At 61.3% G+C, this 50,837-nt stretch carries 53 protein-coding genes and 6 tRNA genes (1 of these 59 cut by a window edge); 29 read left to right on the top strand and 30 right to left on the bottom strand.

All coding sequences use genetic code 11. The features are described 5' to 3' along the window. Nucleotides 1-97: 97 nt before the first annotated feature. Nucleotides 98-1,168 (bottom strand): LPS export ABC transporter permease LptG, encoded by a 1,071-nt coding sequence (gene lptG, locus BN1143_RS08175; RefSeq protein ID WP_010636091.1) that lies wholly within the window; start codon nt 1,166-1,168, stop codon nt 98-100. Between the two features lie 141 nt (nt 1,169-1,309). Continuing rightward, entirely contained in the window at nt 1,310-2,422 is a 1,113-nt protein-coding gene (gene lptF / locus BN1143_RS08170) for an LPS export ABC transporter permease LptF (RefSeq protein ID WP_017765325.1), read from the bottom strand. A 172-nt stretch (nt 2,423-2,594) separates the two neighbouring features. On the opposite strand from lptF, the gene pepA reads away from it, so the two are divergent. The 6 genes from pepA (at nt 2,595) to pbpG (ending at nt 10,768) form a co-directional block, all read left to right on the top strand. Beyond that, the gene (pepA, locus tag BN1143_RS08165) at nt 2,595-4,103 is read left to right on the top strand and encodes a leucyl aminopeptidase (protein ID WP_005305141.1); all 1,509 of its coding nucleotides are present in this window, start codon (nt 2,595-2,597) and stop codon (nt 4,101-4,103) included. A gap of 162 nt (nt 4,104-4,265) precedes the next feature. Further along, on the top strand, nt 4,266-4,721 hold the full coding sequence (locus tag BN1143_RS08160; protein WP_024943393.1) for a DNA polymerase III subunit chi: 456 nt from the start codon (nt 4,266-4,268) through the stop codon (nt 4,719-4,721). A gap of 65 nt (nt 4,722-4,786) precedes the next feature. Next, nucleotides 4,787-7,639 carry a valine--tRNA ligase gene (locus BN1143_RS08155; protein ID WP_042050244.1) on the top strand — a complete coding sequence of 951 codons (2,853 nt, stop codon included), beginning with the start codon at nt 4,787-4,789 and terminating at the stop codon, nt 7,637-7,639. A gap of 186 nt (nt 7,640-7,825) precedes the next feature. Then, nucleotides 7,826-9,118 carry a hemolysin family protein gene (locus BN1143_RS08150; RefSeq protein WP_042050243.1) on the top strand — a complete coding sequence of 431 codons (1,293 nt, stop codon included), beginning with the start codon at nt 7,826-7,828 and terminating at the stop codon, nt 9,116-9,118. A gap of 18 nt (nt 9,119-9,136) precedes the next feature. Then, entirely contained in the window at nt 9,137-9,802 is a 666-nt protein-coding gene (locus BN1143_RS08145; RefSeq protein WP_005305157.1) for a DedA family protein, read from the top strand. Between the two features lie 138 nt (nt 9,803-9,940). Next, nucleotides 9,941-10,768, top strand: coding sequence for a D-alanyl-D-alanine endopeptidase (gene pbpG / locus BN1143_RS08140; RefSeq protein WP_042050242.1), 828 nt, complete (start codon nt 9,941-9,943; stop codon nt 10,766-10,768). A gap of 404 nt (nt 10,769-11,172) precedes the next feature. Here pbpG and BN1143_RS08135 read toward each other — a convergent pair. The 12 genes from BN1143_RS08135 to pncC form a co-directional block, all read right to left on the bottom strand. Then, nucleotides 11,173-11,249 (bottom strand) — tRNA-Arg (locus BN1143_RS08135). A gap of 28 nt (nt 11,250-11,277) precedes the next feature. After that, nucleotides 11,278-11,354: transfer RNA gene (locus BN1143_RS08130), tRNA-Arg, on the bottom strand. Between the two features lie 28 nt (nt 11,355-11,382). Beyond that, a tRNA-Arg gene (locus BN1143_RS08125) sits at nt 11,383-11,459 on the bottom strand. A 26-nt stretch (nt 11,460-11,485) separates the two neighbouring features. Further along, nucleotides 11,486-11,562: transfer RNA gene (locus BN1143_RS08120), tRNA-Arg, on the bottom strand. A 99-nt stretch (nt 11,563-11,661) separates the two neighbouring features. Beyond that, a tRNA-Arg gene (locus BN1143_RS08115) sits at nt 11,662-11,738 on the bottom strand. Between the two features lie 3 nt (nt 11,739-11,741). Beyond that, nucleotides 11,742-11,834: transfer RNA gene (locus tag BN1143_RS08110), tRNA-Ser, on the bottom strand. Between the two features lie 214 nt (nt 11,835-12,048). Beyond that, complete coding sequence (gene csrA, locus BN1143_RS08105) at nt 12,049-12,237, bottom strand: carbon storage regulator CsrA (RefSeq protein ID WP_005305164.1); 189 nt, start codon at nt 12,235-12,237, stop codon at nt 12,049-12,051. Nucleotides 12,238-12,330: 93 nt separating this feature from the next. Next, nucleotides 12,331-13,578 carry an aspartate kinase gene (locus BN1143_RS08100; protein WP_005305167.1) on the bottom strand — a complete coding sequence of 416 codons (1,248 nt, stop codon included), beginning with the start codon at nt 13,576-13,578 and terminating at the stop codon, nt 12,331-12,333. Between the two features lie 16 nt (nt 13,579-13,594). Beyond that, nucleotides 13,595-16,219 (bottom strand): alanine--tRNA ligase, encoded by a 2,625-nt coding sequence (gene alaS, locus BN1143_RS08095; RefSeq protein ID WP_042050241.1) that lies wholly within the window; start codon nt 16,217-16,219, stop codon nt 13,595-13,597. A 396-nt stretch (nt 16,220-16,615) separates the two neighbouring features. After that, complete coding sequence (locus BN1143_RS08090) at nt 16,616-17,125, bottom strand: regulatory protein RecX (RefSeq protein ID WP_042050240.1); 510 nt, start codon at nt 17,123-17,125, stop codon at nt 16,616-16,618. A 41-nt stretch (nt 17,126-17,166) separates the two neighbouring features. Then, on the bottom strand, nt 17,167-18,231 hold the full coding sequence (gene recA / locus BN1143_RS08085) for a recombinase RecA (RefSeq protein ID WP_010636082.1): 1,065 nt from the start codon (nt 18,229-18,231) through the stop codon (nt 17,167-17,169). A 79-nt stretch (nt 18,232-18,310) separates the two neighbouring features. Then, a complete protein-coding gene (pncC, locus tag BN1143_RS08080) occupies nt 18,311-18,802 on the bottom strand; it encodes a nicotinamide-nucleotide amidase (RefSeq protein ID WP_042050239.1) in 492 nt (163 codons plus the stop codon). Between the two features lie 216 nt (nt 18,803-19,018). On the opposite strand from pncC, the gene mutS reads away from it, so the two are divergent. After that, nucleotides 19,019-21,601 (top strand): DNA mismatch repair protein MutS, encoded by a 2,583-nt coding sequence (gene mutS / locus BN1143_RS08075; RefSeq protein ID WP_042050238.1) that lies wholly within the window; start codon nt 19,019-19,021, stop codon nt 21,599-21,601. A 72-nt stretch (nt 21,602-21,673) separates the two neighbouring features. On the opposite strand, the gene BN1143_RS08070 is transcribed toward mutS, so the two are convergent. Both BN1143_RS08070 and BN1143_RS08065 read right to left on the bottom strand, forming a co-directional pair. After that, on the bottom strand, nt 21,674-23,272 hold the full coding sequence (locus tag BN1143_RS08070; RefSeq protein WP_017778335.1) for a BCCT family transporter: 1,599 nt from the start codon (nt 23,270-23,272) through the stop codon (nt 21,674-21,676). Between the two features lie 9 nt (nt 23,273-23,281). Beyond that, nucleotides 23,282-23,809 (bottom strand): hypothetical protein, encoded by a 528-nt coding sequence (locus tag BN1143_RS08065; RefSeq protein WP_017765335.1) that lies wholly within the window; start codon nt 23,807-23,809, stop codon nt 23,282-23,284. 164 nt (nt 23,810-23,973) lie between these two features. Between BN1143_RS08065 and BN1143_RS08060 the strand changes: the two genes are divergently transcribed. Next, nucleotides 23,974-24,453 carry a MarR family winged helix-turn-helix transcriptional regulator gene (locus tag BN1143_RS08060; RefSeq protein ID WP_005305194.1) on the top strand — a complete coding sequence of 160 codons (480 nt, stop codon included), beginning with the start codon at nt 23,974-23,976 and terminating at the stop codon, nt 24,451-24,453. 48 nt (nt 24,454-24,501) lie between these two features. Here BN1143_RS08060 and BN1143_RS08055 read toward each other — a convergent pair whose 3' ends face one another. After that, nucleotides 24,502-25,083 (bottom strand): YjaG family protein, encoded by a 582-nt coding sequence (locus BN1143_RS08055; protein ID WP_005305197.1) that lies wholly within the window; start codon nt 25,081-25,083, stop codon nt 24,502-24,504. 162 nt (nt 25,084-25,245) lie between these two features. Here BN1143_RS08055 and BN1143_RS08050 point away from each other — a divergent pair, with 162 nt between their 5' ends. After that, entirely contained in the window at nt 25,246-26,190 is a 945-nt protein-coding gene (locus BN1143_RS08050) for a D-2-hydroxyacid dehydrogenase (RefSeq protein WP_042050237.1), read from the top strand. Between the two features lie 66 nt (nt 26,191-26,256). Here the strand turns inward: BN1143_RS08050 and mepM are convergent, their stop codons facing one another. Continuing rightward, nucleotides 26,257-27,594: a murein DD-endopeptidase MepM gene (gene mepM / locus BN1143_RS08045; RefSeq protein ID WP_005305203.1), complete on the bottom strand. Its 1,338-nt coding sequence runs from the start codon at nt 27,592-27,594 to the stop codon at nt 26,257-26,259. Between the two features lie 259 nt (nt 27,595-27,853). On the opposite strand from mepM, the gene BN1143_RS08040 reads away from it, so the two are divergent. Both BN1143_RS08040 and BN1143_RS08035 read left to right on the top strand, forming a co-directional pair. Next, nucleotides 27,854-29,146 carry a LapD/MoxY N-terminal periplasmic domain-containing protein gene (locus BN1143_RS08040; protein WP_042050236.1) on the top strand — a complete coding sequence of 431 codons (1,293 nt, stop codon included), beginning with the start codon at nt 27,854-27,856 and terminating at the stop codon, nt 29,144-29,146. Continuing rightward, complete coding sequence (locus BN1143_RS08035; RefSeq protein ID WP_005305209.1) at nt 29,146-30,087, top strand: TAXI family TRAP transporter solute-binding subunit; 942 nt, start codon at nt 29,146-29,148, stop codon at nt 30,085-30,087. Before BN1143_RS08040 ends, BN1143_RS08035 begins: the two co-directional genes overlap by 1 nt. On the opposite strand, the gene BN1143_RS08030 is transcribed toward BN1143_RS08035, so the two are convergent. Beyond that, nucleotides 30,082-30,756, bottom strand: a complete 675-nt coding sequence (locus tag BN1143_RS08030) for a transglutaminase-like cysteine peptidase (protein WP_017788145.1) — start codon at nt 30,754-30,756, stop codon at nt 30,082-30,084. The genes BN1143_RS08035 and BN1143_RS08030 overlap by 6 nt on opposite strands. An 85-nt stretch (nt 30,757-30,841) precedes the next feature. Further along, nucleotides 30,842-31,756 (bottom strand): zinc ABC transporter substrate-binding protein ZnuA, encoded by a 915-nt coding sequence (gene znuA / locus BN1143_RS08025; RefSeq protein ID WP_042050235.1) that lies wholly within the window; start codon nt 31,754-31,756, stop codon nt 30,842-30,844. Nucleotides 31,757-31,850: 94 nt separating this feature from the next. On the opposite strand from znuA, the gene znuC reads away from it, so the two are divergent. After that, nucleotides 31,851-32,615, top strand: coding sequence for a zinc ABC transporter ATP-binding protein ZnuC (gene znuC, locus BN1143_RS08020; protein WP_010636073.1), 765 nt, complete (start codon nt 31,851-31,853; stop codon nt 32,613-32,615). 21 nt (nt 32,616-32,636) lie between these two features. Next, complete coding sequence (gene znuB / locus BN1143_RS08015) at nt 32,637-33,416, top strand: zinc ABC transporter permease subunit ZnuB (RefSeq protein WP_017765340.1); 780 nt, start codon at nt 32,637-32,639, stop codon at nt 33,414-33,416. Between the two features lie 109 nt (nt 33,417-33,525). On the opposite strand, the gene BN1143_RS08010 is transcribed toward znuB, so the two are convergent. Then, nucleotides 33,526-34,416 carry a LysR substrate-binding domain-containing protein gene (locus tag BN1143_RS08010; RefSeq protein ID WP_017778342.1) on the bottom strand — a complete coding sequence of 297 codons (891 nt, stop codon included), beginning with the start codon at nt 34,414-34,416 and terminating at the stop codon, nt 33,526-33,528. Nucleotides 34,417-34,507: 91 nt separating this feature from the next. Here BN1143_RS08010 and BN1143_RS08005 point away from each other — a divergent pair, with 91 nt between their 5' ends. Continuing rightward, on the top strand, nt 34,508-35,365 hold the full coding sequence (locus BN1143_RS08005; RefSeq protein ID WP_005305226.1) for a DMT family transporter: 858 nt from the start codon (nt 34,508-34,510) through the stop codon (nt 35,363-35,365). A gap of 10 nt (nt 35,366-35,375) precedes the next feature. Here BN1143_RS08005 and BN1143_RS08000 read toward each other — a convergent pair whose 3' ends face one another. Next, entirely contained in the window at nt 35,376-35,957 is a 582-nt protein-coding gene (locus BN1143_RS08000; protein WP_042050234.1) for a uracil-DNA glycosylase family protein, read from the bottom strand. Nucleotides 35,958-36,059: 102 nt separating this feature from the next. Between BN1143_RS08000 and rarD the strand changes: the two genes are divergently transcribed. Further along, complete coding sequence (gene rarD / locus BN1143_RS07995; protein WP_042050233.1) at nt 36,060-36,968, top strand: EamA family transporter RarD; 909 nt, start codon at nt 36,060-36,062, stop codon at nt 36,966-36,968. On the opposite strand, the gene BN1143_RS07990 is transcribed toward rarD, so the two are convergent. Next, on the bottom strand, nt 36,950-37,684 hold the full coding sequence (locus tag BN1143_RS07990; protein WP_005305238.1) for a substrate-binding periplasmic protein: 735 nt from the start codon (nt 37,682-37,684) through the stop codon (nt 36,950-36,952). The two genes, rarD and BN1143_RS07990, sit on opposite strands and share 19 nt — an antisense overlap. 44 nt (nt 37,685-37,728) lie before the next feature. Between BN1143_RS07990 and BN1143_RS07985 the strand changes: the two genes are divergently transcribed. Beyond that, the gene (locus tag BN1143_RS07985) at nt 37,729-38,130 is read left to right on the top strand and encodes a GIY-YIG nuclease family protein (protein ID WP_042050232.1); all 402 of its coding nucleotides are present in this window, start codon (nt 37,729-37,731) and stop codon (nt 38,128-38,130) included. A gap of 105 nt (nt 38,131-38,235) precedes the next feature. Here the strand turns inward: BN1143_RS07985 and pspG are convergent, their stop codons facing one another. From pspG to BN1143_RS07965, 4 genes are all read right to left on the bottom strand, one after another. Then, the gene (gene pspG / locus BN1143_RS07980) at nt 38,236-38,454 is read right to left on the bottom strand and encodes an envelope stress response protein PspG (RefSeq protein ID WP_010636066.1); all 219 of its coding nucleotides are present in this window, start codon (nt 38,452-38,454) and stop codon (nt 38,236-38,238) included. A gap of 42 nt (nt 38,455-38,496) precedes the next feature. Continuing rightward, a complete protein-coding gene (locus BN1143_RS07975) occupies nt 38,497-38,703 on the bottom strand; it encodes a PspC domain-containing protein (RefSeq protein ID WP_005305247.1) in 207 nt (68 codons plus the stop codon). A 2-nt stretch (nt 38,704-38,705) separates the two neighbouring features. Next, a complete protein-coding gene (gene pspA / locus BN1143_RS07970; protein WP_017765345.1) occupies nt 38,706-39,368 on the bottom strand; it encodes a phage shock protein PspA in 663 nt (220 codons plus the stop codon). A 206-nt stretch (nt 39,369-39,574) separates the two neighbouring features. Then, complete coding sequence (locus BN1143_RS07965) at nt 39,575-40,303, bottom strand: 1-acylglycerol-3-phosphate O-acyltransferase (protein ID WP_005305253.1); 729 nt, start codon at nt 40,301-40,303, stop codon at nt 39,575-39,577. Between the two features lie 177 nt (nt 40,304-40,480). On the opposite strand from BN1143_RS07965, the gene BN1143_RS07960 reads away from it, so the two are divergent. Genes BN1143_RS07960 through BN1143_RS07945 form a run of 4 tightly spaced genes read left to right on the top strand, consistent with a single transcriptional unit; the run spans nt 40,481 to nt 44,252 of the window. Continuing rightward, nucleotides 40,481-40,861: a hypothetical protein gene (locus BN1143_RS07960; protein WP_024943302.1), complete on the top strand. Its 381-nt coding sequence runs from the start codon at nt 40,481-40,483 to the stop codon at nt 40,859-40,861. Between the two features lie 54 nt (nt 40,862-40,915). Beyond that, nucleotides 40,916-42,958: a protein-disulfide reductase DsbD family protein gene (locus BN1143_RS07955; protein ID WP_042050231.1), complete on the top strand. Its 2,043-nt coding sequence runs from the start codon at nt 40,916-40,918 to the stop codon at nt 42,956-42,958. A gap of 10 nt (nt 42,959-42,968) precedes the next feature. Continuing rightward, the gene (locus BN1143_RS07950) at nt 42,969-43,724 is read left to right on the top strand and encodes a DsbA family protein (RefSeq protein ID WP_042050230.1); all 756 of its coding nucleotides are present in this window, start codon (nt 42,969-42,971) and stop codon (nt 43,722-43,724) included. 3 nt (nt 43,725-43,727) lie between these two features. Further along, nucleotides 43,728-44,252: a protein disulfide oxidoreductase gene (locus BN1143_RS07945; protein ID WP_042050229.1), complete on the top strand. Its 525-nt coding sequence runs from the start codon at nt 43,728-43,730 to the stop codon at nt 44,250-44,252. Nucleotides 44,253-44,327: 75 nt separating this feature from the next. On the opposite strand, the gene BN1143_RS07940 is transcribed toward BN1143_RS07945, so the two are convergent. After that, nucleotides 44,328-44,765: an EF-hand domain-containing protein gene (locus BN1143_RS07940; protein ID WP_042050227.1), complete on the bottom strand. Its 438-nt coding sequence runs from the start codon at nt 44,763-44,765 to the stop codon at nt 44,328-44,330. 286 nt (nt 44,766-45,051) lie between these two features. Between BN1143_RS07940 and atcJ the strand changes: the two genes are divergently transcribed. From atcJ to BN1143_RS07910, 6 genes are all read left to right on the top strand, one after another. Next, nucleotides 45,052-45,336 carry a cold adaptation protein ActJcold adaptation protein ActJ gene (gene atcJ, locus BN1143_RS07935; RefSeq protein ID WP_005305278.1) on the top strand — a complete coding sequence of 95 codons (285 nt, stop codon included), beginning with the start codon at nt 45,052-45,054 and terminating at the stop codon, nt 45,334-45,336. 23 nt (nt 45,337-45,359) lie between these two features. Further along, nucleotides 45,360-45,902, top strand: a complete 543-nt coding sequence (atcA, locus tag BN1143_RS07930) for a cold adaptation protein AtcA (protein ID WP_042050225.1) — start codon at nt 45,360-45,362, stop codon at nt 45,900-45,902. A gap of 12 nt (nt 45,903-45,914) precedes the next feature. Further along, nucleotides 45,915-46,682, top strand: a complete 768-nt coding sequence (gene atcB, locus BN1143_RS07925) for a cold adaptation protein AtcB (RefSeq protein WP_005335887.1) — start codon at nt 45,915-45,917, stop codon at nt 46,680-46,682. Between the two features lie 11 nt (nt 46,683-46,693). Continuing rightward, nucleotides 46,694-47,596: a cold adaptation protein AtcC gene (gene atcC / locus BN1143_RS07920; RefSeq protein ID WP_042050224.1), complete on the top strand. Its 903-nt coding sequence runs from the start codon at nt 46,694-46,696 to the stop codon at nt 47,594-47,596. 222 nt (nt 47,597-47,818) lie between these two features. Next, nucleotides 47,819-48,070, top strand: coding sequence for a hypothetical protein (locus BN1143_RS07915; RefSeq protein WP_024943295.1), 252 nt, complete (start codon nt 47,819-47,821; stop codon nt 48,068-48,070). Between the two features lie 58 nt (nt 48,071-48,128). Beyond that, nucleotides 48,129-48,503 carry a hypothetical protein gene (locus BN1143_RS07910; protein ID WP_042050222.1) on the top strand — a complete coding sequence of 125 codons (375 nt, stop codon included), beginning with the start codon at nt 48,129-48,131 and terminating at the stop codon, nt 48,501-48,503. A gap of 128 nt (nt 48,504-48,631) precedes the next feature. On the opposite strand, the gene BN1143_RS07905 is transcribed toward BN1143_RS07910, so the two are convergent. Then, nucleotides 48,632-48,844, bottom strand: a complete 213-nt coding sequence (locus BN1143_RS07905) for a hypothetical protein (protein WP_017765356.1) — start codon at nt 48,842-48,844, stop codon at nt 48,632-48,634. A gap of 196 nt (nt 48,845-49,040) precedes the next feature. After that, nucleotides 49,041-49,463 (bottom strand): ester cyclase, encoded by a 423-nt coding sequence (locus tag BN1143_RS07900; protein ID WP_042050221.1) that lies wholly within the window; start codon nt 49,461-49,463, stop codon nt 49,041-49,043. A 152-nt stretch (nt 49,464-49,615) separates the two neighbouring features. Here BN1143_RS07900 and BN1143_RS07895 point away from each other — a divergent pair, with 152 nt between their 5' ends. The 3 genes from BN1143_RS07895 to BN1143_RS07885 all read left to right on the top strand — a co-directional run. Next, nucleotides 49,616-50,539, top strand: a complete 924-nt coding sequence (locus BN1143_RS07895; protein WP_042050219.1) for a LysR family transcriptional regulator — start codon at nt 49,616-49,618, stop codon at nt 50,537-50,539. 128 nt (nt 50,540-50,667) lie between these two features. Then, a complete protein-coding gene (locus tag BN1143_RS22615; RefSeq protein ID WP_010636050.1) occupies nt 50,668-50,826 on the top strand; it encodes a DUF5993 family protein in 159 nt (52 codons plus the stop codon). A 9-nt stretch (nt 50,827-50,835) separates the two neighbouring features. Beyond that, on the top strand, nt 50,836-50,837 hold a 2-nt sliver of the coding sequence (locus BN1143_RS07885; RefSeq protein WP_042050217.1) for a disulfide bond formation protein B. Its footprint extends 574 nt past the window's final position; just 2 of its 576 coding nucleotides fall inside the window; its start codon straddles the right edge of the window (only 2 of its three bases are visible, at nt 50,836-50,837); its stop codon lies off the right edge, out of view.

The following is a 50,837-nucleotide window of genomic DNA, read 5'->3' as shown; positions in this document are numbered from 1 at the left end:
TGCTTGCGGCTCAGGATATAGAAGGAGATACCGCCAAACAGCAGTGCAGCAGGAGCGATGACCGCCTTTGTCAGCAGCGCCACCGCCCTTCAGGCCGCTACTGCTTGCGGCTCAGGATATAGAAGGAGATGCCGCCAAACAGCAGGCTGGGCGCGATGGCCGCCAGGATCGGTGGCACCGCGTACACCAGGCTGATGGGGCCGAACACCCGATCGCTGACGTAGACGGCGAAGCCCGTCATGATCCCCATCAACATCCGAGCGCCCATGCTGACCGAGCGCAGCGGGCCGAAGATGAAGGAGGAGGCCAGCAGGATCATCGCCACCACCGAGAGCGGTGACAGCAGCTTGCGCCACATCTCCAGCTTGTAGCGCCCGGCATCCTGCTTGTTGGCATCCAGATAGCCGATGTAATCCAGCAGTCCCGCCACCGGCAGGTTTTCGGGATCGACGCTCACCACCCCGAGCTGTTTGGGGGTGAGCTCGGAGCTCCACTCCATCTGGGGCTGGGTCTCGCTCAGGATCTGTTTGGGATCGTCAAAACGGGTCACCTGCACCTGCTTGAGCAGCCAGTGATGCTGCTCGAACACCCCTTCCTGCGCCTGCAGGATATCGATCAGCTTGCGCTCCGGGGTGAAACGGTAAAGAGTGATGCCGGTCAGCGCACCATCGTTGCGCACCCCGTTGATGTTGACGAAGTTATTGCCATCGCGCGCCCACACCCCGTAAGCCGACACGGTCAACCGCCCTTCCGACAGGGCCCCCGCCTTGATGTCATCCGCCATCCGCTTGGCGATGGGCGCCACGTACTCCCCCATCAGCCCCACCAGGATCATCAGCGGGATGGCGGTCTTGAGCGCCGCCATCACGATACTGATCTTGGAGCGGCCCGCCGCCTGCATCACCACCAGCTCCGAGCTGGTCGCCAGCTGGCCCAGACCGATGAGGCCGCCCAGCAGGGCCGCCAGCGGGAAGAAGAGCACCGCCTCTTTCGGCATGGAGAGCAGCACATAGTAGAGGGCGCTGAGCATGTCGTAGTTGCCTTCCCCTACCGACTTCAGCTGCTCCACGTACTTGATCAGCGCCGCAAGGCCCACCAGCGTGATCTCACACAGCAGGACCGACATGAAAATGATCCGGCCGATATATCTATCGAGAATGCCAAACATCAGCAGAAACTCCCCGGTTGCAGCATCATGCTGATTTTTCCCTCAAATACAGACGTATGGAGCGGGGGCGACAGCAAAATGACCCGGTCGCCATGTCTATCGAGAATGCCAAACATCAGTAGAGACTCCCAGATGGCAACATCATGCCGATTTTCTCTTGAAATAGAGGGTCTTGACCCCGTTCCACCAGCTGGTGCCCTGCAGGTTGAGCGGCAACCCGATCAGCAGCAGATAGACCAGCGGCACCAGGAACATGCCGGGCCAGTGCGGCAGCCGGCCGCTGTCGATGGCTGAACGGGCAGCACTGAGCAGCAGGAAGTAGGAGAGGTAGAGCAGGATGGCCGGCAACAGCTTGGCATAGCGGCCCTGACGGGGGTTGACCCGCGCCAGTGGCACCACCAGGAAGGTCAGCACCAGAATGGAGAGCGGCAGCGACAGGCGCCACTGCAGCTCGGCCATCAACTGGTTGTCCTGGGTGCCCAGCAGCTCCATGGTCGGCTTGGCCGCCGCCTTGCGGTTGGAGCGCTCCATCTCCTGCTGGCGGATCACCAGGCTGTACTCGTCGAATTCGGAGATCTGGAACTGGCGGGTATTGAAGTGCCCCTCGTAGCGGGAGCCATCCTTGAGGGTCAGCCACTGCAGGCCGTTGCTGTCGACCGTGACCACCCCTTCGGTCGCCACCACCACCGACGGCGGCTTGCCATCCTGGGAGCGCTGCAACACGAAGATTTTCTGCAGTTTGGAGCCCTTGTCGTTGAGATCCTGGATGTAGGCCACCAGGCGCCCCTTGTCGAGCTCCATGAAGCGGCCGGCCTGCAGGAAGGAGATCCCCGGATCGGCCTTGAACTCGTCGATCACCTGGTACTCGCGCTCCTTCGCCTGCGGGGCAATCCAGCCGGTATTGAAGGCAGCGACGGCCGCCGTCAGCAGGGCCAGTACCATGGCGCTGCGCATCACGAAACGGTGGCTGAAGCCCACCGCATGCATCACCGTCATCTCGCTTTCGGCGTAGAGGCGCCCGTGAGCGAACAAGATGGCCAAAAACAGGCTGATGGGCAGCATCAGCAGGGCCATGTTGGGCAGGTTGAGCAGCAGCAGGGTGGAGACCAGGCGCGTCGGCACCTCACCATCGGCGGCATCGCCAATGATCTGGATGAATTGCTGGCTGACGAAGATGAGCAGCAGCACGAATAATACCGCCAGCTGGGTTTTCAGGGTTTCCCTGAACAAATATCGGAAAACGATCACAGTCATTCCCAAGTAAACTTGTGTTTTTAGTCGAATGCCTGAAAAATAGGGCCGTATATTGGATTTTTACCAGTTTGAACTGCGGGGCCAGTGCCTGTTCGCTCCGCCTCTGATACCCCAACAAGCACCGCATTATTCAATAAAAGGTGCCTTTTGTCTTTAGGATGTAGGAGATTCCATGGAGTTCAGTGTAAAGAGTGGCAGTCCTGAGAAGCAACGCAGTGCCTGCGTCGTGGTCGGCGTATTCGAGCCGCGTCGCCTCTCTCCGGTTGCCGAACAGCTGGACAAGATCAGCGATGGCTACATCAGCTCGCTGCTGCGCCGTGGCGACCTGGAAGGGAAACCAGGCCAGATGCTGTTGCTGCATCAAGTACCGGGCGTGCTCAGCGAGCGCGTGCTGCTGGTCGGTTGCGGCAAGGAGCGGGAACTCGACGAACGCCAGTACAAGCAGATCATCAACAAGACCATCACCACCCTCAACGAAACCGGCTCCATGGAAGCGGTCTGCTTCCTGACCGAGCTGCACGTCAAAGGACGGGATACCTATTGGAAGGTGCGCCAGGCGGTGGAAACCACCAAGGCGGGCCTCTACAGTTTCGACCAGTTCAAGACCAACAAGGCCGAGCCGCGCCGTCCGCTGCGCAAGCTGGTATTCAACGTGCCGACGCGTCGGGAACTGACCATTGGTGAAAAAGCCATCGCTCACGGTCTGGCCGTGGCGAAAGGGGTGCGCGTCTGTCGCGACGTGGCCAACATGCCGCCCAATGTCTGCAATCCGGCCTATCTCGCCTCCCAGGCCCGTCGTCTGGCCGATGCGTTCGACAACATCACCACCAAGGTGATCGGCGAGCAGGAGATGGCCGAGCTCGGCATGAACTCCTACCTAGCGGTGGCCCGTGGCTCCGACAACGAAGCCATGATGGCCATCATCGAATACAAGGGTCATCCGGATGCCAAGCCCATCGTGCTGGTCGGCAAGGGACTGACCTTCGACTCCGGCGGCATCTCCATCAAGCCGGCCGACGGCATGGACGAGATGAAGTACGACATGGGTGGCGCCGCCTCCGTGCTCGGTACCATGCACGCTCTGGCCCAGCTGCAGCTGCCCATCAACGTCATCGGCGTGCTGGCGGGCTGCGAGAACATGCCGGGTGGCAACGCCTATCGCCCGGGTGACATCCTCACCTCCATGTCCGGCCAGACCATCGAAGTGCTGAACACGGATGCGGAAGGCCGCCTGGTGCTGTGCGATGCGCTGACCTACGTGGATCGCTTTGATCCGGAAACCGTGATCGACGTGGCCACCCTGACCGGTGCCTGCATCATCGCCCTGGGTCACCACACCACGGGCCTCTTGGCCAACCACAACCCGCTGGCCCACGAGCTGCTCAATGCCTCCGAGCAGGCGGGTGATCGCGCCTGGCGTCTGCCGCTGTTCGACGAGTATCAGGAACAGCTGGAGAGTCCGTTTGCCGACATGGCCAACATAGGTGGTCGTCCGGCCGGTACCATCACCGCCGCCGCCTTCCTGTCACGCTTCACCAAGAAGTACAACTGGGCCCACCTGGATATCGCCGGGACTGCCTGGAAGAGTGGCAAGGAGAAGGGCTCCACCGGGCGTCCGGTGCCCCTGCTGACCCAGTTCCTGCTGAACCGGTCCGGGGTGGACATCGAAGAGAAGGAGTAATTTCCACACCTCGCCCGGCGATGCCATCGGGCGAGCGGAAGTTGCCCTGCACCACAAGGAAGAGGCCCGCCTCTTCCTTGTTTCATTGAGGGTGGGCAGGAATACCCCCTGCCCGTCCTTACCGGCGGTCAATTATCCGTCACCGCAAACGGGATCAACCTGATGAGCCAAGTGACCTTTTACCTGATGAGCGAACCGGATGACGCGCAGGCCTCTGCCGTCGAGCGACTCGCCTGCAGCCTTGCGGCAGAGTCGTGGGGGGCGGGCCATATCTACCTGCTGTGCGACGATGAAGCGCAGGCCCTGCGCCTCGACGAGCTGCTGTGGCAGCTGCCGCCGGAGCGCTTCGTGCCGCACCAGTTGCAGGGTGAGAGCGGCCAGGCACCGGTGGAGATCGGTCACCAGCCGCCACGACGGCGCTACGCCCGCCTCATCAATCTGGCCAAACAGACACCTTTGTTTGCAGGACACTTCGCTCAAGTGGTAGATTTTGTCCCCACTGACGAAACGCAAAAGCAGCAAGCCCGCGAGCGCTACAAGCACTATCGCCAGGCAGGCCACACCCTCGAGATGAGGGATCAGCCCGTCCTTGCCGCACCGGATCCGGCGCAGCCCTGACTGCGCCGCCTGTGATCCACCACGAATCAACACCAGAATCCATCCATCCAGATTACGGCGAGACCATGGAAAAGACTTTTAATCACAACGCCATCGAACAGGCGCTCTACCAGCACTGGGAAGCTCAGGGCTACTTCAAGCCCCACGGCGACACCAGCAAAGACTCCTTCTGCATCATGATCCCGCCGCCGAACGTCACCGGCAGCCTGCACATGGGTCACGCCTTCCAGCAAACCCTGATGGATACCCTGATCCGCTACAACCGCATGCAGGGCAAGAACACCCTGTGGCAGGCGGGTACCGACCACGCCGGTATCGCCACCCAGATGGTGGTTGAGCGCAAGATCGCCGCAGAAGAGGACAAGACCCGCCACGATTACGGCCGGGAAGCCTTCATCGACAAGATTTGGCAGTGGAAGGAAGAGTCCGGCGGCACCATCACCCGCCAGATGCGCCGTCTGGGCGACTCCGTGGATTGGGAGCGCGAGCGCTTCACCATGGATGAAGGTCTCTCCGCTGCCGTGCAGGAAGTGTTTGTCCGTCTCTACGAAGATGGCCTGATGTACCGCGGCAAGCGCCTGGTGAACTGGGATCCCAAGCTCAACACCGCCATCTCTGACCTGGAAGTGGAAAACCGCGAGATCAAGGGCCACATGTGGCACCTGCGCTACCCGCTGGCCAACGGCGCCAAGACCGCCGAAGGCCAGGATCACCTGATCGTCGCCACCACCCGTCCGGAAACCATGCTGGGTGATACCGCCGTCGCGGTGAACCCGGAAGACCCGCGCTACAAGGCGCTGATCGGTCAGCACATTCTGCTGCCGCTGGTGAACCGTCTGATCCCCATCGTCGCCGACGAGCACGCCGACATGGAGAAGGGCACCGGCTGCGTGAAGATCACCCCGGCCCACGACTTCAACGACAACGAAGTGGGCAAGCGCCACAACCTGCCGATGATCAACATCTTCACCCTGGACGCCCACGTGCGCGCCGAGGCCGAAGTGGTTGACTCCAACGGCAACCCGAGCACCGCCTATGACGCCACCCTGCCGACCGAGTTCGCCGGGATGGAACGCTTTGCCGCCCGCAAGGCCATCGTCGCCAAGCTGGACGAGCTGGGCCTGCTTGCCGAGATCAAGGATCACGTGCTGCAGCAGCCCTACGGCGATCGCGGCGGCGTGCCCATCGAGCCGATGCTGACCGACCAGTGGTACGTGCGCGTGGCGCCGATGGCCAAGACCGCCATCGAGGCGGTGGAAGATGGCCGCATCCAGTTCGTGCCCAAGCAGTACGAGAACATGTACTTCTCCTGGATGCGCGACATTCAGGACTGGTGCGTCTCCCGTCAGCTGTGGTGGGGTCACCGCATCCCGGCCTGGTATGACGACGCCGGCAACGTCTACGTGGGCCGCAACGAAGATGAAGTGCGCGCCAAGCACAGCATCCCGTCCGTGACCGTGCTGCGTCAGGACGAAGACGTGCTCGACACCTGGTTCAGCTCCGCCCTGTGGACCTTCTCCACCCTGGGCTGGCCGAACAACACAGAGGCGCTCAAGACCTTCCACCCGACCGACGTGCTGATGAGCGGCTTCGACATCATCTTCTTCTGGATCGCCCGGATGATCATGATGACCATGCACTTCATCAAGGACGAAAACGGCCAGCCGCAAGTGCCGTTCAAGACCGTCTACATCACAGGCCTCATCCGTGACGAAGAAGGCCAGAAGATGTCCAAGTCCAAGGGCAACGTGCTGGATCCCCTCGACATGATCGACGGCATCAGCCTCGAGGACCTGCTGGAGAAGCGCACCGGCAACATGATGCAGCCGCAGATGGCCGAGAAGATCGGCAAGCGTACCGCCAAGCAGTTCCCGGAAGGGATCGAGGCCCACGGTACCGACGCCCTGCGCTTCACCCTGGCGGCGCTGGCCTCTACCGGTCGTGACATCAACTGGGACATGAAGCGCCTGGATGGTTACAACAACTTCTGCAACAAGTTGTGGAACGCCTCCCGCTACGTGCTGATGAACACCGAAGATCAGGATTGTGGCTTTGCCGGTGGAGAAATGCAGTTCAGTCTGGCGGATCGCTGGATCCAGTCCCAGCTGCAGGTGGCCATCCGTGACTTCCGTACCGCCCTCGATACCTACCGCTTCGACATCGCCGCCGGCGTGCTGTACGAATTTATCTGGAACCAGTTCTGTGACTGGTATCTGGAGCTGACCAAGCCGGTACTGACCAAGGGTTCCGAGGCCGAGCAGCGCGCTGCCCGCCACACCCTCGTGACCGTGCTGGAAACCCTGCTGCGTCTGGCACACCCGATCATCCCGTTCATCACCGAGACCATCTGGAAATCGGTCGCCCCGCTGGCCGGCGTACACGCCGACACCATCATGATGCAGGCCTTCCCGGAGTTCGACGCCGCCAAGGTGGACGACGCCGCGATGGCGGATCAGGAGTGGGTGAAGGAGTTCATCGTCAGCATCCGCAACATCCGCGCCGAGATGAACGTAGCGCCGAGCGTCCCGCTCAACGTGCTGCTCCAGTGCGATGCCAAGGATGCCGAGCGTGCAGCCGACAACGAGGCCTTCCTCAAGTCGCTGGCCCGTCTGGAATCCATCCGCGTGCTTGGCGAAGGTGAAGCCGCGCCGCTGTCGGTGAAGAAGCTGATCGGTGCTACCGAACTGCTGATCCCGATGGCTGGTCTCATCGACAAGGATGCCGAACTGGCCCGTCTGGCCAAAGAGGTAGCCCGTCTGGTGGGCGAGTGCGGCCGCATCGAAGGCAAGCTTGGCAACGAAGCCTTCGTCGCCAAGGCGCCGGAAGCGGTCATCGCCAAGGAGCGCGAGAAGCTGGAAGATTACCGTCTCCAGCTGACCAAGCTGGAAGCCCAACAGGCCGAGATCGCCGCGCTGTAAGCCGGCATCCGCCTCGCAAAAGCCCCCTCCTGCAGGGGGCTTTTTGTTGCCCGCCCGCCACCACTCCCCTTCATTTCGCGCGTTGTCATGCAAAATTAGCGAGCCAAATCACCCGCTTTCACAAGCGCAGCGCCCCCAAATTCATTACACTGCCAGCGATCTTTCTACTAGGAGTGCTGCCGCAGTATGGAAATATTGATCCTGTTTGGATTGATTTTGCTCAATGGCGTTTTCGCCATGTCGGAAATCGCCATCGTCACCGCACGCAAGGCACGCCTCAGCAAGATGGTCAGCGAAGGGAGCCGCTCCGCCGCCATTGCGCTCAAGCTGAGCGAAGATCCCACTCATTTTCTCTCCGCAGTGCAGATCGGCATCACCAGCATCGGTCTGCTCAACGGTATCTACGGCGAGTCCCTGCTGGCCCAGCCGCTGGCGCTCTGGCTGCAGGAGTGGGGCATGACCGCCAAGAGCAGCGGCCTCATCGCCACCGTGCTGGTCATAGTGGTGGTCACCTATCTCTCCATCGTCATCGGCGAACTGGTGCCCAAGCGGCTCGGCCAGATCAGTGCCGAACGCATCGCCTGCCTGGTGGCCCGCCCCATGTTGTGGCTGGCCGCCCTCACCCGTCCCTTCGTCTGGCTGCTGTCGGCCTCCACCAAGGCCAGCCTGCGACTGCTGAGAGTCAGCCAGGATGGCAGCGCCAACGTGACCCAGGAGGAGATCCACGCCATGCTGGTGGAAGGTTCGGAAGCCGGGATCATCGAGGATCATGAGCACACCATGCTGCGCAACGTTTTCCGGCTCGACGAACGCAGCCTCTCCTCGCTGATGGTGCCCCGCAGCGACATCCGCTATCTCGACCTCGCCCTGCCGCTGGAGGTCAACCTGCAGCGGCTGGTGGAGTATCGCCACAGCTTCTTCCCGGTCTGCGACGGCAACCTGTCAGAACTGGTGGGCATCATCAACGTCAGCAAGGTGCTGCACGCCTATATCAAGGGTGAGCCCATCGATCTGGCGGCATTGACCCAGGATGGCAGCCTGCTGCCTGAAACCCTCAACGGCCTCGAGCTGCTCAACCACTTCCGCACCCACTCCGAGCACATGGTGCTGGTGGTGGACGAATATGGCGAGTTGCAGGGACTGGTCACCCAGCAGGATCTGCTGGAGACCCTGGCCGGCGACTTCCAGCAGGAAGATGGCGACGACAACTGGGCTTTTCAGCGTACCGACGGCAGCTGGCTGCTCGACGGCCTCATTCCGCTGCCGGAATTGAAAGACTGCCTGGGACTGGTTCGGCTACCGGAGGAAGAAAAACATCACTATCACACCCTCGGAGGGCTTATCATGCTGCTCCTTGGTCGTGTTCCCCAGACGGGAGACCTGGTCACCCTGGAACAGTGGCAACTGGAAATCGTTGACATGGATGGTTTGCGCATCGACAAGGTGCTTGCCATGCCCTTGCTTGATCAACCCAGCTAACCTGCGGAGTTTGCAACTATGGAACAGTTTTACCAACTGGCCCACGCCTTTATGCATCAGGATCTGGTGACGCTATCCGATCCCAAGATGGCCTTCATGGTCTGCGGTGTGTTATTGACCTTTCTGGTGCTGGAGAACGGCTTCATTCCCACCGCCTTTCTGCCCGGCGACAGCCTGCTGATCCTGACCGGCGTGCTCATCTATCAGGACGTGCTCTCCCTCGGGGTGATCCCGCTGCTGATCCTGGCCACCTTCGTCGGCACCTGGCTCGGCTACATGCAGGGGCGTTTCCTGGGCCACACCCAGCTCTACCACCGGCTGCTGTCTCATGTGGAAGAGAAGCACCAGCAGAAGGTTTACTACCTGCTGGACAAATACGGCATCGTGACCCTGATCACCGCCCGCTACATCGCCTTCGTGCGCACCGCCTACCCCTATATCGTCGGTGCCACCGAACTGCCCCAGGGGCGCTTTCTCATTGTCAATCTGGTCAGCTCCATCATGTGGATCTGCCCGCTGGTGGGTTTCGGCTACTTCCTAAGTCACACCAAGCTGGCGGCCGAGTACCAGTCCCAGTTCCTCAGCATCATTCTCTGCCTGCCGATCGTGCTGCTGGTCGGCGGTTTGATCGCGCTGATCTGGCGCTGGCTGAGCAAACGCAAAGCCAGTGCGCCACGGGATTGAGGCAAAGAGAGAGGGTCATCGCGAGATGGCCCTTTTTTTAGCGAAATAATGGTGATTTACCCGCTGGCACTCTTGTCAAGCGAGGGTAAAAATGAGTGAATCTAGCGCCTTTTTTTCGACGTGAATGGAGTCGGTAGTATGCGGTGTCGGGTTAGCGCTATGGCGCTGGTTTATGCATTGGTTGGACTGCTGGGACTGCCAGCAGCATTGGCTGCCCCCAACCCGGCCAAACTGCAGCTGCAATCGAGCAGCGCACTGGTGATGGATGTCAGAACGGGCAAGACCCTCTACCAGAAGAATCCCACCCAGGTGCGTCCCATCGCCTCCCTCACCAAGCTGATGACGGCGCTGGTGGTGCTGGATGCCCGCCAGGATCTCGGCCAGACCCTGACCATCGACCAGAACGACAGAGACACCATCAAACACACCTATTCGCGGGTTCGCATGGGCACCCAGGTGACCCGCCGCGATGCCCTGCATCTGGCGTTGATGTCCTCTGAAAACCGCATGGCCTCGGCGCTTGCCCGCCACTACCCGGGTGGCCGTCCCGCCTTCATCCGAGCCATGAACAACAAAGCCAAGCAGCTGGGCATGCGCAACAGTCGCTTCTACGACTCCACCGGCCTGTCGACCCGCAACGTCTCCACCGCCCAGGATCTGGCCAAGCTCATCGCGGCAGCCTATCGCCAGCCGCTGATCCGCGAGTTCACCCAGGACACCAGCAAGGACATGCGCTTTCGCACGCCGGCCTACAGCCTGATGTTCAACAACACCAACCCGCTGGTGAAGAACCCGGACTGGGACGTGCGCCTCTCCAAGACCGGTTATACCGACGAAGCGGGCCGCTGCCTGCTGATGCGGGCCAAGCCGGACAATCAGGAGCTGGCCATAGTGCTGCTCAACTCGGTGGGCAAACGCACCCCCATCGGCGATGCCAACCGCATTCGCAAATGGCTGAAAAGCTGACACCCGGACTGCGGGGATGAAAAAGGATGCCGCGGCATCCTTTTTTATTGCCTGCAAACCGCCTCTGAGCGGGTTTATCAGCGGAAAGGGGCGTGGGTTGACCGAGAACCAAGGGATGCACACAGGACGCGATAACGCGAAAGTCGGCGCAGTGGGCCGCAGGAAGCAGGGAGAGACGCCGATCGCCCGTCATGCTGGCTTGGAAGCCCTTGTGTCACGGGGCTGCGGGTTGCCGGATGGGTGAGCGCGATCTCAGCAGCGAAGCTGCAGAGTTGAAGCAAAGAAGCGAAGAGGTGAAGAGGTGAAGAGGTGAAGAGACGAGTATCAAGCCACCCGGGTCGTATCCCATACCCAGAGCGGCCATATAAAAAAAACAGCCCCGACCGAAGTCGAGGCTGTCTGTATGGTGCGCCCGAGAGGATTCGAACCTCTGACCACCTGGTTCGTAGCCAGGTACTCTATCCAGCTGAGCTACGGGCGCTCATCAACTTTTGGTACTGCTTTCAAAATGGTGCGCCCGAGAGGATTCGAACCTCTGACCACCTGGTTCGTAGCCAGGTACTCTATCCAGCTGAGCTACGGGCGCTCACAAACTTTTGGTACTGCTTTCAAAATGGTGCGCCCGAGAGGATTCGAACCTCTGACCACCTGGTTCGTAGCCAGGTACTCTATCCAGCTGAGCTACGGGCGCTCATAAACTTTTGATTTTGCTTTAAATGGTGCGCCCGAGAGGATTCGAACCTCTGACCACCTGGTTCGTAGCCAGGTACTCTATCCAGCTGAGCTACGGGCGCCCTGATTTAAAGCGATAAAAAAAGCTTACTCAACAGTAAGCCTTTTTCAGTTGTACCGGCTTGCTGATTGCCAGTACATGACTCATCGTGAGTCTAATATGGTGCGCCCGAGAGGATTCGAACCTCTGACCACCTGGTTCGTAGCCAGGTACTCTATCCAGCTGAGCTACGGGCGCAAATGGCGGAGAAGGGGGGATTCGAACCCCCGATGCGGGTATAAGCCGCATACTCCCTTAGCAGGGGAGCGCCTTCAGCCTCTCGGCCACCTCTCCGTTTGCGGGGCTGATAATACTTCACAGGGATTTTTAGTCAAACACTTTTTTGGAGAAAAAAGTGCGTTCGCTCGGTATTTGGCCAAAGCGTGGAATATTCAAGCAATATCGGCACTTATCCCGCTCTTTCGCCCCCTGCACCGCCATTTTCGGCGCTCCGAAAAAACAAAAGGCGACACATGAGGTGTCGCCTTGTCACAGCCATTGATGCCGCTTAGAAGCCGGATTGACCCGGTACTTTCTCGGCCTGGATGCGCTGATAGATCTCTTCGCGGTGCACGGAAACTTCTTTCGGTGCGTTCACGCCGATACGAACCTGATTGCCTTTCACGCCCAGCACGGTGACAGTCACTTCGTCACCAATCATCAGGGTTTCCCCTACACGACGAGTCAAAATAAGCATTCGCTTGCTCCTGTATCCTGTTTTGTATTTATATCGATATGCGACATTATCTTACAAAGATACCGATATGGTAAATGGTTGAAACTAAATCAATCAGGGATTGTTTCCCAAGGGCTGCTCATGAGGCTCCTGATCCAGCCCAAAAGCGGAGTGCAAGGCACGCACTGCCAGCTCCAGGTACTTCTCGTCAATCACCACGGATATCTTGATTTCAGAGGTGGAAATCAACTGCATGTTGATCCCCTCCTCGCCCAATACCTTGAACATGGTGCGGGCGACGCCAGGATGGTTCCACATCCCGACTCCGACGATGGAAACCTTGGCGATCTCACCGTTGCCCTGCACGCAGGCGGCCCCCAGCTCGCTGGCGGTCTCCTCCAACAGGGCGCGCGCCCGGCGATAGTCATCGCGATTCACCGTGAAGGTGAAATCAGCGGTGCCATCGCCCAGCGTGTTCTGCACTATCATGTCGACATCAATGTTGGCGTCGCTGATCGGATTCAGGATCTGCGCTGCCACGGTGGGCCGGTCCGGCACACCCAGAATGGTCAGGCTGGCTTCGTTGCGATTGAACGCTATCCCGGATACCAGGGGAGCTTCCATCCTCTCACCTCCATATGTGATTAACGTTCCCTCTCCCTCGACAAAGCTCGACAGCACCCGCAGCGGCACGCGGTACTTGCCCGCGAACTCCACCGAACGGATCTGCAGCACCTTGGCGCCCAGGCTGGCCATCTCCAGCATCTCCTCGAAGGTGATGGTGTCGAGACGACGCGCCTTGGGCTCGATGCGCGGATCCGTGGTATAGACCCCATCCACGTCGGTAAAGATCTGGCACTCATCGGCCTTGATGGCCGCCGCCACGGCCACCGCCGTGGTGTCGGAGCCACCGCGCCCCAGGGTGGTGATGGCATTGTGCTCGTCACGACCCTGGAAGCCCGCGATCACCACCACCTTGCCCGCGCCCAGTTCAGCCTGAACCCGGTCGGTGTCGATGTGGGTGATGCGCGCCTTGCCATAGGCGGAATCGGTGTGAATGCGAACCTGATCACCGGTCATCGAGACCGCGGGGCAACCGCGTTTGTTCAACGCGATGGCCAGCAGCGCTATGGTGACCTGTTCACCGGTGGAGACCAGTACATCCATCTCGCGCCGGTTGGCATCAGGATCCAGCTGCTGGGCCATGCCCAGCAACCGGTTGGTTTCGCCCGACATGGCGGAGACCACCACCACCACGTCATGTCCCTGGGCGCGGGTTTGTTCGACCCGCTCAGCTACCGCCTCGATCCGCTCCAGCGTGCCGACCGAGGTGCCGCCGTACTTCTGTACATAGAGTGCCACAGATCACCTCGCCCGATTACAGGCGCTCTTCCAGCCAGGAGTGTACGGATTGCAGGGCCGCCGGCACTGCCTCAGGCTGGGTACCACCCGCCTGGGCCATGTCGGGACGACCACCACCCTTGCCACCCACCTGCTGGGCCACCAGATTGACCAGCTCACCGGCCTTGACCTTGCCGGTCAGGTCGCTGGTGACGCCTGCGATGAGGTTGACCTTGCCCTCGCCGCTGGTTGCCAGCAGCACCACACCGGACTTCATCTGGTTCTTCAGTTCGTCCAGCATGCCGCGCAGGGATTTCGGATCAGCCCCTTCCAGCGCTGCAACCAGCACCTTCTGACCCTTGATCTCGATGACCTGACCCAGCAGATCGTTACCGGCCTGGGCGGCCAGCTTGGCCTTGAGCTGCTCCAGCTCGCGTTCCATCATCTTGGCCTTGTCCAGCACCTGGCGAACCTTGTCAGCGATGCTGAACTGATCGCCCTTCACCAGCGCGGCAGCCTCTTCGATCTGCTCACCGACCTGATGCATGAAGTCGATGGCGGCCTTGCCGGTCACCGCTTCGATGCGGCGCACGCCGGCGGCGATGCCGCTCTCGGCGATGATCTTGAAGAAGCCGATGTCACCGGTGCGCTTGGCGTGGGTACCTCCGCACAGCTCGGTGGAGTAGTCGCCCATGCGCACTACACGCACGTCGTCTTCGTATTTTTCACCGAACAGCGCCATGGCGCCGGCCGACTTGGCCTCTTCCAGGCCCATCAGCTGGGTGATGATTTCGTGGTTGGCGCGGATCTGGTTGTTGACCAGCTCCTCGACCCTGCGAATGGTTGCCATGGTCATCCCCTCGAAGTGGGAGAAGTCAAAGCGCATGCGCTCGGCCCCCACCAGAGAGCCTTTCTGGGTCACGTGCTCACCCAGCGCCTGACGCAGGGCCGCGTGCAGCAGGTGAGTCACCGAGTGGTTCAGGGCGATGGCCTGACGACGGTCGCCATCGACCACGGCCTCGACCTCGGCCCCTTTCTCCAGGGTGCCCAGCTCCATGTAGCCCTTGTGGATGATCGCCTTGCCCGCTTTGACGGTATCGGTCACGGCAAAGATGCCGTCGTCCACTTTCAAGGTGCCGCTGTCGCCGATCTGGCCGCCGGACTCGGCGTAGAAGGGGGTCTGCTCCAGCACGATGACAGCTTCGTCACCGGCGATAAGACCGCTCACCTCGTCCACGCCCTTGTAGATGCCGACCACACGGGTGCGCTCGGTCAGGGTCTTGTAACCGGTGAAGGGGGTCTCGAAGTCGAGCTTGAGCATCTCGTTGTAGTTCACGCCGAAGCTGGATGCTTCCTTGGCACGAGCGCGCTGCTTCTCCATCTCGGCCTTGAAGCCCTCTTCGTCGATGCCGATCTCTCGCTCGCGCACCACGTCGGCAGTCAGGTCGGCCGGGAAGCCATAGGTGTCATAGAGCTTGAACACCACTTCGCCCGGAATGACCTTGGCATCGCCCAGGTTGGCCAGAGCGTCTTCCAGCAGCAACAGACCGCGATCCAGGGTGCGGGCGAACTGCTCTTCTTCAATGCGCAGCACACGCTCGACCAGCGGCAGCTGGGCGATCAGCTCGGCAGCGACATCCTTCATCTGAGCTGCCAGCTCGGCGGCCAGCTTGTAGAAGAAGACATCGGTGGCGCCCAGCTTGCGACCGTGACGCACGGCGCGGCGGATGATGCGGCGCAGCACGTAGCCGCGACCTTCGTTGGAGGGCATGACGCCGTCAGCCACCAGGAAGGCGCAGGAGCGGATGTGGTCCGCGATGACGCGCAGGGACTGGTTGCTCAGATCGGTGGTGCCGACAATCTCGGCCGCTTTCTTGATCAGCGCCTGGAAGATGTCGATTTCGTAGTTGGAGTGAACCCCCTGCATGATGGCGGAGATTCGCTCCAGGCCCATGCCGGTATCCACGGACGGGCGCGGCAGCGGCTCCATGGTGCCGTCAGCCTGACGGTTGAACTGCATGAACACCACGTTCCAGATCTCGATGAAACGGTCGCCATCCTCTTCCGGTGAGCCGGGACGGCCGCCCCAGATGTGATCGCCGTGATCGTAGAAGATCTCGGTGCAGGGACCGCACGGACCGGTATCGCCCATGGCCCAGAAGTTATCGGAAGCGTACGGGGCGCCCTTGTTGTCACCGATGCGCACGATGCGATCGGCCGGTACACCGACCTCTTTTTCCCAGATGTCGAAGGCTTCATCGTCAGTCGCGTAGACGGTCACCAGCAGGCGCTCTTTCGGCAGTTGCAGCACCTCGGTCAGGAAGCCCCAGGCAAACTTGATGGCATCCTGTTTGAAGTAGTCGCCGAAGCTGAAGTTGCCCAGCATCTCGAAGAAGGTGTGGTGACGAGCGGTATAGCCGACGTTTTCCAGATCGTTGTGCTTACCACCGGCACGCACGCAACGCTGGGAGGTCGTCGCGCGGTTGTAGGCACGCTTGTCTGCGCCAAGGAACACGTCCTTGAACTGGTTCATACCCGCGTTGGTAAACAACAGGGTCGGGTCGTTATGCGGTACCAGCGAGCTGGAGGAGACAACCTGGTGCCCCTGGGAACGGAAATACTCGAGAAACGCAGCGCGTATCTCAGACGTGGACATATACATGGAAAATCCTGCTTGATTCGAATACGGACTTTTAACCGCATTAATGTAAGTTTTCTGCGGGGTAAAGTAAAACGGACAGGGCCGCCACGGGCGAAAAAGCGCACATAAACGGGCCGGAAAAGCGCCCCGCTGCCAACCGCGGCTTTTTTCACCATCAACAGGAGAAAAAGCGGCATGAAAAGAGGGTCAAGACGGGGAGAACCCGGCTTTCGTCAATCTGAGCTGACAAACCTATGAACAGGCAGGGAAAATCTTGCTCAGGCGTCATAGTGGCCTGGTCGGCAGGTGGAAACCGGCAACCAGGCGCCGGCAAACCGGAAATGAAGATAGCGGGTGTGCGGCGATGGGGCCTCGTCTCTCGAATCATCTCAAGATCCCAGCACAAACATCGCCGTTCTACTCCTCCCGCTCCTGCAGGGCAGAGATGGCGTAACGGGCCTGATCCTGGCTAAAGCCGCGCCCCAGCAGATACTTGAGCCACTTCATCCGCAGCTTGAAGTCGGCCAGATCGGCTATGTTGGCCCGTCGTTCCAGCAGCGCAAAGGCGAGTTCGAACCAGTCCAGCTCGGGTTGCTCGAAGGCGGCATCGATCTGGCCATCGTCCAGCCCCTTGCGGCGCAGGTCGAAACGGATTTTAAGCGGGCCATGCCCCTTGGCGGCGCCCGCCCGCACCGCCATGGCACCATAGCGCTCGTCATTGACCCAGTTGTAACCGCGGCAGTAGTCGAGCACCGCCTCGATCACCTCTTCCTGATAGCCCTGCTGGCGCAGGCGTCTGGCCAGCTCCGACTCGGCACTCTCGCGACGGGCCAGACTGCGCATGGCGTAGGCACGGGCGGCCGCCAGCTGCTCTGCAAAGCTCGGTTCGGCGGGCTCAACCGGTTCGGTAACGGATTCATCGACCATAAATGACAAGGCCGGGTATCAACCCGGCCTTCCTTTTGCTCTTATTCGAACTCTTGTTCGTTTTCGGCTTCAAACTCGTCGTACTCGGCAGCGGAGGGCTTCTCCTCCACCGGCGCGGCGCCGGAGAGCAGCAGCTCGCGCAGTTTGGCTTCCACTTCGCCAGCCAGCGCCTTGTTTTCGGAGAAGAGCTTCATCACGTTGGCCTTGCCCTGACCGATCTTCTCGCCGTTGTAGCTGTACCAGGCACCGGCCTTGTCGATCAGCTTGTGCTTGACGCCCAGATCCACCAGCTCGCCCTCTTTGGAGATGCCGGCACCGTAGAAGATCTGGAATTCGGCCTGCTTGAAGGGAGGGGCCACCTTGTTCTTCACTACCTTGACGCGGGTCTCGTTACCGACCACTTCGTCACCTTCCTTGATGGCGCCGGTACGACGGATATCCAGACGCACGGAGGCGTAGAACTTGAGCGCGTTACCACCGGTAGTGGTCTCCGGGCTGCCGAACATGACGCCGATCTTCATCCGGATCTGGTTGATGAAGATGCACAGGCAGTTGGCGTTCTTGATGTTGGCGGTCAGCTTGCGCAGCGCCTGGGACATCAGACGAGCCTGCAGGCCGACGTGGGAGTCACCCATCTCGCCTTCGATTTCCGCTTTCGGGGTCAGGGCCGCCACGGAGTCGACGATGATGACGTCAACTGCATTGGAGCGCACCAGCATGTCGCAGATCTCCAGCGCCTGTTCACCGGTGTCCGGCTGGGAGATGAGCAGGTCGTCAACGTTGACGCCCAGCTTGGCAGCATAGATGGGGTCGAGTGCGTGCTCCGCATCGACGAAGGCACAGGTCTTGCCCTTCTTCTGGGCTTCGGCGATCACCTGCAGGGTCAGCGTGGTTTTACCGGAAGATTCCGGGCCGTAGATCTCGACGATACGACCGCACGGCAGACCACCGATCCCCAGCGCCACGTCCAGAGAGAGGGAGCCGGTGGAGATGGCTTCGATATCCATGGTCTTGCTGTCGCCCAGACGCATGATGGAACCTTTGCCGAACTGCTTTTCAATCTGACCCAGCGCAGCCGCCAGTGCCTTCTGTTTGTTCTGATCCATGCCAATCTCCGCTGGAAATCGTGAGTAAAAATGAAGTTGGGCTAAGTATACTGTCTATTCATACAGTATCAAGCCCAATTTATTTGAGCAGGGCCAACAGACCCGACAAGGCCTGTCTCACCGCCTGCTGACGCACCTGCCGGCGATCCCCGTCGAAACGGGCCAGCAGGGAGTGGTGGCGGCCGTTGCAGTCGGCCCAGGCAAACCAGACGGTGCCGACAGGTTTGCCCTCGGTGGCGCCGCCGGGGCCGGCGATGCCGCTGATGGCGACACTGATGGAAGCCGACGAGTGAGCCAGCGCGCCGCGGGCCATCTCCAGCACCACCGCCTCGCTCACCGCGCCGTGCTGCTCCAGGCTTTCGTCGCTCACCCCCAGCATCTGCTGCTTGGCCTCGTTGGTGTAGGTGACAAAGCCACGATCGAACCAGCCTGAGCTGCCCGCGATGTCGGTGATGGCCGTGGCCACTCCGCCGCCGGTACAGGATTCGGCGGTGGCCGCCAGCCAGCCTCGCTGGCCAAGGGCCCGCCCCAGCTCGATGGCGAGGTGCTCTATCTCTGCGTCCAGTTTCATCGCGACTCCCTCTGATGCGTGCAAGAGGCACATTATGCGATCCCGCCGCCGCCTGCCGCAACTGAACGCCGCTCACCAGGCTGATGCCTCTGCCTACACGGAGGGTCGTGATCCCCGACCTCCCCCGCCACGCCGCTTATGTGTAGAATGGCGCCATCAAGCTCAAGGCTCATCACCGCAGACACAGGCCCGCAGAGGCCCCTTCTGGAATAGCACATGACCGCACAACACCAAGCCACCGGCGCCACGCCAGGCGCCAACCTAAGCGCCCACACGCCCATGATGCAGCAGTATCTGACCCTCAAGGCCGAGAACCCGGAGATCCTGCTGTTCTACCGGATGGGCGACTTCTACGAGCTGTTCTATGACGATGCCCGCAAGGCCTCCCAGCTGCTCGACATCTCCCTGACCAAGCGTGGCCAGTCGGCCGGCAGCCCCATTCCGATGGCAGGCGTGCCCTATCACGCCATCGAAGGGTATCTCGCCAAGCTGGTGCAGCTCGGCGAATCTGCCGCCATCTGTGAACAGGTGGGGGATCCCGCCACCAGCAAGGGGCCGGTGGAGCGCAAGGTCATTCGCATCATCACCCCTGGCACCGTCTCCGACGAGGCGCTGCTCAGCGAGCGGCAGGATAACCTGATCGCCGCCGTCTATCACGATGGCCGTCGCTTCGGCTACGGCACCATGGACATAGGCTCCGGCCGCTTCTTCATCAACCAGTTCGAGAAAGAAGAGACCCTGCTGGCGGAGCTGCAGCGCACCAACCCGGCCGAGCTGCTCTACCCCGAATCGTTCGCCTTCCTGCACCATGTCGAGGGTCGCCGCGGTCTGCGCCGCCGCCCGGAGTGGGAGTTCGAGCTCGGCACCGCCCGCAAGCTCTTGTGCCAGCAGTTCGGCACCCAGGATCTGGTGGGCTTCGGCGTCGAGCAGAGCGAGACCGCCCTGTGCGCCGCCGGCTGCCTGATGCAGTACGTCAAGGACACCCAGCGCACCGCCCTGCCCCACATTCGCAGCGTGCGCCTCGAACAGCCTGACCATGCGGTCATCATGGATGCCGCCACCCGCCGCAATCTGGAGCTGACCCAGAATCTGGCCGGTGGCCACGACAACACCCTCTCCGCCGTACTGGACTGTACCGCCACCCCCATGGGGAGCCGGCTGCTCAAACGCTGGATCCATCAGCCGATCCGCGACCGGGTGATCCTCAAAGGCCGCCAGAGCACCATCAAGGAGCTCATCGAGCAGAACCTCTACGACGAGCTGGGCGGTTTGCTGCGCCAGGTCGGCGACGTGGAGCGGGTGCTGGCGCGCCTGGCCCTGCGCTCTGCCCGTCCGCGTGACCTCACCCGGCTGCGCCAGGCCTTCGCCCAGCTGCCGGAACTGCAGCGCCTGCTTGCGGGCAGCGAGCACGAGGCGGTGCAGCAGTTGCGCGAGCGGGCCAGCACCTTCCCCGAGCTGTTCGACCTGCTGGAGCGCGCCGTGATGGAGGTGCCGCCGGTGCTGATCCGCGATGGCGGCGTCATCCGCGAAGGGTTCAACACCGAGCTGGACGAGCTGCGGGATCTGGCCAACGGCGCCACCGCCAGCCTGGCCCGTATCGAGGAGCGCGAACGGCTGCTGACCGGCATCAACACCCTCAAGGTGGGTTACAACAAGGTGCACGGCTTTTATATCGAGGTGAGCCGAGCCAACAGCCATCTGGTGCCGGCCCACTACATCCGTCGCCAGACGCTGAAAAACAACGAGCGCTACATCATCGATGAGCTCAAGAAGTACGAGGACAAGGTGCTCACCGCCCAGGCTCAGGCGCTGGCGCTGGAGAAACGCCTCTACGAGGAGCTGCTCGATGCCCTGCTGCCGCACCTCGGCGATCTGCAGGAGTCCGCCGCCGCGCTGGCGGAGCTGGACGTGCTGGCCAACCTGGCCGAGCGGGCCGAGACCCTCGACTACCGTTGCCCCACCCTCATCGACGAGGATCAGATCCTGATCGAGGCGGGCCGCCATCCGGTGGTGGAGCAGGTGATGACCGACCCCTTTATCGCCAACCCCATCCGGCTGGAGCGGGAGCGGCGGATGCTGATCATCACCGGCCCCAACATGGGCGGTAAATCGACCTACATGCGCCAGACCGCGCTCATCGTGCTGCTGGCCCATATCGGCGCCTTCGTGCCGGCCGACAGTGCCCGCATCGGCCCCATCGACCGCATCTTCACCCGCATCGGGGCGTCGGACGATCTGGCCTCCGGCCGCTCCACCTTCATGGTGGAGATGACCGAGACCGCCAACATCCTCAACAACGCCACCGCCCGCAGCCTGGTGCTGATGGACGAGATTGGCCGCGGCACCAGCACCTACGACGGCCTCTCGCTGGCGTGGGCCTGCGCCGAACAGCTGGCGAGCAAGATTGGCGCCTACACCCTGTTCGCCACCCACTACTTCGAGCTGACCCGGCTGCCGGAGCTGATGAGCGGGCTGGCCAACGTCCATCTGGATGCGGTGGAGCACGGTGACACCATCGCCTTCATGCACGCGGTGCAGGAGGGGGCGGCCAGCCGCTCCTACGGCCTGCAGGTAGCGGCGCTGGCCGGGGTGCCCAAATCTGTGATCCAGCAGGCCCGTCACAAGCTGCACGAGCTGGAGAGCGCCACCCCGGTGGCCGCCGGCGAAGTGCGCCCGGCCCCGGTCGCCCTGCCGCCCCAGAACCATCCTGTAGTTGATGAGCTGGAAGCGGTGCGCCCGGACGAGCTGACCCCGCGCCAGGCGCTTGACCTGCTCTATCGCCTCAAGCAGATGCTGTAACCCGTCACCAACACAGCAATAAAAAGGGGAACCGTGAGGTTCCCCTTTTCGTTTTCATGATTCGGCCTGCCGTCAGGCCGGCCCTATCCTGTCCATCAGGCTCATGTGGCTGGAGCCCTCGTGGCGCTTGAGCTTCTGGCGATACTCGAACTGGTGCTGACTCTCCTGCTTGAGGCCCAGCATCAGGGAGTAGCACATGGCCAGCATGATCACCGAGAAGGGCAGCGCGGCTATGATGCTGGCGGCCTGCAGGGCGGCCAGTCCGCCGGATACCAGCAGAATGGCGGCCACCAGCCCCTGACCCAGCCCCCAGACGGCACGGTGCAGCACGGGGGGATCCTGATCCCCGATGGAGAGCAGAGTCGTAATGACCAGGGTGCCCGAGTCGCTGGAGGTGATGAAGTAGGTACAGATGAGCAGGGTCAGCACCCCCTTGGCGATCCAGCCGAAGGTCTCCCAGTGCAGCAGCTCCACCGTCTTGTAGAGCGCCAGGGTGACATCCTGATTGACCGCGGCCACCACGCCACCACTGCCGAACAGCTCCAGATTCATGGCGGTGCCGCCGAACACGGTGAGCCAGAACATGCCGAGCAGGGAGGGCACCAGCAAGACACCGAGCACGAACTCGCGGATGGTACGCCCCTTGGATATGCGGGCGATGAACATGCCGACAAAGGGCGCCCACGCAATCCACCAGCCCCAGTAAAACGCGGTCCAGCTCGACTGCCAGGCCGAGGTGCCGTTGGCTTCGGTATTGGTCCAGAAGCTCAGCTTGACGATGTTCTGCAGGTAGTCACCTATGTTCTGCACATAGGCGTTGAGGATGTAGGTGGTCGGCCCCAGCACCAGGAAGAGGCCCAGCACGAACACGCTCAGCCAGATATTGAGCTCGGAGAGGATCTTCACCCCGCGTCCGACGCCGGAGACCGCCGACAGGGTGGCGATCAGGCTGATACCGCCGATGAGCCAGAGCTGGTTCGCCTGCGATACTTCCATGCCGAACATCTGGTTGAGGCCGGTATTCATCTGGGAGACCCCCAGGCCAAGGGAGGTCGCCACCCCGAACACGGTACCAAACACCGCCAGCACGTCGGCGGCGTGACCCCAGAAGCCGTAGATGCGATCGCCGAGCAGCGGATAGAGCACGGAGCGGATGGCCAGCGGCAGCTTGCGCCGGTAGCTGAAGAAGGCGAGCGACAGGCCGACGATCACGTAGATGGCCCAGGGGTGCAGGCCCCAGTGGAAGAAGGTGAGACGCATGGCGATCTGGGCCGCTTCCGGGGTCATCCCTTCGGTGACGAAGGGGTTGCCCTGCAGGTGGTACATGGGCTCGGCGATGCTCCAGAACACCAGCCCTATCCCCATGCCGGCGCTGAACAACATGGCGAACCAGGCGAAGTAGCCGAATTCCGGTACCTGGTCGTCGTCACCCAGCCGGATGCTGCCGAAGCGGCTGAACATCAGATAGATGGCGAAGAACAGGAACAGGGCGACCACCAGGATGTAGTACCACTTGAACCCGGCAATGATCTTGTCCTTGGCCCCCACGAACCAGGTGGCGGCGGTCTCGGGGACGAACATCCCGAACAACAGGAACAGGGTGATGACGGTGAGCGCCGTCATGGCCATGGTCGGGTTGAGGCCTTTGAACAGCCCTTTGTTTGCTCTCATCTGGCCTCCTTAGTCGTTGTTGAAAAAGTCTTCACCCACGTGATCGCCGGCGCCGCCGATGGCTCGGTAGACCAGCTTGCCGGCCGTCTGCGCTCTGTGGTCCACCAGGCTGACGGACGGCTGACCGTTCACCGCGTGGCGCTTGCCGAGGAAGATGGCCATGGGCACGCCCAGGTTGGAGATGCCGCTGGTGATCCAGAGCCGGTTGAAGTCGTAGGAGCCGCCGATGAACTCCAGCTGGGCCAGCCCGGTATCGAGGCCGGTCAGGTAGAAGTTCATTGCGCTCTCGTCCGGGAAGAGGTGCACCAGCACATAGGCATAGCGCAATTCGTTCACCAACTCCTTTAGGTTGAAAGAACCAGTCTCACTGCAGGAGAGCGGCAACTCACCGTCGTAGTGATGGACCTTGAGGTTGTTGGGATCTTCGTCATAGGCGGGCTGGTAACGCACGAAAGCCGAGGTATCAGGCAGTTCATAGCGGACTCTGACCACTCGAAGGTCGGCCACCAGCGCTTTGATGTCCAGTTCGTCACTCATCATCTTGCTCCTCAAAACAGCAGGGAAAAATAGGGGGAAAGCTCGTTACCCTAACACAAAATAATTAGAGCAGAAAAGATTACAGTAAAAACCATATTGACCTTGTGACGAATTAGGCGGAGAATTTTGCGCCTCCCAATCACCCCTCGACGATTTCATACCCCATGGAAAAACATGATGAAGTGCTGGTCGCCCTGCGCCAGATCATTCGTGCCATCGACATGCACTCCAAGCGCTTGATCAAGGAGGCAGGCCTGACCTCGCCCCAGCTCTTGCTGCTCAAGGGGATCGACGAGCTGGGCCAGATCTCCATGCGTCAGCTGGCGGACCACACCAACATGAGCCAGGCCACCGCCACTACCATCATGGACCGCCTCGAGAGCCGCCAGCTGGTGCAACGCATCCGCAGCGAAACCGACAAGCGCAAGGTGCATGCGACACTGACTGACGCAGGACGTGCCCTGCTGGCCCAGGCGCCGACCCCGCTGCAGGAGCGCTTCATTCAGCGTTTTCAAGCACTTGAGACCTGGGAGCAGACCCTGCTGCTCTCCTCTTTGCAGCGTATCTCCACCATGATGAATGCCGACGAGATAGACGCGGCCCCGGTGCTGAGCGTCCGGCCCCTCACCGAAGAGCGGGCATAAAAAAAGCTCCCGAACGGGAGCTTTTTTTATGGGCCGAGGCGAGCGGGATCACTCTTCCAGGCTGATGCCGATATTGGAGACACCGTCCTGGGCGGCGAAGGCACGCACGGCCAGGATGCGGTCGCTGTCACGCTCGTGGGCCACCCGCTTGAGCAGCTCGACCTGGAACTCCAGCTCGGCCTCCATGTATTCGTGCTCGTAGAGCTCCTCGTCGGTGAGGTCGCGCTCTTCCAGCATCTCGATGAAACCGGCGACCGTACCGACCGAGGCATGGCTGGCGTCGTTGGCCTCTTCCCCCACCCGGCAGATCACCGAGTTGTAGGCGCAGCCCAAGGCGACACAGGCATCCAGCGCCGGATAGGCACCGTAGGATTCGAACTTGCTGGGTTCCGGAATGTAGACTTCGAACGCTTCCAAAATTGCCCCCAGATTGACCCGGGATCCTTTCACCGTCAGGTAGTTCCACATCTGATCCAGGGCGTGACGAAATGCCTTCGCATCCCCGAAACCGGAGGCCTGGGAAAACAGCGCATAGTTGGGGTACATGCGCTCTGCCAGCGCCAGGGTGTAGACCGTCTGTTGCCAAGGCTGTAGCTCGGCCAGTCGCTTATAAAACTTGTCACCAAACACTGGAGTCGGATCCTTTGCAAAATGTGGGGCAGATTGTAGCCCACGAGGGGCCGCGCGAAAACGAAAAAGCGGCCTGGTCGGCTATGTTGGCCGGTCAACTCGGGTAAGATGAAGGCAGAGCGGCCTCTCTCCCGCGCCGCAAATCTGATAAGGAACAAGAGTATGAGTCAACGTACCCTTCTTTTGCTCAGCCAGGACAATGCTCACTACGAGCGCCTGCTCAAGGCGGCCCACCTCCCTCATCTGCGCATTCTGAGAGCCGACAACCAGAGCGATGCCGAGAAAGTGATCGGTGAGGCCCACATCCTGATGGCCGAACCGGCGCGCGCCAAGCCGCTGCTGGCCAAGGCCGGCAAACTCAGCTGGCTGCAATCCACCTACGCCGGGGTCGACGTGCTGCTGGATGCCTGCTGTCGCCGTGACTACCAGCTCACCAATGTGCGCGGCATCTTCGGCCCGCTGATGAGCGAGTACGTGTTCGGTCATCTGCTCAGCCTGATGCGCCAGATCCCCCTCTACCGGGAACAGCAGAAGCAGCGGCTGTGGCAGAGCCACCCCTATCACGGTCTCAAGGGACGCACCCTGCTGATCCTGGGCACCGGCAGCATAGGCCAGCACATCGCCCACACCGGCAAGCACTTCGGCATGAAGGTGCTCGGCGTCAGCCGCAGTGGCCGCGAACGGGCCGGTTTCGACCAGGTATATCAGCTGCCCGCCCTCAACAAGATGCTGGCGCAGGCCGACGCCATCGTCAGCGTGCTGCCCGCCACCCGCGAGACCCATCACCTCTTCACTGCCACCCGTTTCGAGCACTGCAAGCCGGGCGCCATCCTGTTCAACGTGGGACGCGGCAACGCCATCCACGAGGGGGACCTGCTCACGGCACTGCGCACCGGCAAGCTGGGGATGGCGGTGCTGGACGTGTTCGCGCAGGAGCCGCTGCCCGCCGACAGCCCGCTCTGGGGCCAGCCCAACCTCATCGTCACGCCGCACAACAGTGCCTACAGCTTCCCCGAAGACGTGGCCCAGATCTTCGTGCGCAACTACATCCGCTTCATCGACGGCCAGCCGCTGGACGGCAAGATCGACTTCGACAAGGGCTATTGATGGCCGTCAGCCAATAAAAAGGCCCCGCCAGAGTGGCGGGGCCTTTTTGTTTCGGCGAGAGAGGCATCAACCGGCCTCCATCTCCTTGCGATAGCTCTTCACCTTGGCGAGGAACTGGCGCTTCTCCTTGCCGGAGAGCGGTTCCGCCATCGGCAGCTTGACCTTCATGGCATCCACCGGACGATTGTTGATCCGCACCTCGTAGTGCAGGTGAGCACCGGTGGAACGACCCGTGTTGCCGGAGAGGGCAATCTTGTCGCCCATCTTCACCTTCTGGCCCGGCTTGACCAGCAACTTGCTCAGGTGCAGGTAACGGGTCATCAGGGTACGACCGTGCTTGATCACCACATAGGTGCCGGCCAGCGGGTGGCTGGTCGCCTTTAGCACGACACCGTCACCGGTCGCCATCACGGGGGTGCCGACCGGCAGGGCAAAGTCGGTGCCCTCGTGAGGCCGCACCTGGCCGGTGATCGGGTGACGGCGATTCGGGTTGAAGCTGGAGCTGACCCGGTAGCGGCTGTGGGTCGGGTAACGGCGGAAACCGCGCTCCAGGCTGTTGCCCTGCCCATCGTAGTAGTTGCCATCTTCGGACAACCAGGCGGAGACGTTCTGACCCTGACTGAACACTTCCACCCCGAGCAGCTGGGTGTTGCCTGTGCTCTTGCCTTCGACCGTCTCCTGGCGCACCAGCACCTTGAACTTGTCACCCTTTTTCAGATCCTTGGCGAAGTTGAGCCGCCACTGGAACAGGTTGGCAATCTTCTGGATATGGTTGGCCGGGATCCCCGCATTGCGGGCACTCACGTAGAAGCTGCCATTAATGACGCCGTCATAGCTCTTCTTCTGCCACTCCACCTCTTCATTGAGCATGTTGGCGCTGTAAGTGTCGTCGGTACGCTCCAGCACCAGGGTCTGCTTGATGTTCAGGCGGATCTTCATCTGCTGCAGTATGTTGTCCTGATCGATCAGCAGCTCGATGGTCTGGCCCGGCTTGAGCCGTGCCAGATTGTTCTTGGTGTCGGCATCCAGCACCTTGTAGAGGGTGGTGGTGGAAAGACCCAGGTTGTTGAAGATGGTGGTCAGATTCTCGCCATTGCGAACCCGGTAATCCTGCCACTGGGGGGTGGCGTCGGCCGGGATGTCGTCTTCCGGCGTCGCGGCTTCTACCAGCTCGTGATCCGGGATGTCGTTGAAGTCCGTATTGTCTTCGTTGGTTGCGGTGCCATTGGTGGCGATCGGCAACTCCAGTCGCAGCGGCCGCTCCAGGATGTCACCCGGGGCTGGCAATATGGCTACCGCCGACAGCGTCATGGCCGTCAGCAGTAGCATGGCGTAAAAGTGTTTGCGGGGAACCGGGGGTTCCCAATTGGCGGCCTGCGCTACCAAGGGACGGAGACGTTTCATCCGCTATCCTGTCATTAGATCCAAGGGTGTTAGTGGTCAGTCTATTTGTTATGAAACCGTATAAAACTGATTGTTTGACCTAAATACTCACAATTAGTTCATAGCAATCTGCATGAACCTCACATTTTATGCATAACATTCCTTCATGGGCAGAAATGATCGTCTTTTTTAACCATTTTTTCCTATTTTTAAGAGCCGGGTCAGCTCACCTCCGACCCCAGGTTTCAACATGTTGCGATAACTTTTCCATGGAGTGGATATGTCGTTAGCGAAACTGTTAAATCGAATCATCCTGATTTTGTTCCTGATTGGCGCCGTCCTGCTGTTCATGCTGGAAGTCACCACGGTACGGCAATCCATCCTCGATCAGATGTCTGCCAATCTGGAAACCGCCATCACCGCCCTCGGGCTGGTGCTGCAAGGCACCCTTCTCAACGATGACAAGGTACTGGCCGAGACCATAGTCAACGCCATGTTCGATGGCGGCTTCGTCAGCGCGGTCACCCTGCTGGATCCGGATGGTCAGGTGCTGTTTCAGAAGGTCTTCCACACCGAGCAACAGAACGTGCCGACCTGGCTCCCCTCTGTTATCGACATGCCGCCAGTAAAAATTGAGCAGGAGCTGACCGATGGCTGGCGCATGCTGGGCACCCTCACCCTGGAAGGGCACACGGGCTATGCCTACCAGCATCTGTGGAATGCGATCAGCCGTACCGGCACGGCCCTGCTGGCAGGTCTGCTGGTGTTCACCCTGGTGATCTCCTGGGTCTGCAAACGGCTGCTGCGCCCGCTCGAGCAGATCAATCTGCAATTGGTGAAGATCCGCAAGCGCCAGTTCAGTGGCACCCTGGACGCTCCCTGGCTGCAGGATCTCAAAGAGCTGGCCGGCTCGGTCAACCAGCTGGTGTCCGAACGCAAGCGGGATCTGCTGCAGCAGCGGCTCAAGATAAGCCAGCTCGGCAAACAGATCCCCATGGTCAATGAGCCGCTGCAGACCCTGACCTGCGCAGGAGAGGGGCTGTTGCAACAACACTTCTTCTCGACCCAGGGCAGCATTCGTCTTTACAGCCGCCTCATTCCGGAAGTCATCCCGTCACTGAACAGTTCACCGGACGAGATCCGGCACCTGCTCGATCTCTGGCTGCACCATGCAGTCGAGGGATTGCAGCTGCCGCTCAGCCTGCTCGGCCACCCCGACTGGGCTCAATTCGCACCTCTGCTGGCCAAGGGCAGAGGCAAGACCCTCGATTGGCGCTGGGATCAGGAACATGTGCCACCCCTTGCCCAGGAGCGGCTGGCCGCCTTGCAGGAACAAGGGGTGGAGATGGCCTTCAGCGCCATCCCGATGACCAACGAGACCTTCAATCAGCTCGACCCCATCAATCCCGTTTTCATCAGCTGCCAGCCGACCCAGGCTCCGCTCTATTGGAACCTGGTGGCCCAGTGCCTGCACAGTGCGGGCTACACCCTGCTGGCGGAGGCCGGCGACATTCAGGATATCGACACCCTGCGCAACTGGGGCATCGATGGCTACGCCGGCAAGGAGGCATGATGAACAGGACCGGATTGTTGCTCGCCCTGCTGTGGCCACTGCCGCTGCTGGCCAACCCCACCACCATAGCCACCGGCGGTGAACAGGGGATCTATCACCAGATCGCCAAAGAGTTCTGCCGGCTCGCCAACAAGAGCGATGCCGGACTGCAGTGCAAGCCGCAGGCGACCTCGGGCTCCATCGAAAATCTGCGCCAACTGAAAAGCGGCGAGACAAGCTATGCGCTGGTGCAGTCGGACTGGCTTTACCAGGCCAGTAACGGCCTGGGTCCGTATGCCAGTCAGCCACAGCCAGAGCTCAGAGCCATCTTCGCCACTCACGCCGAGCCCTTTACCATAGTGGTGAGGGCCGACGGCGACATCACCAGCCTGGAGCAACTCAAGCTGGCCCCCATCGACATGGGGCTCAAGAGTTCCGGTACCCGCCAGACGGCGCTCGCCCTGTTCAACGTGCTGGGCGCCAAGGAGCAGGATCTCGATCTCAAGAGCGTGGCCAATCTGGCCGAGTCCCTGTGCAGCAAACAGATCGACGCCTATGGCCTGGTGATGGGTCACCCCAACCGCATCGTGCTGGATACCGCCAAGCGCTGCCCCGTGCGTTTCCTGCCGATCGAGGGGGCGACCCGGGATCAGCTGCTCAAAGGGGTCAAGTATTACCAACGCAGCCAGATCCCTGCGCGTATCTATCCGGGCAACCTCAAGGCGACGCCGACCTTTGCCATCGCCGCCACCCTGGTCACCACCGCCAGCACGCCACAGGCCGACGTTTACCGCCTGACCCGGGCCATGCTGGCCCAGCAAACCAAGTTCAATGAGCAAACCTACGGTTACGCCAACCTGTTTCACCAGGCGCGCAATAAAACCGGCCCGGTGCTGAGCATCGAACAGCATCCGGGCGCGGCAAAATATTTCGAGGAGTTGAAAGCGGCGGGCAAGCTATAGCTGACGGCGGGGGGAGCGCAACTGCTCGCTGGAAAAACGGGTCTTCATCGAAGTCCACTGCGCCAACCTGTCGGCACTGCCCGCCAGGGTCCCTTCCCGGCGTGACTTCATGATCCAGATGCTCTTGGCATCAAAACTGTAGACGGGGATGAGATCGGTCCGCTTGCTGCCGGGCAGGATCCGGTTGTTGATGTTGTCGAGCACCATCGGATCCGACTTGGGGGTCGCGAAGTAGAGCGTCACCATGTGGAACTGGTTGTACTTGACTGCCTTGACGTAAGCCAGTCGCAGCTTCTTCTCGTCCACCCCAAGCTCCATCAATGTGTAGTACTTGGAGATGCTGTAATCCTCGCAGTCGCCACCACGGGCACCGATAAACTCCAGTGGGTTGGCCCAGTAATCCGTTTCTCCCCACAATCTGGGGTCATCGCTGTAGGTCAGGTTGTTGAAGTAGTTGTTGACCAGCTCGATCTTCTGCTGATCCGTGGTGCCGGCCCTTGGCGTCAGCAGGCGCGAAAAGGCCTCCGCCCGCTGGAGGGCTCGACCGCCATAGACCTCCTGCAATTTTGCCTGCAGTGCAGGGCTGGCCATGTATTCGGAGAGACGGGAAGCCTGCACGCTGGCACAGCAGAGCGCCAACGTGCAGGTGGGAACGAGCAGCCATTTCATACAAGACACTCCCTGCAAGATGCTGGAGGTCAGTATAGTTGCCCCTGGCTGCCCCAGTGGCGGGCACGCGGGCGCTTCGACGCGGTCAACGGCATTCGGCGAAGGCGTCGGCCAACTGCTGCATGAAGCGGGGATAGCCATCCGGACCGAGCGGCACCTGTTCACCGACTTCGTCCAGCAACAGCACCTTGGCGCCGGTATTGCGGGCGACCGACTCGATCACCGCCGGCGAGAACTGCGGCTCGGCATAGATGCAGCTCGCTTTTTTCTCTTCCAGCGCCTTGCGGATCTCCACCAGGGTCTTGGCGCCGGGGCGTCGCTCCGGGCTCACGGTAAAGTGGCCCTTGGAGCTCATGCCATAGTGGCGCTCCCAGTAGCCATAGGCTTCATGAAACACGAAGTAGCCCTTCTGGTTCACCGCCTTCATCTGCTCGGCAATTACCTTGTCCTTGGCCTCCACCTTGGCCTTGAACGCCAACAGGTTGGCGCGATAACGCTCGGCGTTGGCCGGATCCTGAGCGCTCAGGGTTTCGCTCAGGGCATTGGCGATGACCAGCGCCTGGGTCGGACCCAGCCAGATGTGGGGGTCGACGCCCTCGTGGTGGTGCCCCTCATGACCGTCGTGGCCATGGCCTTCATGCGCCTCGTCGGCGTGCTCTTCATGACCGGCCTGCTTGCTGTAATCAAACAGCGGCATCCCTTCCACCCGGGTCAGGGTCAGCACATGGGGATGTTTGGCCAGCGGCTTGGCCATGAAACCTTCCAGCTCGGGGCCGACCCACACCACCAGATCGGCCTCGTTGATGCTGCGAATATCAGAGGGGCGCAGGGAGAAATCGTGGGGCGAAGCGCCGGTCGGCAGCAACACCTTGGGCTCGCTCACGCCGTCGGTGATGGCGGCGGCGATGAAACCCAGCGGCTTGATGGTGGTCAGCACCTCGAGGGCGCGGACAGGCAGACTCACCGCCAGCAGGGCAGTGATCAGGGCAAGAATTCGCATAGAGATCTCGTCAGGAAGTGTGTGTGTGATAATATAACAAACCAACGTTATTGTTATATTATAACTCTCACAGGCTGTAAACCCCGGAGCTGTCATGACCCAACTGGTGGAGCTGAAAGAGGTCTGTCTTTCATTTGATGGACGACTCGTGCTCGACAAGGTCTCCTTTACCCTGAACAAAGGCAAAATCACTACCCTGGTCGGCCCCAACGGGGCGGGCAAAAGCACCCTGAGCAAGCTGGTGCTGGGTCTGCTCACGCCAGATTCAGGCCAAATCACCCGCAGCCGCGACCTGCGGGTCGGCTATGTGCCCCAGCGCCTCTATCTGGATCCCACCCTGCCGCTGACGGTGCGTCGCTTCCTGCAGCTTGGCAAGAATGGCCGCCTATCCATCGAGGAGGCACTAAGCCGGGTCGGCGCGGAAGACCTGTTGGACAACCGGATGCAGAAGCTCTCCGGCGGCGAAATGCAGCGGGTGCTGCTGGCCCGTGCCCTGTTGGTCAAGCCCGAGCTGCTGGTGCTGGACGAACCGGTGCAAGGGGTGGACATCAACGGCCAGATCGAGCTCTACGCCCTCATCAGCCAGCTGGCCGCCGAGTTCAACTGCGCCGTGCTGATGGTCTCCCACGATCTGCATCTGGTGATGGCCAGCACCCACGAGGTGATCTGTCTCAATCGCCACGTCTGCTGTCACGGCGAACCGGAGAGCGTGGCGCGCCACCCCGAGTTTGCCCGCCTGTTCGGCCGACCGGAGCAGGAGGTGCTGGCGGTCTACACCCACCATCACCACTGCGATGGCGAACACCATCATCATGAACCGCAGGCCCCCGTCATTCGCCTGCCCTCCCGCAATCAATAACGTACCCGACAGGATCATCAAGTGGACAGCTTTCTGTTATACGCCCTCGCGGCCGGCCTCGGCATCGCCCTGCTGGCCGGCCCCCTCGGCAGTTTCGTGGTGTGGCGCAAGATGGCCTATTTTGGCGACACCCTCTCCCACGCCTGCCTGTTCGGCATCGCACTCGGCATCCTGCTGCAGGTGGATCTCACCCTGGCGGTGGTGGTCTGCTGTCTCGCCATGGCCATGCTGCTGGTCATCATGAGCCGCAACCAGCAGGTGGCCACCGATACCCTGCTCGGCATCCTGGCCCACAGCGCCCTGTCGCTGGGCCTGGTCACTTTGAGCTTCATGGACAACGTGCGGGTGGATCTGATGGCCTACCTGTTCGGCGACCTGCTCTCGGTGCAACCAATGGACTTGCTCTGGATCTACGGCGGCGGCGCCCTGGTGCTGCTCACCCTGTGGCGGCTGTGGGATCCCCTGCTCTCCATGACCATCTCGGAAGAGCTGGCCCGGGTGGAAGGAGTCAGGGTCGATGTGCTGCGCTGCGTGCTGATGCTGCTGATCGGATTGGTGATCGCGGTGGCGATGAAGTTCGTCGGGGCGCTGATCATCACCTCCTTGCTGATCATCCCTGCGGCAACCGCCCGCCGCTTCAGCCGCACACCGGAGCAGATGGCCGGCTTCGCCGCGCTCATCGGCTGCCTTGCCGTACTCGGCGGACTGCTGCTCTCCTGGTATCAGGACACGCCGGCCGGCCCGTCTGTCGTGGTCTGCGCCACCAGCCTGTTCGTATTGAGCCAGTTTAAGAAAGCCTGAGCCTAAAGTGGCCTGATCCTTGTAATCAGGTCACTCCACATCCCAGCCCGTCGGTGGTGGTCTGCGCCACCAGCCTGTTTGTGCTGAGCCAGTTAAAGAAAGCCTGAGCCTAGAGAGGCATGCTCTGGCGTGTCTCCATCATCAGCCATTGGCGCAGCCGGCTGATGGCGGGCTCATGGGCCCGCGAGCGCTTGCAGGTGAAGTAGAAAGCATCCCCCGTCTCCAGCTGGTGTACCGGCAAGGCCACCAGCTGGGGATCATCCGGTCGCAGCATGTAGTCGTTCACGAATGCCACCCCCTGATCCCAGGCTGCGGCCTCCATCGCCAGCAACACATGGCTGAAGTGGTGCATCCGCGCCTCCGCCGGGATCACCAATCCCCCGGCCTTGGCCCAACGCTGCCAATCCTCTCCCCGCGCCTTGTAGATGGACTGCACCGACAGCAGCGGCAGTTGCCAGATGGCGTCCGGCCACTCCCCCTCCACCTGCTGCAGCAAGCGGCGGCTGCAGACCGGGAAGAGCCGCTCCCGGTAGATGAGATCGTGACAATAGCCCCGACCGTGGGGCGAGACGGTGATGAAACAGTCCGCCACCCGATCGGAGAGTTCGGGATCCTCCGCCACCATCTCCAGGCTGAGATCCAGCTCGGGGTAGAGCTGGCGCAGCCCCGCCAGGCGCGGGATCAGCCACTTCACCGCAAACGAGCTGTAGACCGCGAGCCGCAGCCGCATCTCGCCACCGCCGCGCAGTTGCTCGCTGCTCTGGGCAATCTGGCCTAGCCCGGCGGAGATCCCCTCGAAATAGACCTCGCCCTGCGCCGTCAGCGACAGCAGCCGACCCTGACGCAGCAGCAGCCGTTCCCCCAGAAAATCCTCCAGCAGGCGGATCTGATGGCTGACCGCGCTCTGACTGACGTTCAGCTCAAGGGCCGCGCGGGAAAAGCTGAGCAGGCGGGCAACTACTTCGAAGTATTGAACGGCGCGCAGGGGAGGTAGCTTCATTATCCAAAATTCTCATGCATGGTGATTTTTTATCATTTTACTGGATAACGAAACGCGGGCTACCCTTCCCTCATCTGACGCAGGAGGTAGCATGAATGCAGTGGGGATCGGCATCCTTTATCTGGTGCTGGGCAATATGGTGGCAGTCTTTTCCGACGCGCTGGTCAAGGTGCTGGAGCCGGATCAGCCGGTGTTCCAGTTCGTCTTCTTCCGCCAGCTCTCCGCCGCCATCCTGCTGACCCCCTGGCTGCTCTGGTCATGGCGTCGCAACCCGCCGGTGGCGCTCAAGTGGCACCTGCTGCGGGCCCATATCTGGGCCATCGGCGTCTGCCTGATGGTGATCGCCCTCACCCGGCTGCCGCTGGCCACCGCCAACGCCCTCTTCTATGCGGCGCCTCTGATGATGGTGCCGCTGGCGGTGTGGCTGGCGGGGGAAGCGATCTCGCGCCAGAAGGTGCTGACCGCCTTTATCGGCTTTGTCGGGGTGCTGATCGTGCTGCGTCCCACCGAGGTGAACTGGGCGGCGCTCGCGGCGCTCGGGGTGGCGCTCTCCATGGCGCTCAACAATCTGCTGATCAAGCGGATCCCGCTCCAGCAGCCCATCGCCCAGACCCTGTTCTTTACCAACGTGCTGAGCATGCCCTTCATCCTGGCGCTGGCCTGGTGGGAAGGGGGCGACTGGCAGTGGCAGATGTGGTGGCCCGCCTTCGGCTCTTCGGCGCTGATCATGGTCTATGCGGGGTTGTGCGTGGTGGCCTATCGCAAGGCGGAGGCGAGCAAGATCGCCTCGGCCGAGTACACCGGCCTGCTGATGGCGGTCGCCATCGGGGTGTGGCTGTTCGATGAGCAGCCGGGCCTGCCGCTGCTGCTGGGGTGCCTGTGCATCATACTGCCGCTCATCGCCATGGCCCGCAGCAAGCCCAAGCCACAGGCCGAACCGGCGCTCTAGCCAACCAGGGTCACCCCAGCAGCGGGGCGACCCTTTGTTGTAGATGGGGGATCACATCCTGCTCGAACCAGGGGTTCTTCTTGAGCCAGAAGGTGTTGCGCGGTGACGGGTGCGGCAGCGGCAACCAGGCCGGACCGTAGTCCGCCCAGCTGCGCACCGTCTCGGTCAGCGACCCTTTCGCCGCATCCCGCAGGTAGTGGCCTTGCGCATACTGGCCGATGAGCAGGGTCAGCTCGATGTTGGGCAGCAGCATCAATACCTTGTCGTGCCAGGTGGGGGCACATTCGGGGCGCGGCGGCAGATCCCCCGACTTGCCCTTGCCGGGGTAACAGAGCCCCATCGGCATGATGGCGATGCGGGATTCATCGTAGAAGGTGGCCTTGTCCACTCCGAGCCACTGGCGCAGGCGATCGCCGGAGGGGTCGTCCCAGGGGATGCCGCTGGCATGCACCCGGGTGCCGGGCGCCTGGCCGATGATCAGCAGGCGAGCGTGCTCGCTGCCACGGATCACCGGTCTGGGCCCGAGCGGCAAGTGTGCCTCGCACAGGCGGCAGGCACGGATCTGTGCAAACAAACTGTCGAGTCGGTTCATGGGCCCGATAGTAGCAGAGTTTTCCCCCGGATCCTGCTTGTGAAAGATTCAGCAGATACTTATTATGCAGCCACATTTGTTTAATTTAATAAACGGAGCGAGATGAAGAACTGGATGGGCACCGGCAGCGCGGCCCTCTCATTCGTGCTGTGGGGCATGCTGCCCCTCTATTACCAGTTCATGCCCGCGGTCAACATGTGGGAGCTGCTCTCCCACCGGGTACTCTGGTCGGCGGTGCTGCTGGGGATCCTGTTCCTCGTCGTCGGCTACCGGGTGCCCTGGGCGCGGCTGCGCAGCGAACCGCGCCAGCTCGGCCTCATCCTGCTGGCCGGCCCCGTCATGTCCATCAGCTGGTGCATGTTCACCTGGTGCCTCACCACCGGCCAGGTGCTGGCCACCAGCCTCGCCTTCTTCATGACACCGCTGTTCAACATCGTCTTCGCCGTGTTGTTCCTCAAAGAGAAGCTCACCCCGCAAAAACACCTGGCGGTGGCGCTGGCCCTGGCGGGGCTGGCCTACATGCTCTTTTCTTACGGCCAGCTGCCCTGGTTCTCCCTGGTCATGGGGGCCAACTTCGCCCTCTATGGCCTGCTCAAGAAGAAGGTGCACTATGACGCCGGCGTCAGCCTCTACCTCGAAGCGCTGGTGCAGCTGCCCGTCGCCCTGCTGATCATCGGCGCTCTGGCGGTGAGCGGCGCCAGCCAGTTCGTGGCCGGTGACTGGACCGAGCGACTGCTGCTGATGGGCAGTGCCCCCGCCACCCTGCTGCCAGTGGGGCTGTTCTGCTATGGCATGATGCGCACCCGCATGAGCACGGTGGGTCTGCTGCAATATATCGAGCCCAGCCTCGCCTTCCTGCTCGCCATCTTCTGGTTTGGCGAGACGCCGGATCCGGTGAAATCGGTGGGGTTTGCCTTCGTCTGGGCCGGCCTGCTGGTGAGCCTGCTGCCGCTGCACAGGCTCGGGCGCCATCTGCGCCGCAACGCCGACGCTCAGGGTCTGCCGCGGTAGGACTCTAGGATAGCGTGCCACTTGGGATCCCGGTCCATCTGCTCGGCGATGTCGTTCAGCCTGTCATGCAGATCGCTGCGGGATTTTGGCAGCAGTATGTGGCGGGTATAGCTGGACTGGGCGAAGGGCGAGACAAACAGCTTGCCCTCGAAGGCGGGGTCGTGGGTGAAGAAGGTGAGCGCCGAGCCCGGCACCAGGGTCACGTCGATGCGGCCGCGCACCAGCAGGCTGAAGTTGGTCTTGACCTTCTTGGCATCCACCCGCACCAGATCGCCTCTGGCCGACGCCTCGTCGATCCCCTGATAGTGGTACCCCTCGATGCCGCCGAAGGTCATCCCCTTGAGCGAATCGGGCCCGCGATAGGTGACCGGTCTGTCGGCACTCGAGATGAGCTCGTTGGTATCGCGCATGATGGGAAAGGTCCAGAGGTAGCGCTCGCGCTGGGGATCCCCCACCCAGGCGGGATTGACCCAGGCCACCAGACCGTCAAAGCCGGGATCCGACATTTCCAGCGCCAGTCTGGCCCGATTCACCAGCCAAAGTTCCAGCTTGGGTTCTCCACCAAGCTTTTCATTGAGATACTTGACCAGATCCCGGCTCAGACCGCTCTGCTCCCCGGTCATGAAGGGGGGGTGCTGATGATAGTCGTAGAGACGCAGCGTCTCGCCATGAGCCGATATCGACAGCAGACACCACAACCACCACCATGCTCGCATCGCACCTCCTTGGGCTGCTCTTGAGTGTGGCACAGAGAGATCGAATGAGAAAACCCCCTAGCGGCGCCGAACCGGCTGCCTACCCGCCCACCAGCCACTGGTTCATCTACATGGTGCGCACCGCCAGCGGCCTGCTCTATACCGGGATCAGCACGGATCCGGCTCGCCGCCTGCGCCAGCACCAGAGTGGCAAGGGAGCCCGCGCCCTGCGCGGCAAGGGGCCACTGACCCTGGCGTGGCAGCAGGCCGTCGGCGAGCAAGGGGCGGCGCTGCGCCTCGAATACCGGCTCAAGCAGCAGAGCAAAGCCTTCAAGGAGCAGCTGATCACCCAGCCGGAGCGCTGGCTTGCCTGCAGCGAATCATGGCTGGCCGCCGCCCGGCCACAAAAAAGGCCGCTGCATGCTGCGACCAGGGAAGGATCCGATAACAGGGAGTGTCAACGGTAGGCATTAACCTGCTTGCGCCGGCAGCTAATGAACCAGCGCACCCCAGCAGACACAAAAAAGGCCGCTGCATGCAGCGACCAAGGAAGGATCCGATAACAGGGAGTGTCAACGGTAGGTATTGGCTTGCTTGCGCCGACTGCTGATGAACCAGCACACCACCAGCAGCACCAGCAACCAGGGCGCCAGCTTGATGATGAGGGCAAACATGCCGGCCAACGCGCCAAACAGCACGAAGACGCCGCTCACCAGCAACATGGCCAGCACTGTGAATCCGGCCAGCGCCATGCCGACCAAGACCAGCATCAAGACGATAAATTCCAGCATGTTGTGCTCCTCACAGGGTTGATGCGGCCAGATGACCCGGGGTCAATCCAGCCAACGCTTCAATTCACGACGGGGCGGCATGATCAGCACCGCCAGCAGATAGATGGCCAGGGCCAGGGGCGGCATCAGGATCAACGCCATCAGGGCCGCGACCCGCACCGTCACCCTGGAGAGCCCCAGCCCGTTGGCGATGCCGGCACAGACTCCGGTCAGCTTGCGATGGGCAAGATCCTTCGGCCAGGGCGTCATGGTTATGCCTCCACCTTCTGACCCTTGAGGCGGGCCAGTTCCCGTTCAATCTCGTCGTTCAGCTCCAGCTCGCGGAACTGGGCCTCCAGCGAGGGGTTCTGCCCCAGGGTTGCCGCTTCCAGCTGAGCTTCCAGCTGATCGACCCGCCCCTGAAAGCCGTCAAAACGGGCCATCAGCTCGTGCATGCGCTGGTTGTCCACCTGGGCACGGGCCCGCAGCCGGCTGTGGGCGGTCTGCTCACGCAGGGTCAACATCTTCTGCTTCTCACGCGCCTCGGTCAGCTTGGCAGCCAGCCGCTCGCTGTCGGCGGTGAGCTGGGCCAGCACCTCGGCGACCCGCGCCTTGTCCTGCTCCAGCTGTTCACACTTTTTGACCTCGGCCAGCTTCTCGGTCAGCGCGGCCCGGGCCAGATCCTCACGCCCCTTCTGGATGGCGAGCTCGGCCTTGGCCGACCACTCCAGGATCTGGTGTTGCAATGCCTGCTGATGGCGCTCCAGCTGCTTCTGTTCGGCGATGACGCGGGCGGCCTGGGTTCTCATCTCGACCTGGACCTGCTCCATCTCCTCAATCATCAGCCGCAGCATCTTCTCCGGCTCTTCGCTCTTGTCGAGCAGGCTGTGCAGGTTGGCATTGATCACGTCGGTCAGGCGGCTAAATACGCTCATGGTCTGGCTCCTTGTTGATGGGATGACAATCTCTTTCCATAACATTACAAGAGCCGTGCCAAAATGATTTTTCCTTTACTTACATATAGATGAGGTTTTGTCAGGTATTTTTAACACCGTCTTAGTGGCGAAAAATACCGATCTAGTGGTGATTTTCACCAATAAAAAAGGGAGCCAACGGCTCCCTCATGCAATCAGTGACAGGCTCAGGCGGCGCGGGTATGGCCGAGCTTGCTGTCCAGTTCGACCAGCTTGGCCTCCATCCGGCTGCGGCAGATTTCGGACAGCTCGCGAATGCCGGCGGCGCCGTGCTCCTTGCTGCAGACAGGGGCCATCACTTCCAGCAGCACCTCGCCGTTGTCCCAGCGATTGAGATCGATCTGGCCGAAGTAGCTGGAGCAGACGATGGGCACCACTGGCACCTCAGCCTGCACCGCGGTATGGAAGGCACCCGCCTTGAATGGCAGCAGGCCGCGCCCCTTGGAACGGGTCCCCTCCGGGAACATCCAGATGGAGGTGCCACGCGCCTTGATGCGATCCACCACCTGGCCTATGGTGCCGATGGCACGTGAGCGGTTGGAGCGGTCGATCAGCACGTTGCCGGAGAGCCAGAAGATGAGGCCGAAGAAGGGCAGCCACAGCAGGCTCTTCTTGCCCACCGCCACCACGCCGGGCTGCACCGCGCCGGTCACGGTGAAGATGTCGTAGTTGCTCTGGTGGTTGCAGACGTAGACGGCCGGTCCCACCGACTTCACCTCGTCGGCCACCGTCACCCGGACCTTGAGGCCGATGAGCGGACAGACGGCGTGATACATGCGGGCAAAGACATAGACGTTGTTGGGATGGCGCGGACGCACCAGGCACAGCAGCAGACCGAACAGGAACCAGAAGATGAGCAGCAGACCAAGCAGCAGCACACGGGCAATTTTGAGCATCGAACACCTCGGATTTTGACTCGGCGCAGTATACTGGTCCCCCTTTTAGCGAACAAGCGTTCGCCAGACAGAACCGACCACCCTTCGCCACTCGCCCCTGAGCCATAAAACGGACGGCGGCTTGCCCCACCCGGCATTGGCCGTTAGGATGTGGCCATCTTGATGAACGGGGCGAGCATGATTCACCAACAACGCGTGGCGAAACGACTCCTGCTGCTGGTCTGCCTGCTGGTGCTCAATTGCGCTGCCCAGCCGCTGGCCCGGCTGGCCCTGCTCGATCACGCCATCAGCTGTCAGGCCCTGCCCCAGTTCGCCGCGGCCGACGACCAGGCCGACAAGGGCACGCCCGCCAGCCCGCAGCCCAACAGCTGCCAGCTCAACGGCAAGTGGTTGAGCGCCACCACCCTGCTCTGCCTTGAGCAGCTGTTCTTTGCGGTGGCCCTGCTCATCGCCCTGCTGGCCCCGCTTTGGCGCTACACGCCGCCACTGCCGCCGCCACGGGCTGTTTCGCCCCCCGAACGACGACTTCACCTCACCCTCTGTGTCTGGCGGGAATGAGTTCAGCCGCGCTTTTTCAGCCTGCTGTCATTCATTTTTTGCGAGACAACATCTATGTCAACTCTCTTCAAGGCGAGCCTGCTGCTGGGCTGCCTGCTGTGGCAATCCACTGGATTGGCCAGCGATACGGGCTGGCTCACCAGCCCCCAGAACGATCACGCCAAGGTCAGGCTGCAAGCCGACCGCAGCGTCCCTGACCAGACCCGCATCCTGCTCGAGGTGGCCCTCGAATCCGGCTGGAAAACCTACTGGCGCAGCCCGGGTGAAGGGGGCATAGCGCCCCAGATCCTGTGGGAGCAGCCGGTCGGCAACTTCCAGTGGCACTGGCCCACGCCGCGCCCCTTCGAGGTGGCCGGGCTCAGCACCCAGGGCTATCAGCAACAGGTGCGCTTCCCCCTGAGCCTGGACTCCCCCGCCGGGCAGCCACTCAAGGGCACCTTACGCCTCTCCACCTGCAGCAACGTCTGCATCCTGACCGACTACCCCTTCACCCTGGCGGCGGATGGGCAGGCGCCGGCCGGTTTCGACTTCGTCTGGGCCCAAGCCATGAGTACCTTGCCGCAAACGCTGCCCGCCGATACCCGGGTCGAGCTCGGCTACCAGCACAACCAGCTGCAGCTGCGCGCCGAGCGGGCAGAGGGTTGGCAGGAGCCTGCGCTCTTTATCGATGCGCTGGAGGGGGCCGAGTTCGGCAAGCCCGCGCTCGAGGTGAGCGGCAATACCCTGATCGCCCGGGTCCCGGTCAGCGACGGCTGGCAGGGGGATGCCCCTGACTTGCGCGGCCAATCCCTCAGCCTGTTGCTCGGCAGCGGCGATGAGGCCTGGCAGACCCGCGCCACCATCGCCGATCCCCTCGCCCTGCCGGCCCCAAGCCAGCCGCTCATCTGGCTGCTGGGGGCGGCGCTGCTCGGCGGCCTCATCCTCAACCTGATGCCCTGCGTGCTGCCGGTGCTGGCCCTGAAACTGGGCACCGTGCTGCAACAGCAGGAGAGCGAACAAGGAGGCGTGCGCAAGCAGTTCCTCGCCGCCAGTGCCGGCATCATCACCTCCTTCTGGGTGCTGGCGGCCATGAGCAGCCTGCTGCGCGCGACTCAGGGTGCCGTCGGCTGGGGGATCCAGTTCCAGAGCGCCGGTTTCATCGGCTTCATGGTGGCGGTGACCCTGCTGTTTTGCGCCAACCTGCTGGGCTTGTTCGAGATAAGGTTGCCCAGCAATCTCAACACTCGCCTCGCCACCAGCGGCGGCAAGGGGCTCGGTGGCCACTTCCTGCAGGGGAGCTTCGCCACCCTGCTGGCGACCCCCTGTTCAGCCCCCTTCCTCGGCACCGCGGTGGCCTTTGCGCTGGCGGCGCCGCTCGGCCAGCTCTGGCTCATCTTCACGGCGCTCGGCCTTGGCATGAGCCTGCCCTGGCTGCTGGTGGCGGCCCTGCCGCGCCTCGCCCTCTGGCTGCCCAAACCGGGCCGCTGGATGGGGCGACTGCGCATCCTGCTCGGGTTGATGATGCTGGGCTCCAGCCTCTGGCTGGCGAGCCTGCTTGGCAACCATCTGGGCAGCACGGCTACCGGCTGGCTGATGGCCGCCATGCTGCTGGCGCTGCTGATTGGCATCCTCTGGCGCTATGGCATGCGCGGTTTCACGCTGGCCCTCTCCCTCTCGGCACTCATCGGCGGCGCCCTGCTGCTGGGTGGCGCCCTCACGGCGCAGGGGTCAGGCAGCGTCGATCGGGTGGTCTGGCAGCCGCTCACCGAACAGGCCATCGTCGATGCGCTGGCCCAGCGCAAGCGGGTCTTCGTCGACGTCACCGCCGACTGGTGCGTCACCTGCAAGGCCAACAAGTACAACGTGCTGCTGCGTGACGAGGTGCAGAGCGCCCTGTCGGCCCCGGACGTGGTGGCCCTGCGCGGCGACTGGAGCCGGCCGAGCGATGCTATCTCCGCCTTCCTGCGCCAGCGCGGCGCGGCCGCCGTCCCCTTCAACCAGATCTACGGGCCCGGCCTGCCAGAGGGAGAGATCCTCTCCCCCCTGCTGGACAAGGCCGACTTGCTCGACGTGTTGCACCAGGCCGGCCTCGTCCGGGCCGATGTCACCCATTTTTAAGGAGAATCCCATGACCCTGCGTACCCTGAGACTGCGAACCCTGACCCTCTGCACCGCCCTGGTTGCCGGCACCCTGAGTGCCCCCTTGTTGCAGGCGGCGCCCTTCACCCCGGAGCAGGAGGCGCGCATCAAGGAGCTCATTCGCGAGACCCTGGTCGCCAACCCCAAGATCCTCGACGAGGCGGCCGAATCCTGGGAGAAACAGAACGCCGCAGCCCAGGAGGCCCAGCTCGGCAACTTCATCAAGGGCAATCAGGATGTGCTCTTCAACAGCGCCACCAGCCCGCGCCTGGGGGCCAAGAATCCCAAGCTGACCCTGGTGCTGTTCACCGACTACAACTGCCCCTACTGCAAGCAGTTCGATCCCCGCCTGACCAAGCTGCTCGAGGCCTATCCCGACGATCTGGGGCTGGTGGTCAAGCTGCTGCCGTTCAAGGGGCAGAGCTCAGCCAAGGCGGCCCAGTACAGCCTGACCCTCTGGCAACAGGATCCGGCCCGCTTCCTCGCCCTGCACGACAAGCTGATGAGCAAACAGGGGATGCTGACCGAGGCGGACATCAACAAGGCACTGGCGGCCACCGGCAACACGGCCCTCAAGCCCGATGCCAAGGCCACCGAGGAGCTGCGCAACAGCCTTCGCATCGGCACGCTCCTTGGCGTGCAGGGGACCCCGGCGACGCTCATCGGCAACCAGCTGGTGCCGGGCGCCCTCCCCTATGACGAGCTGGAGCAGCTGGTGAAGGCCGAGCTGGCCAAGCGGAGCTAAGCCATGGCGGAGGATGCAGTCGTAAAGGCACCCCGCTGGCGCCGTTGGGGCAAAGAGGCGCTCTGGCTGCTGCTGATGGCGCTGGTCATCTCCACCCTGCTGGATCTGTGGCGCAGCCCCAGCCTGCCGGCGGGGGCCATGGAAGCCCCCTTCACCCTGCAGGATGGCACCACCACCAACCTGGCCGAGCAGAGCCGCGGCAAGCCGCTGCTGGTCTACTACTGGGCCAGCTGGTGCGGGGTGTGCCGCTTCACCACACCGACCGTGGAGAGCCTGTGGCAGGAGGGTGAAAACGTGCTGACGGTGGCGCTGCGCTCCGGCAGCGATGAGCAGTTGCGCGCCGGGATGGCGAAGAAGGGGCTCGCTTTTCCCACCCACAACGATGAGCGGGGAGATCTGGCCGCCCGCTGGCAGGTGGGGGTCACCCCCACCTTCCTCGTCATCAAGGATGGGGCGCTGGTGAGCAGCACCACCGGCTGGAGCTCGTGGCTCGGGCTCAAGGCCCGTCTGCTGTGGGCCTGCTGGTAATCCCGTCAGCCCAGCAATGTATGCAAAGAGCCCGGTATCACGACCGGGCTCTTTTTCATCTGAAGGCTGACAAGCCTATTTCGTGGGCGCCATGGCGCCCTGACCGAGCCGCCCCCTGGCGCTGGCCCGCTCAGCCTCGTCGAGTACCCCGTCCCCGTTCTTGTCCATCCGGGTGAAGAGGGCCTCATGGCGCGCCATGAACTGCGCCTTGGTCGTGTCCTGCATCGGCCTCATGTTGCCCATGTTGCCCATGTTTCCCATCTTGCCCGGCATGGCCTGGCCGGACTGCTGCATCGCCTCGTGCATCTTGGCCATAGCGGCCTCTCTCTCGGCCACCGACAGGGTGCCATCCTTGTCGGTGTCCTGCCGGGCAAAACGCTGCTCGGCTCTTTCCATGAACTGGGCCTTGGTGATGTCCCCCTTGATGAACATCAAGGGCTCGTCGATGCTCTCATCGGCGGCGATGGCAAGGCCGCCCAGCAGTACCATTGGCAGAAGATAAAATTTGAGCATGGCTGTCCATTCCTTAGTAAGGGTCTCGGCCCGGCCGAGGCCTGCTGAAGATCGCCAGGGCAACGCCCGGCGCCTCCTGTAGTGTAGCCCCGGTGCCACCCCCTACCGGGAGGCAGATCGCAAGGTGCACCGACCGCCCTCCCCTGGTTACTTTTCTTCCTATTCATGGCGATGGCCGCCTGTTTGCGTTAAAATGTCGGGTTTTTGCCGAGCCTGGTTTGCCAAGATCCCCGCCGCCAGGCCAGCGCAGGGTCAATTCCACGATGCCAGTGAGGCAGGATCCGTCATGAACAACTACTTCCGGGTGTTGGGCGTCAAGTCCAACGCCAGTGAAAACGACATCAAAAAAGCCTATCGTCGGCTGTCGAACCAGTACCACCCCGACAAACTGCACGGGGCGAGCGAAGAAGAGAAAGAGCAGGCAGCCCTCAAGCTGCACCAGGTAAAGCAGGCCTATGAAGTGCTGTCTGATCCGAAACAGCGGGCCGCCTTCATCAAAGATTTCAACAACGTCATCGTGACCGATCCCGCTGCTGCCATGCAGGAGATGTGGGACCAGTTCTACCCCTGAGCCACCAGGCAAGAAGAGCGACTATGCAAAAAAAATGGGACCAGGCACGGCTCAAGGCCCTGCAAAGCGATGCCAGCGAGAATATCGAATCCTACCGGGATCAGGACGACCCCAAGGGGCTCGAGCAGTTCACCGACCAGATGAAGGCCCTGCTGCTGGCCGACATGAGCATGCTGGAGTTCATGCCCGAATACCTGCCGCTGGCTCTCTATGGCCGGGTGCAGTTCCCGGCAAAGGCCAAGGGGCAGTGGAACAAGTGGCTCACCAGCGGCGAGCAGCCGAGCTGGGACGAGTTCAAGGTGAGCGTCGGCTTCAACAACGCCGCCCTGCCGCTGGTCAAGGCAGTGCGGGCCCAGAGCGAAGATCAGCTGATGGAAGCCTGCGCCGTGCTGTTTCTGCTCGACAACCCGTTGCCACGCGGCAGCCACCGTGCCGATGACGACTATGAGCTGCGCGACGAAGAAGAGGAAGACGGGGAAGATGCCGACGCCGATTATCATGGCGGCAGCGACCGCTATGGCGACGACCAGGGCGAGCAGGATATGTACGACGAAGTCCGTTTCTAATTGGGGCAAGGCATGAGCAACAGTCTGATAGAAATTACCGCCATCGAGATCAAAGAGCTGGCCGTTATCGAGCCGAAGCAGGCCAGCGAGAAGTTCGAGCTGATCGCCAAGACCATGTCTGACGACCAGCTGGCAGAAGTGATTGAAAACATTGATATCGTTACCCTGACCCAGATCAACGGCCAGCACGACATCTCCTTCCCCTCCATCATCTCCGAGCTGATGACCCCGGAGCGGATCCGCGACATCGTCTGCCAGCAGCCGCTCTACTGGGAAGAGGCGATCAAGAACAACGCCGACGAGCTGCAACAGCACACCTTCGACTTCCTCAACTACCTGATCCGCACCCAGGATAGCGAAGCCAAGCAGCGCGAGATCCTCGAGTGCGTGGCCGAGGATCCGGCCGGTCTCTTCTACCTCGCCATCCCCTTCATCGAGTTCTATCGGGGCGATCGCTATGAAGAGGACGAAGGCTATCGCGACGTACTGCACGCCGAAGAGGAAGATCTCGAAGAGTCCCTGCGCTACAGCGAGCGCCAGCAGAGCGAGGATGTCCACGACTATGCGCTGGATGACCCGAGAAGCCTGTTGATGCTCATTCGCGAGCTGGCCCCCGAGGTGGAGAAAGCCATCAAGGCGCTGCTGCGCAACGAGCACTCCACCTGGGACGGCATCATCAACAAGTTTGCCGCCGAGCTGGTAATGCAGGCCAAAGAGAAGAACAAGGTCGAGGAAGACGAGTACGGCGACGTCGACGACATGTTCAGCTTTCTGGATTAAGGAGCCCATTCATGCAGTTAGTCATTCGCGATGCCAACCAGGGCCCCTTTCTGACCCAGGTGCTGCGCTTTGGCCGCGACAATGAACGTTTGAGCGAGCAACAGCTGGCCGCCATCAAGGGCAAGGCGGTGCTGATGAGCCTCAAATTCGCCGACAAATACTACAACAAGTACAAAATGCACCTGCTGGAGCAGGCCGCCCACGACGTCATCGGTGTGGTGAGCCTCGGCCTGCAGGAGCTCTCGGCGCGGGATCCGGCCAAGGCACTGGCGCTGCTGCAGGCGCCGGAAGGCCCCATCAAACCGTTCCAGAAGGGCTGGTCAATGCTCATCACCGTCAGCCCCAAGCAGGCTGGCAACAGCCTCTACGGTGACGTGGATGCGCGGCTCTTGGACAAGATCTCGAGCCCGCCCGATGTGGAGGAGTGGCAAGGGTGGCAGGAGTACGAGAAGGCGCTGACCGAGCACAACAAGAGCCGCCTGATGGAACTCATCGACCAGCACTTCTTCGCCTGCGAGAGCGACCACCCCACCATGGAGGACAAGCTGGCCGAAGCGCTGCTCTACCGCATCCTCTGCGGCAAGGGCAGTGGCGCCGCCCCGCTCAAGGTGAAGCAGGATCTCAAGCGCAAACTGGCGCGGGAGATTGAGCTCGACGAGGGCTGGTATGACACCGACTACCTCGCCGCCCAGCTGGCCCTGATGCTGAATGCGCTGCCCGCCGACGTGGCCGCCGCCCTGCGCCAGGAGCTGAGCCCGGGCTTTGTGCCCAACCTGCTGCACACCCTCGGCTTTGTGCGCCAGTACCAGCAGTTGCAAAAAGAGGACGCCTCCCCGGAGAAGCTCGACAACATGGAGATGCGCGCCGGACTCAAGCACCCCCTGCTCGGCTGGCCGCTCTATCACGACTTCTGATGGCGGGTCTTTCCCTTCACCCTGTTCCAACGCCCGGCTTGCCGGGCGTTGTGCTATCCAGCGTCCCGTTTTCAGCACAAGCCCTGGCCGTGAACACCGAGCTCGGCAGAAAACTACCCCGTAAGCGTCATTGGCCCCATTTTTGACAGGGATATAATGACTCCCCCATACAAGCCGCAGGGGAGTAAGGCCGTGAGCAGAAAGCCCGACAGGATCACCGCGATGCAGCAGATCATCGACGCCGTGAAGGCGGAGTTTCCGCTCTACCAACCGGATACCTTCAAGTGCGGGCCGGACAACACCTGTATCGGCTGCCCCAAGAAGCTGATGGAGCTGGTGGATACGGACCTCTGCTACTGGCAATATCAGATCGATCGCGGCATCCCGCCCTCCTTCGACGAGATCCAGCGCTTCGGCAAGATGTGCACAAACATCCGCCGGGCCCTGGTGCGCAATGGCCGCATCCCCGCCTGAGCGCCTCATCGCAGCCAGGGCTAAGGTCCCCGCCGACAACATCTGAGAGGAACCGTTTATGACCCAGGAGAGGATACAGACCCGCTACACGCTGGATGGCCCCCTTGCCAGCCGTACCGAGCTGGAGCAGGCTATCGCCCAAGCCATCGAGGCCCACAGACAGGACTTCTTCCCCCTGCTGGAGCGACTGGTGGATGTGGGTGACAGCCGGGTCAAGCTCAGCCAGAAAGATCCACTGCGGGTACTGGAGGTAGAACTCGACGAGGCTAACACCGGCGGCAGTGCGCGCCTCAACTACGAGTCCAACTTCGCCGAGAGCTGCCGGCTTATCGACGAATATGACCAGCACCAGACCAGCGTGGCTTTTACCCTCAACGGGGATCAGCTCGTCTTCGATCTTGAGCTGCCCATTGCCTGGAACTTCGACAACTAGGGCCACTCTACGCCTTCGCCCGGCGCCCAGCCCATCACAAGAAAGGAGCCTTGCCGGCTCCTTTTTCACTGACTCACCGCATCGCGCGGCTCGTCCCGCCCTCTGCTTCACATCTCAGGTGAGGTAGTTCAGGTGAGATAGTAACGCCACGACCGGACCGGTTCGGCGAAACCGACCCGGATGCAGAAGGGCGCCAACTCGTGATTGGCCTGCTCCAGGCTGAGGGTCTGGTGGGCATCTTCCTGGCACCACTGCACGAACTCGCCGCTGTTGAAGCTGTAGTGATCCCCGTGAAAGACTCCGTGGGCCTCGATCAGCCCGATGGCTTTCTCTGTTTCCATGATTGGCCTCCCGGCATTGTGCTACACCCTTCAAGCTTAGCGAGCAGAGCGATGAGCGCGACGCTATCGACATTTGTCAGAAGCACCGTGGTAGCCTGTTTTCACCCATAGATGACCATACTGCGCTAGTCAGATTCTGGCCCTGAAGACAGCTATCCCTGATAGTTCACATCTGACATCAGCAATCTCGCCTGCTTCACGCAAAATCAACGATTCCCAGCTGTTTGGCCATAGCCAGCTCGTTGCGCTCAACGATCTCCTCCACTACCTTGCCCTCAGCATTGAACCTGAAATAGGTCAAGGCACTCCAGGTCACATCCTTACCGGTGACATCAAACCCTTTCCAGGTATTTGAGCCTTTCGCTACGTGGGTCAATGCAACGAATACCTCATCTTCCGAGCTCATTATTTTTTGAAAGGTGGTCTCAATGGACTCATACCGATCGACCACACAGGCGGACAATGACTCTTTGAATTGCTCAAGTGTTTTAATTGGCTCTGCACAGTCAGGCCTGAATATACATAAATCATCCGAAAAATACTCACTCACTCTCGCAACATCCTTGCCATCCACGCAATATTTGAAATAGTTGATAACTGTGTCGACGTTCTTGTTCATAAATGATTCCAACCTTATTAATTGACTTTTAATTTAACTAAGAAATATGATGCATAGAATATCTGTGACTGCCAGGCCGCCATACTACAAACATGGCAAGTGATGATAAATGCAATAACAGGAAATCTCTTTTATAAAATCAGGAATAATCCATGGATAAATGGACTGAATACGAGGTCTTTGTGCAGGTTGTCGAATTGGGGAGCATCAGCAAGGCCGCCGATACACTGGGTTTGTCCAACCCTGCCGCCAGCAGGCATCTGGCTGCGCTGGAGCAGCGACTCAATGCACGGCTTGTCGAGCGAACGACCCGACGCCTGTTTGTCACCGAAATAGGAGAGCACTTCTATACCCGCTGCAAAACAGCGCTGAATGAGATGCGAGAAGCCATTGATGAAGTCAACATCAAAACAGGAATGCCAACCGGGATCTTGAAATTGACGGCCTCGCTGTCACTGATGCTGAATGTCATCTCCCCCTTGATCCCCAAATTCATGGCTAAATATCCCGGCATTCAGGTCGAGCTGATCGCCAATAATCGCTATCTGGATATTATCGAAAACAATATTGATATCAGTATTCGCTCACGAGAGGTAGAGCCGGACTCCAGTCTTGTTATTCAGCCATTGGCAGTAGCACCACGTATTCTGGCGGCCTCTCCCGAATATATTGAGCGTTATGGCGACCCGCAGACGCCGCACGATCTGACAAAACATCAGCTGTTGCTCTACAGCCACCACAATCCCAAAGAGCTGACCATGATGAGTGGCTCGATAAAATTACGGGTGCCAACCACCCCTACCATTGAGTCCAACGATGCCCAAATCCTGCTCGCCAATGCCAGAAACGGAATGGGGATCCTGGCACAGCCCGTTTATGCCATTTATGACGAGCTACGCAGCCAGCGTCTTAAACCTGTGCTCACCGACTGGCGATTAGCCGATCTATCCATCGGCATGGCTTATGCGAATAGACTCTTTATCCCGTCCAAGACCAGGGTATTTATCGAATTTATCAAGGAGGAGTTTCAACAGTTCGATTATGAACAGTGCTGGCGCGAGGCATTATCTTGCTGACCCTGTTGTCCTCCCCATAATGGCTTATTACCGGTTATCCGGTCTCGGTGGGCGCTATCTGGAAACCGTCCGCTCACTATATACTCAAGGCTTTGTGAGCCCGGCTCACCACGATAAGGAGAGATGACATGTATATGTTTTTACCCTTCCTGCTGGCACTGATAACGGGGATCAGCATCTTGATGAACAAGCGCGGGGCCTCCTATCTGCTCTGGGCCCTGTTGCTGGTAGTGACCCTGCTCTCCTTTATGCACCATGTGACCGACCCGCTCACCCTTTCGTTCTAGGAGCCCGCCAT

It is taken from the genome of Aeromonas dhakensis (assembly GCF_000820305.1).
In the GTDB taxonomy this organism is placed as follows: Bacteria; Pseudomonadota; Gammaproteobacteria; order Enterobacterales; family Aeromonadaceae; genus Aeromonas; species Aeromonas dhakensis.
The sequence above is the reverse complement of the archived record's forward strand: the minus strand, read 5'-3'. Positions and strand labels throughout refer to the sequence as shown.

Coding starts and splice junctions, on each gene's coding strand:
- lptG (WP_010636091.1), bottom strand. CDS start 1,168: ATGTTTGGCATTCTCGATAGATATATCGGCCGGATCATTTTCATGTCG.
- lptF (WP_017765325.1), bottom strand. CDS start 2,422: ATGACTGTGATCGTTTTCCGATATTTGTTCAGGGAAACCCTGAAAACC.
- pepA (WP_005305141.1), top strand. CDS start 2,595: ATGGAGTTCAGTGTAAAGAGTGGCAGTCCTGAGAAGCAACGCAGTGCC.
- BN1143_RS08160 (WP_024943393.1), top strand. CDS start 4,266: ATGAGCCAAGTGACCTTTTACCTGATGAGCGAACCGGATGACGCGCAG.
- BN1143_RS08155 (WP_042050244.1), top strand. CDS start 4,787: ATGGAAAAGACTTTTAATCACAACGCCATCGAACAGGCGCTCTACCAG.
- BN1143_RS08150 (WP_042050243.1), top strand. CDS start 7,826: ATGGAAATATTGATCCTGTTTGGATTGATTTTGCTCAATGGCGTTTTC.
- BN1143_RS08145 (WP_005305157.1), top strand. CDS start 9,137: ATGGAACAGTTTTACCAACTGGCCCACGCCTTTATGCATCAGGATCTG.
- pbpG (WP_042050242.1), top strand. CDS start 9,941: ATGCGGTGTCGGGTTAGCGCTATGGCGCTGGTTTATGCATTGGTTGGA.
- csrA (WP_005305164.1), bottom strand. CDS start 12,237: ATGCTTATTTTGACTCGTCGTGTAGGGGAAACCCTGATGATTGGTGAC.
- alaS (WP_042050241.1), bottom strand. CDS start 16,219: ATGTATATGTCCACGTCTGAGATACGCGCTGCGTTTCTCGAGTATTTC.
- BN1143_RS08090 (WP_042050240.1), bottom strand. CDS start 17,125: ATGGTCGATGAATCCGTTACCGAACCGGTTGAGCCCGCCGAACCGAGC.
- recA (WP_010636082.1), bottom strand. CDS start 18,231: ATGGATCAGAACAAACAGAAGGCACTGGCGGCTGCGCTGGGTCAGATT.
- pncC (WP_042050239.1), bottom strand. CDS start 18,802: ATGAAACTGGACGCAGAGATAGAGCACCTCGCCATCGAGCTGGGGCGG.
- mutS (WP_042050238.1), top strand. CDS start 19,019: ATGACCGCACAACACCAAGCCACCGGCGCCACGCCAGGCGCCAACCTA.
- BN1143_RS08070 (WP_017778335.1), bottom strand. CDS start 23,272: ATGAGAGCAAACAAAGGGCTGTTCAAAGGCCTCAACCCGACCATGGCC.
- BN1143_RS08065 (WP_017765335.1), bottom strand. CDS start 23,809: ATGAGTGACGAACTGGACATCAAAGCGCTGGTGGCCGACCTTCGAGTG.
- BN1143_RS08060 (WP_005305194.1), top strand. CDS start 23,974: ATGGAAAAACATGATGAAGTGCTGGTCGCCCTGCGCCAGATCATTCGT.
- BN1143_RS08050 (WP_042050237.1), top strand. CDS start 25,246: ATGAGTCAACGTACCCTTCTTTTGCTCAGCCAGGACAATGCTCACTAC.
- mepM (WP_005305203.1), bottom strand. CDS start 27,594: ATGAAACGTCTCCGTCCCTTGGTAGCGCAGGCCGCCAATTGGGAACCC.
- BN1143_RS08040 (WP_042050236.1), top strand. CDS start 27,854: ATGTCGTTAGCGAAACTGTTAAATCGAATCATCCTGATTTTGTTCCTG.
- BN1143_RS08035 (WP_005305209.1), top strand. CDS start 29,146: ATGAACAGGACCGGATTGTTGCTCGCCCTGCTGTGGCCACTGCCGCTG.
- BN1143_RS08030 (WP_017788145.1), bottom strand. CDS start 30,756: ATGAAATGGCTGCTCGTTCCCACCTGCACGTTGGCGCTCTGCTGTGCC.
- znuA (WP_042050235.1), bottom strand. CDS start 31,756: ATGCGAATTCTTGCCCTGATCACTGCCCTGCTGGCGGTGAGTCTGCCT.
- znuC (WP_010636073.1), top strand. CDS start 31,851: ATGACCCAACTGGTGGAGCTGAAAGAGGTCTGTCTTTCATTTGATGGA.
- BN1143_RS08010 (WP_017778342.1), bottom strand. CDS start 34,416: ATGAAGCTACCTCCCCTGCGCGCCGTTCAATACTTCGAAGTAGTTGCC.
- BN1143_RS08005 (WP_005305226.1), top strand. CDS start 34,508: ATGAATGCAGTGGGGATCGGCATCCTTTATCTGGTGCTGGGCAATATG.
- BN1143_RS08000 (WP_042050234.1), bottom strand. CDS start 35,957: ATGAACCGACTCGACAGTTTGTTTGCACAGATCCGTGCCTGCCGCCTG.
- rarD (WP_042050233.1), top strand. CDS start 36,060: ATGAAGAACTGGATGGGCACCGGCAGCGCGGCCCTCTCATTCGTGCTG.
- BN1143_RS07990 (WP_005305238.1), bottom strand. CDS start 37,684: ATGCGAGCATGGTGGTGGTTGTGGTGTCTGCTGTCGATATCGGCTCAT.
- BN1143_RS07985 (WP_042050232.1), top strand. CDS start 37,729: ATGAGAAAACCCCCTAGCGGCGCCGAACCGGCTGCCTACCCGCCCACC.
- pspG (WP_010636066.1), bottom strand. CDS start 38,454: ATGCTGGAATTTATCGTCTTGATGCTGGTCTTGGTCGGCATGGCGCTG.
- BN1143_RS07975 (WP_005305247.1), bottom strand. CDS start 38,703: ATGACGCCCTGGCCGAAGGATCTTGCCCATCGCAAGCTGACCGGAGTC.
- pspA (WP_017765345.1), bottom strand. CDS start 39,368: ATGAGCGTATTTAGCCGCCTGACCGACGTGATCAATGCCAACCTGCAC.
- BN1143_RS07965 (WP_005305253.1), bottom strand. CDS start 40,303: ATGCTCAAAATTGCCCGTGTGCTGCTGCTTGGTCTGCTGCTCATCTTC.
- BN1143_RS07960 (WP_024943302.1), top strand. CDS start 40,481: ATGATTCACCAACAACGCGTGGCGAAACGACTCCTGCTGCTGGTCTGC.
- BN1143_RS07955 (WP_042050231.1), top strand. CDS start 40,916: ATGTCAACTCTCTTCAAGGCGAGCCTGCTGCTGGGCTGCCTGCTGTGG.
- BN1143_RS07950 (WP_042050230.1), top strand. CDS start 42,969: ATGACCCTGCGTACCCTGAGACTGCGAACCCTGACCCTCTGCACCGCC.
- BN1143_RS07945 (WP_042050229.1), top strand. CDS start 43,728: ATGGCGGAGGATGCAGTCGTAAAGGCACCCCGCTGGCGCCGTTGGGGC.
- BN1143_RS07940 (WP_042050227.1), bottom strand. CDS start 44,765: ATGCTCAAATTTTATCTTCTGCCAATGGTACTGCTGGGCGGCCTTGCC.
- atcJ (WP_005305278.1), top strand. CDS start 45,052: ATGAACAACTACTTCCGGGTGTTGGGCGTCAAGTCCAACGCCAGTGAA.
- atcA (WP_042050225.1), top strand. CDS start 45,360: ATGCAAAAAAAATGGGACCAGGCACGGCTCAAGGCCCTGCAAAGCGAT.
- atcB (WP_005335887.1), top strand. CDS start 45,915: ATGAGCAACAGTCTGATAGAAATTACCGCCATCGAGATCAAAGAGCTG.
- atcC (WP_042050224.1), top strand. CDS start 46,694: ATGCAGTTAGTCATTCGCGATGCCAACCAGGGCCCCTTTCTGACCCAG.
- BN1143_RS07915 (WP_024943295.1), top strand. CDS start 47,819: ATGCAGCAGATCATCGACGCCGTGAAGGCGGAGTTTCCGCTCTACCAA.
- BN1143_RS07910 (WP_042050222.1), top strand. CDS start 48,129: ATGACCCAGGAGAGGATACAGACCCGCTACACGCTGGATGGCCCCCTT.
- BN1143_RS07905 (WP_017765356.1), bottom strand. CDS start 48,844: ATGGAAACAGAGAAAGCCATCGGGCTGATCGAGGCCCACGGAGTCTTT.
- BN1143_RS07900 (WP_042050221.1), bottom strand. CDS start 49,463: ATGAACAAGAACGTCGACACAGTTATCAACTATTTCAAATATTGCGTG.
- BN1143_RS07895 (WP_042050219.1), top strand. CDS start 49,616: ATGGATAAATGGACTGAATACGAGGTCTTTGTGCAGGTTGTCGAATTG.
- BN1143_RS22615 (WP_010636050.1), top strand. CDS start 50,668: ATGTATATGTTTTTACCCTTCCTGCTGGCACTGATAACGGGGATCAGC.